Raw genomic sequence first — 57272 nt, 5'->3', positions numbered from 1 at the left:
TGTCGTCCAGATCCCCGGCAAGTGAATGTAAAGTTGGCAAGCAGCCAGACGGCGACTACAGGACAGACCGTGTCACTTCGAATCACATCAATTGATTTTCAGCACTACAAGGCGTTGAAGCGATTCAGCATCGAGCTTGAGCGCGTCAACCTTCTCACCGGTGCGAACAATGCGGGCAAATCGACTGTGATCGGGGCTCTTCGCGCCCTCGCAGTCGCGCTGAGGACTGCCCGGGCGCGATCTGCGGACAGAGTGACTGTCGGCGGCACACGACGCCTCGGCTACCGCATCAACCAACGACTGCTGCCGATCTCGGTGGAGAACGTCGCAACCAACTATGAGGACGGGGAGTCCACCGTCACCTTCCACCTTTCAAACGAAAGCGAGTTGGCTCTGTACTTCGACCGCGAGGAAGGTTGTGTGCTCGTGGCAGACGGTCCGGGCTCAGCCGTGACAACCGCGAGCGCCTTCCGCTCCCGGTTCCCTCTTGAATTGAACGTAGTTCCAGTTCTCGGCGCCGTCGAGCACAAGGAGATGCTCCTTGAGGAGGACACGGTCAATGCAGCTCTGGCTACGCCGCGGGCTTCGCGACACTTTCGCAACTACTGGTACCGGCGGCAAGACGAGTTCACGAAATTCGCCGACCTTGTGGCTGCCACATGGCCTGGAATGGTCATCAAGCCCCCAGAACTCGACTTCATGTCCAAGGAACTCTCGATGTTCGTTTCCGAGGACCGTGTCGACCGTGAAATTCACTGGGTGGGATTCGGGTTCCAGATCTGGTGCCAGCTCTTGACGCATCTGACCCGGGCCGCGCCCGGCTCGCTTGTGGTTGTAGATGAACCTGAGATCTATCTTCATCCGGACATACAACGCAAGCTTCTGCATGTCATGAAAGGATTGGATGCGGAGATAGTCCTGGCAACCCACTCGGCGGAAATACTGGCCGAAGCTGACCCGGCTGATGTCGTGATCATTGACAAGAACAGGCGCCGCGCTGAGCGCCTGAGCGACATCGGAGGTGTACAGCGAGCGGTCAAGGTTCTCGGTTCGCAGCAGAATCTCGTTCTGGCCTCGCTTGCCCGCAATCGACGATTGCTTTTCACCCAGAACCCTCATGATTTTCTTCTCCTGCGCCGATTTGCGAGGCGGCTGGGTTACGGCGAGCTGGCGGCCGGCACAGGATTGACGTCCATGAGTGCCGGCAGTCTTGACAGGTGGGAGCGGGTCAGGGACATGGCGGAGGGCGTGGGTGTTGCCGCCGGGAGCGATCTCGTGGTTGCGGCCATCTGGAGCCGAGAAGCTCGCCCGGACGCCGAGATCGAAACCATATTGACGGCAATGCGCCCCTCGGTGGGCATTGCACACGTCCTGCGTCGTTGGGACCTTCAGGCCTATCTGCTCGTACCTTCTGCGTGGGACCGCGCGTTGCAGCTCGAGTTGAACAAGCAGCGGAAAGCCAAACCTCTCGGCCTGGACATGGAAGCAATTCTGATGGAGGTGACTGAGGACATGCGAGAAATGGTCGCAGAGGAACGCGCCACCCATCGCACACGATGGCTGCTCGAGAGCTTCGGGCAAGCGCCGGATCCGCGAGCTCCACTGGAGACCGCTCCTACTTCGGACGATTCCTTCGAAACTTCCTGGCGCTCGCCGTCGGAGCGGCCGGCCTTGCTTCCGGGAGCGCGCACCATGCGTCGCCTGAACGAGAGGATCCTGCAGCTTGCAGGCGTGACCCTGTCCGAGGCGCGAATCGTCGAGAGCATGCAGCCGGAGGAGATCGCGCCCGACCTGTGCGCCCTGCTGGTTGAATTGGACAAGTTCCGACAGATCGACGTATGAACGGAAACCAAGTTGATGGCGGTTCGGAGGGGACGCCAGTGCCCCAGTCCCTCGCTGATCTTCTATGGGAGCCTGAAGGTGAATTGACTCGGATCTTGCCTCCGGAAGGGGAAAGCCGTCGCATACGCGAGGCTGCCAAGAGGCTTCAGCAGCATCAGACCGAGCACCGCCAAATCGACGTGGCCGCGGAATGGGTCGACGTGGGAATCGAGCTCCCTCGCAATGCGAGAAGGCGTACAGCCATCCTGGGCCGCACGCCGGCGCGAGGGCCAGATGTCAATTCGGCTGATCCGATTCAAAAGCAGATGTCGGCTGCCCGGAAGGGATCGAACTTGGCGGAGGACGCCTCTGAGCTCCCAGAAACGACCCTGTCTGAACACGCAAGAGCACGTGAGTTCATCGCGCGAATCGTCCAGCTCCTGGCTTCCCCCGAACTTCAACGAAGGTTGTCTTCCAAGCTTCCCGGCAGATCATTGCAGCGAGAGATAGTTCGCCTCTGGTTCGTTCAATACCGACCCGTTCAATGCGAGGACCTTTTCAGCGCGAATGCTGCGTCAGGTCTTCGTGGACTGTCTGGACGGATGCGTCAGCTCCTGCCGAGAGTCGAACTCTGGTCATTCGACATCGACCTCCTGCTGGCCGACCAAGACTGGCGTGAGCTGACAGGCTACGCACAAATTGTTCTTGCGCAGATTCGTCCCGCTGGTCGCCCTGAGGAACGCTAGACCGCCGGGTTCGAGTGCTCCATGCCGCCCGATGTCTTTCTGAGCTCGGGGACCGACTCGTCGGGTTGCGAGTAGCTCGCGGCCAGGACCTTCTCACGGCACTCGGACTTCTTCGCCCATTCAGAGATCATCCGGCCTTCGGCGGTCCGATGAAGGTGCTCTGAAACTTCCCGCGCCCAGCGGGCGATTTGGTCCATCAGCTGCGGGGATCCGCCCTGAGCGGTCCATATCCTGTCCAGATCCAGCCGGGTGCCGATGGAGGCGGCCATGAGCGAGAAGGTGTAGGCCGTGATGTTCGCCTGAAAGGCCGGGAACATGGCCCGGATCATCTTCTGGGCGTCCCTGTAGAGCTTCGCCTTGGCAACCATCCGCTTGTACTCCGCCACGTCCGGGATTCGCTCCTGGGCGCCCTCGCCCGCGAGTGTCTCCATGAATTGCTCGAAGTTCTTCTGCGAACCGCGGCTGACGACATCGGGCAGGCAGTTCCAGGCGGTCAGGTACTTGGCCAAGTCCGTCTTGGTGATGCGGCGGGCCGCCGGGATCTGCTCCCTGAGCTGACGCAGTTTGGCCGGCGTGGTGCCGTCCCTCGACAGCATCGTGTTATAGCTGCCGGCCGCACGCTCGTAGAACCACCGGCTCTTTCCGTCGGGGCACCAGACCGAGAGCGACAGGCGTTCGACCTCCACATGGAAGGGCTTGTTCGCGGAAAGATCCGACTGCTTCACGGCGTTCTGGCTGTTCGCATAGCGCGAGATGTCGGCAATCAGGGCCTCCTCACCGACCGGATCGTGCGTGCGCATGACGATGATCTTCGCCGGCACCCGCACGCGTGAGAGATCGGTGTCCGGATACTTGCGTTTGGCGAAGTAGATCGACGCGGTCGTCTGTCCGCCATTGACGATCTGCAGGCCGCGGAGCCAGGCGATGCCCGGCACACCCGGGCCGGCTTCACCCAGCCTCATCTCGTCGGCGACCATGACGATCCCGTTGTTGTAGGCCATGAACCGGTCCGGCGCATTGCGCAGGGTGCTCTGGATGCCGGCGTTGACGCCCTTCCCCTTGACGCTGAGGAAGGAGCGGACGTTGGCCTCCAGCAGGCGGGCGCCGTATTTCTCGTAGAGGCCCCGGAGGGCTTCACCGGGCACGGCCGTGAGCGCATAGTCGTAGTCTTCCCCGCCTCCGGGCACGTACACGCAGGGCAGCGGGGTGCCGCACACCTGATTGAAGTCGACCACCAGCTCGTCCCGGGGCTTGCCCTCGGCCCAGTGCCGGTGCAGGCGGCCGATGTCCATGACCTCCAGATGCACCATCTTGCCGCCGATCTCGCGGGGCTTGAACTGCAGCGTCTTCGCAGTCCGGTCGGTCATGACATAGATGCGAATCTGCTCGAGCTCGTCGTAGAGCCCCTGGATCAGTTCGGCCAGGATGCGCACCTCATCCGAAGGATCGAGCTTCGCTGCGAGCGAGCCTTCCGCGCACATCTTCAGAAAGCGCAGGCACTGCTCCGCGGCACGCATCGTCTCCGCGTCCTGGACAGCGACCAGCTCGTCCACGCCCTCGTACAGGCTGACGAAAAGATCCAGCTGTTCCTGCTCCTCCGAGATCGAGTACCCGCTCAGGTGGACGTTGGCGTTGCCGATCTTGCGTGCGAAGTGCGTCGGCTGCGGCTCATAGGTCATGCCGATGTCAGCCATGTGCTGCATCACGACCTCGGTGAAGGCGCTCTCGGCAAAGGGCTGACCCTCCTCCGTCAGGGTCCGGACCTCGGCCTGTGTGTCGCGCAGAAAATCGATCAGTTCCATCTCAGATTGCTTTCAGTTGGGTCAGGGCCTCACGCAGGCCGGCATCGGGCGTCTGCGCCTTGTCCACGTCAATCGCATAGGAGGCGCGCAGCACCCCCTGCGGCACCATTTGCGAAGTAAGGCGCGGAAATCCCGCGTCGACATGAAGAAACCGGACCTGCGTGACCGCCAAGGTGCGGATGTAGTGTGCGGCGTGCTCCTCGCGGTAGCCCGAGGCCAGGAGGCACTCGTCCAGGAGCCGCTGCGCCTGCGCATCGCCAGAGACGCACTCTCTGGCCACTCCGATAATTTCCGGCAGGGAACGGCCGCCACCGGTCTGGCGCAGCCGGACGGCCGCCAGAAAGAGCGGCTGGCGCTGGGTGTCGTCGAGCTGATCGAGACTGGCGACCCGGGCCGGGAAGCCGTCCGTCGCCAGCGTCGTCTTCACCTCGATACCGCCAGTCCCCAGCTCGAAGTCCCGCAGGCCATCCAGAGGTCCGCGCCATGCCTCGCAGACCTGGACCGGATCCAGGCCCTGGTCCAGCAGGGCCAGAAGTATCTCGAGCTCACCGAAGAGGCCCGTCTCGGCCTCCGGCCCAAGCGGCTGGCCGCCCTTGCGCATGAACTCCTGCCAGGCGCGCACGCGCCCGAGCAGAAGAGCGACGGCTCTGGGGCCATCGGCGGCCGGACAGGGCGCCAGCGCGGCCGCGACGTCAGTGGCCATGGCGGCGAACATGTCGACGTTGCCGTCCTCGCGACGGGTCAGCGCGATCCAGGTGACCGCATCGCCGAGAGAGGTGCGTTCGACCAGAAATCCGGCGCCACCGGGCAGTTGCAACCCCGGCGCCACGACTTCGGCAGGGAAGCGAACCAGGATGGCTTCTGCCCCACCAGGGTAGCGCCTGCCGGCATGGACGGGCACCGCGCCCACGGGCGAGATGACGATGCTGCGCCAGCCCTGCGCGCTGTCGCTGGCTTTGGCAAGCGATGCCCAGGCCAGGGTCAGTTCATCATTCGGCAGACTCATACTGCTCCTCCCAGAGGAGGTGGTCGACCTTGTATTCGACGGAGACTTCCTGGTCGCTGGAGGGGAAGCTGACCGCGAACCCGATCACTGGCAGTTTCCAGTCCGGAATGATGGGATCGTCTTTCTCGCGCCAGGGCGACAGAGGATAGAGGAGAAGCAGGCCGCGGTGACCGGGGCCTGCGTGCTCCCTCGTCCGGAGGTCTCGCAGGGCCCGGCCGCCTGCGCGCTCGGGCCGGGGGCGCTTCTTGTTGCCCTCGCGCTCCCATGCCGCCACAGTGGCCCCGAGTGCGCTCTCCCAGTCCGCGAAGCCCACGTCGATGCCCTCGTCTGCCGGATCGGTCAGAACACCGATGGAAAAGCCACGCGTTGATTTCGACGACCGGGTGGGCATGTCTTTCACCTCGATCCCGCCCGGGAAGGTATAGGAAGGATGGCCGCTGCCGGCCTTCCCCTCGGCCACGAGGGCCACCGTCCAGAGGTCCAGCTCGCCGCGGTCATTCATTTCTTCGATGAACTCGGCCATCACGGTGCCGTTGGCCCGCTCGATGCCAGGTGCCGTGACGTAGGACTTCAGGAATGCCGTCACCGCAGCTGCCGGGATATCGCGCCACACCCGGGATCGCTTCCACCTGTCCGGCGGGAGGTCCGGCCGCTCCTGCTCCGGCCCGGTCACCGCCGGCGGGCCCATCGTGGTGATCAGCTGTGCGGCGGCATCCAGGTTGCCTTGCAGCGCGCCCTTCGTGCCGGGGAAGGCAATCGTCTGCGTCAGAGAGCCGCTGTAGGAAAGGCGCACAGTCTGTGCCGTACGCATCTTCATCGGCGAGGTGACCAGCAGGCTCGGATGCGCGGCGACCTTCAGGCCATAGGTGTCCGGCGTGCCGCCGACAGCCACCATGGCATCGAACTCCTGCCGCAGTTCCTCGGCCGCATCGGCGATCAGGCCGAAACTGCGGATCAGGTCTGACGTGGTGTACAGGCGGCACACGTCCAGATAGCCGGGCCGGTAGCCGAACCAGCGGCCCATCTGCATCAGGGTGTCGTACATGCGTGTGGTACGCACGAAGTAGCTGGTGATGAGCCCCTCCAGCGTCAGGCCGCGCGCGAGCTTGTCTCCTCCGATGGCAATCACCTTCAGACCGGTGGTTTCCTTCTCGACATAGTCCAGCGCGTCCTTGGCCGAACCGTTGATGGTCTTGACCACGATGTCGGCGGCGACGTCGGGCAGCACCCGCTCGATGTCCTCCCAGGCCGGCAGCGCTGGCAGCTGGTCGGCCTCGCCGACCGCGTCGCGGACGACGTCATGCGTGGGCACGAAGTCACGTTCCCACTGCTCACGCATCTCGGCGATGAGTGCGGCCTCGTCAATCCTGCGGCTCAGGCGCTGGACCACCCGCTTGACGTACTCGTCCACCTGGCGGCGCACATGGTTCTGCACCGCCGTGAAGCGAGTCACATGGATCAGCATCGAGCAATGGCGCGACCTTTGCCCGCGGCAGGCCCTCGTGGCACAGGCCAGAAGAAATGATCGGACGGCCGCCTGGAGGGACGGCGGCAGCGCATCCTCGCCCTTGAACATGGGAATGTGCTGCTTGTCATGCCCGGGTGGCATCCAGCCCTTGCCGTCATCCGTCACGTGGTCGCTGAAGGCATGAATCAGCGGCAGGCCATCGACCCGCTCGCCATCCGGTCCGGTCAGGCCGAACACGCGGGTGGGGCCCACGTAGTTGTCCGGCGCGGCCAGGTTCCGGATGAAAGAGCGCGGGAACAGATCCTCACCCTCTTCCTTCGTCTTGGCGCGGCGGTGGATGAACACGTTGGCGAACGGGGTAGCGGTGTAACCGACATAGGCGGACTTGGCGAACGTGGCCAGGATGCGCCGGATCAGGCTGTTGATTGCTTTCGGCTCGTGCTCCGGATCGGGAACACCGTTCTCGTCGAATTCCTGTTCGCCCGTGTCCACGGAGGCGTTGTCCGCCTCGTCGTCAATCACGAGCAGCGGCAGATTGGTCGAGATCCTGCGGCCGGTTTCGGGATCGGTGGCGTTCGCCACATGGTTGCTGCGCATCCATTTCAGCAGCCGCTCCAGCACCGACTTGTTCTTCTTGACGACGAAAAGCCAGGGTCGCTGCTCAGGCGAGACCGAGAACTTCTGCGCCGCGGCGCCGTTGAAGTCCCCCTTCTCGTCGCGGGAGGTCGCGCAGTTCGGATGGATATCGGGATCCCGGTCCTCGAAGAAGACTCCTACCGGATTTCCGGGCTCGCGGAATGGCGATGTCTCGTAGCCCAGGAAGGATTCCTCCAGGCGGATCTGTGTCTGCGAGCGCAGGTTGTTGTGCATGCCCGCGAGCACCACGATGATCTTGTAGCCGGCGTCAGCCGCTTTGCAGATCAGAGCCGAGTAGCTGCTGGTCTTGCCAGACTGGACGTGCCCGACGACGAGGCCGCGGCGGTCCCAAGGCGCCTCGCGCGCGGGATTTTCCAGCTGCTCGATGATGCCGTCGGTGGAACGATCCAGCGCCTCGACGACACTCACCGGCATCGTGCGCTCGAGATAGCGCTGCAGGCGCTGCCAGTAGCGCCAGTCTTTTTTGAGCGAGGGGTTGAACCAGTCCTCATGCCCCGCGGAGTCGCTCAGTGCCGCATCGTTTGGCACCCAGTGACTGAACCTGCGCACGAGCTCCGCGACAGCAGCGTCCTTGTCGAAATCACCTGGGCCCAGGCCCAGCGTAAGCGCGGCCAGGCTCACCTTGTCGGCGATCAATTTTGGTGAACGGGTGCTCTCTTCGGGCTCGTTGCGCAGCAGGATCTGCGCAATGGAGATCACGTTCAACTGCATGTCTGACATCTGACAGTTCCTCTTGTTCTGATTTTTTTGCTACCGCTCCAGGCGCAGCGATGCGACCAATGCCGGATAGTCCTGAAATGGCTCGGTGGATGCAAGAGCTTTCCTGGCGAGTTCCTCGCTCATGCCGCGGCGCATCACCATGTCACGGAAGAGCACGTTCAGGACCGACCGCACCTGCGCGTCGGGCTCACCGGCGAAACCGGTGCGCGGTGTGTCCTTCGCCTCGGCAGTGTCGAGCCAGATCCGCTGGACCGGAACGGTCTCCTCGATGACCCGGAGCATCGCCCGCACCAGTTCAGCATCGTTCTGGCAGGCGTCCAGGACCGCTGCGACAGCGGGATGCTTCTGATCGATGCGGTACTTCACACCTGCCGCACCGGTTTCGGCGCGCCAGGCCAGCTCCACCGCCGCCGCGCCTCCCTGTCTTGGCTGAGGCGCAGCGCGGAAGGCGAATACCCGCCGGGCGCGGTCGCGGGTGTCCTCAGCCAGGCGGGTGAGCCACGGACGCAGCGACACGGGCGGCCGGGCCGTTGATTTGCGGATGTCGATCTTCCAGGCCGCGTCGGCAGTGTTGGTGATGTCGAGCCGAATTCGTGCGAGGCGGAATGCCTCCTCGCGGTTCCAGGCGCGCCCCTTGCCCAAGCCGAGCCAGCCACCTGCCAGCAGCAACCGGTTGTTGCGATAGACGTAGAAGCCCTGCTGGGCGTTCCAGCCGGCCGGGCCGCCGAAACGCTCGAACTCCTCCTGTTTGAGGCGGTCCTTGTGCGGCAGCACATGGCATTGCACGGACACGACACCATTGTCCGTGAGCCTTCGTTCTACGGGCGACTCCCAGGGCTTGGCGGGATGGCCGGTCATGAATGGATCCCAGGGCTTCACCGCACGCTCATTCAGTGTGAGACGAATGCTGCGACCCGTTTCCCCGATCAGACGGTGAAAGACCATGGCGAGGTGGTGCTCGACCTCCTCGATCACATCCAGAAAGTGCTCCGGCGTGAAAGCACTCGTGACGATCCGGTCGAGAACCTCCCACAGCACCAGCGTACCGCTGTCGCGCTGCTGCAGCGGGCTGATGAGGGCGGCGGATTCCGGGTCCGGCCCCTCCAGCAACGCCCACCCGATGGCCGAGTTGCGGGCCAGCTCATCCAGGTCCCAGCGCAGGCAGGCGGTCGCGCCATCGCGCCGGGTCGCCACAGTCAGACGCCGGCACTGCGAGAAGGATGCTGTCTTCAGACCCATCCCGAAACGCCCCAGGTCACCGGCGTCGCGCTGGTCCAGAGGGTTCTTGTCCCCGAGCGTCATGGCCTGCTCGAGCGCGGCGTCGCTCATGCCGTGCCCGTCATCCAGAATGACGACCCGGCTTCTGTCGCCGTCCCAGGTGAACATGATGTCCACGTTCGTGGCGCCTGCGGCAATGCTGTTGTCGACGATGTCCGCGAGGGCGGCACCAGTCGAGTACCCCATTCCCCGCAGGGCCTCGAGCATTGCTGTTGCCCGCGGCGGCGCGGATCGCCATGACTTCATTTGCGGTACCCCACACCCGGGACGAACTCGAAACCCGTCGCGACTAGGCTGTGCACCAGCCCGGCGGCCGCTTCGGGTGCATGCAGCACTCCGAAGGTGTGGCGTTCGCCGGCGTCCGTCTGCTCGACCGATACGGGAACGCCCAGCTCCCACGCCGCATCGGCCAGCGCGCGGACGGTCGGCGCAGGTTGCTCCGGGGCCGGCGCGACCAGAAGGACCGGAGACTCCGGTTCCTGGGCGTCAACGATGACGGCAGGAAGCTGCGATGCATCCACTTCCGCGAAGTCTTCCGCCGCATCGCGCGCCTTGGCCGTACGGGCGGGCCGCGTGCCAGGCGCTAGCTTTGCATCGCCGGGAAGGCCTCTGCCGAGGCGCCTCATGAGTGCCTTCCGGACATGCGGGGAGCCGAGGCCGCGAAGCAGTTTCGCCTCGATCTGCCGGATGCGCTCGCGGGTCAGCTCGAAGGCTGCGCCAACCTCCTCCAGGGTCCGGGCGTCCGGCGTCCCGATGCCGTAGCGCTGTCGCAGAATCTGCGCGTCCTTGAGCTTGAGTCCGCTCAGAAGGTCCTGTACCACCTCAGCCTCCTGGCGCCGTGCAACCTCGACGGTCGCATCGTCGCCATCGTCCGAGTACAGCGCGTATTCGCAGGAGGCCTCATCCAGATCCATCTGCGGCGCCGCGGCCCCGACCAGCAGAGCCAGTTTCGCGACGGTCAGCCCGCACAGCTCAGCCTGCTCACTCTCGGTGGGCGATCTGCCGTTGCGGCGCTCGAACTGCTCGGTTCCCACGCGCAGACGGTAGAGTTTCTCGTACATGTGAACAGGCACACGGATCGGCAGCGACTTGTCCGCGACGCCGCGCGAAACGGCCTGGCGCACCCACCAGGTCGCCATGGTCGAGAAACGAAAGCCGCGCGTCCAGTCAAAGCGGTCAATGGCGCTCAGCAGGCCGAGGTTGCCTTCCTGGATGAGATCATCGACCGGAATGCCGGAATTGATGTAGCGCCTGGCCACGTCGAACACCAGGCGCTGGTTGGCTTCCGCCATGCGTGACCTGTGGACCTGCAGCTGTGCAATTGCTGCACAGAACGCGCGTGCTCCTGGATCCTTGTCCGCCCGCGCCAGGTCCTCGAGCCTCAGAAGAAATGAGCGCCGGAAGTTCAGCCGTCCGAGTTCCGACCGGAGCTCGCCGGACTGTGAACCGGGTGCGCTTGGCGCCGCACGCAGGGACACGATCCGTTCGAGCACTTCGCCCGGCTCAGGTGCGGGCGCCTGCGCCCCTTCATTTTCCGCTTCCGGATCCGGCTCGCCGGCGGACTGCCCATCTTCCGGATCGGTATCGTCCGAAGCGGCGTCCTCCGCGTTGCCGCGCGCCGGGGAGGACAGGACAACGCTGGACAGCACAGACGCATCGGCGTGGGCGGCTGCGAGCAGCCTCTCGATCTCGTCAAGAGCCCTGGGCCATTGCGCAAGTGCATCCAGCGCGCACTCTGCCGCTGCGGACATGCCGCGGGCAGTCTCCTGCTCCTGCTCAGGTGTGAGGAGCGGGTGTCGCGCTGCTGCCCGGTAGTGCATCCGGATCGGATCCGTTCGGCCGGACACGATGTCCTCGAAATGGTCCAGCGCCGGGCCGACGGCGGCCTCTTCATCCTCGTCCGCCCTGTCATCGACCCAGACCTCGAAGTTGTCCGCTGGAACCGCTGAGCTGTTCTCCTCGCGTTCGTCGATGTCCGCACCCAAGTCACCGATCACGAACGCAAGGGCCGCTTCGGCGCCCGGGTTTCGGTCAGCGCCGTCGCCATGCGCGGACAAGGCGTTCTCGATCGCGATCGAGGGGACGCTGCCCTCGCGGATCGCGCGAAGAAGCAGACGACGAACCAGATGCCGAGAGTCGTCTACGGTCCGCAGCCGGACGGCACGCTCCGGGAGCAGACCGGCGGCTTCCTCCCACTCCGGCTCGGTGCCGGCCGGCACATGGCGGCTGATTTCTTCCTGCCGGTCGGCCTGTGCCCGGATCAGATCAGGATCGACGGTCGGCGGCTCGGACGACTCCTCGGGTTCCCAGCCGCAGGAGGACAGGAAGTCATCCTCCCCTTCGTCGGCCAGCCCGTCGGGCGTGGAGAGACTTTGCTGGGCGGGCAGAGCGGTGCCGGTGGCAGCAGGATTGCCTGCAGGGACGACCATGGCGTCCGTCAGTTGAGCGTCATCTTCTGCGTCCCAGGAAAGCGCGTCTGCGGGATCATTGCCCGCGACAGCGATGGTCAGTGCGTCATGCTGCGGGCCTGACGCCGTGTCATCCGTTGGCAGGGGCAGACTGGCTTGATTCGGGGACAGGTGCGTCGCGGGAATCGGGCTTTCGGCGGTGACAGCGGAAGCCGTCACAGACGGCACAGCCGGCGCGGGGGACATCACCGGCTCGATGTGGCGCGATATCACGCCAGTGGCAGCATGCGCGGAGGATGCGCGCGCGATTGCCAGGGCATCGCGGCCGGCCGGGTCCGTCGCGGTCGCGTCCGCACCAGCGTCCAGCAGCAGTTGACAAACCGCGGCGCGATCGCGGGATGCGGCGATCTGCAACGGCGTCATACCCTTCTCATCCCGGCCTTCCAGATCGTCACCGCGGCCGATGTGCAGACGCACAGCGGCCTCGATCCCGGAGGAGACCGCGATCTTGAAAAGGCGCGCCAGCGGGCGCGGGCTGTCAGAGTTCAGTGCTGAACCGGCCATGGTCTGTGAAGTGCGGGCAACAACGCTCGGGAGGGAACCTCCCGGTCGGAGACTGTTGCCTTGCAGTCGCCGACGATACGGAAGCCGGCTGCGCGAGTCCGCGGGTGAGTGGAGTGACAGTTCCGATGCGCGGGTCGGCAGCAGACCGCAGGTGCCCGCGGTAGCGGCTGCCGGAGCATCGATGTCGAAGAGGCTGCCGGAATCAATCCTTTGATGTTAGTTGCACAACTGTGTCGCGAGGCGATTTTGTCCCCGAGGCCGCGCGCGATGTCGTGAAAAATTTCGCGACGGCGATCAGATTCCGCCGGCCGGAGAGATGTCGGACGTCCTGTAACGATGACAATACGAACCGCACGGGCGCACACGCGACCCGCGTCGGGGGCTGGTGCCGCAGGCGGCTGCCGGGCGCGGCTACCAAGCATTGGCAAGCTCTCTCATCAGACTTCCTGCTTCCCCGTGCGTGTTCCCGTCATTGATCTTTTCGCCGGTGCCGACGGGCTCGGCGAAGGCTTCTTTCGTTCGGAAGGTGCCGCCTTCGACTTCGCTATTTCCATCGAGAAGATCCCCAAGGCGCGAACAGCCGTCCTAGGCCAAGCTCTGAGCGGAGGTTGATACCGGGAAAACCGTCGTTTGCATTCTCCGGGGGCAGATTCGGGGGAGGCATGCCGGCAATTTAGGATTCTCAAGGACCCCATGTCCTGGCCCTAAAGCGCCTGGTAGTAATCTCGGATAGTTGCTGCCATCAACTTGCGACGCTCGACCAAGAAGCCTTTGTATGAGCTTGCGTCCACTGTGCTCAGTCGGACGGGGACTGCGTTCTCAACGAGGTTGCGCGCCAAGTCATCGGCATCAGTGATTTCTCCGAGGTTGAGTACACCAGACTTGATCTGTGTATCGACCTGCCTCATGTAGGTGGACGGGGACTTGTTGCTGATGCTGATGTTGATTGACGTCTCAGTGAGCACGAAGTTCGCAACTTGGTTGTAGTCCCCGCGATCCGGATAACCGTTCTTCTGGAGGTAGTCCTTGGGGACGATATGGTGGATGTCTCCAGATTGTTGGTGCATGGCTGCAACCGTGATGCCTTTTGACAGGAATCCGCGCGCGTTATTGGTCACCTGAGCGGCCAAGAATGTCTGAAAAAACGGACTCGTTGTGCTGGTCGTTTCAAGCGCCGCAGGCAGCGCAAAATCCCAGAACGCATCGGACAGCTCGGCTTCTTCGACCTGCTTGACATAGTTCGCGGCACCCAATTCGCCGATCCTGCGGATATCCTGCTCCCACGTTGACTCGAAGCCACCGGAGTTTCGACCCGTGAGCATCGACATGACGAACCAGCGCTTCACAATTCTCTTTCGCTCGCCCTCGCTGATGTCTGCGTCCTCACGAAGGCGCAGATAGAGGGCATATGCGAAATTCATCGCATTCCTTGAATTAACCATCCCTTGGGTGATGAACCCCGCAGACTTGATGAGCATCAGAAAATTGTCAAAGTGGTAGTTGCTCACGATTTGGAGAAGCGCGCGCTCAAGCTTGTCGTAGGCGACTGGTATCCGCTGCTCATCAACCTTCTTTGTTTCAGGGTCGCGCCCTGACAATTCGCTAACGATGCTCGACGCCTTGCCGCGACTGAAGCCAACGAGGCCCGCCACACGGATAACGTCGCTGTACTCCGGGTCGTAGAGGTCCTCAGCCTCGTCCTTTAACCAGCTGATGGCTTTGAGGTACGGCGTCGCCTCGAACTCGCGGTCGTTCTCCTGGATGTCGGAATAGGCATGCGGCGCCACAGACAACTGACAGAAATAATCGATGAGCTTGCGCAGGTTCCGACCTCGGTCACCGTAGGTCGCAATCTTGCTCATCGCGAAGTCTGCGCTGCTCAGAGGCACGCCCTTCGAGTTGATCCTGATAAATATTTCAGAGATCGTCTCGACGTCGAGTCCATCATCCAGGCTGATTATCCCGATCTGAGCATGTTGAATACTGCCAAGGCGAGCCAAGCTATCCTCAAACGTTTTCGGGTCAGCGCCTGGGTTTCGTTCAAGATACTCACGTGCGAAAGTCAACGGCGAGGACGAGTTGAAGTACTCGCTAATATCCGCGATCCATTGCGGACTTCTTTCGATCACTGGCGTCAGCGTTGCAAACTCTTCAGTGATGGGGTTGAAGGATATTGTTATGCGAACAGGTTTGTATCGCTTGTTGATCACCTTCAACCCGGCGACGGCCGCCCGCAACGCTGTGATCCGCTGCTGTCCGTCGATCAATATTTGTTGGTGTGCGGCAATCTGGCCGCCTTTGAGTTTCGCCCCGACCGACTGCCACGTGATAAGGTAGCCGACCGGATATCCCTTGTAGAGTGAGTCCATTAGGTCGCGTACCTTGACGCTGTCCCAGACAAAAGGTCGCTGGAGTTCCGGTATCGCGATCTTGTCGCTCTTGACGTCTGCCAACAACTGCGTGACGGGGGACTGCGTCACTGAATATTTCGTCAATCTGAACTCCTCTTCCGATAGAGATTAGTGGAACTTCCGTTGAAGTCTGCTGCAGGTCTTTGGAAAGCGGCTGGCAGAATGCGATGCCTGTGCTGCCCTGCACCCTTTTGTCTTCCATTCATGGCTTTGTGGATGTTTTTCTGGTTTCGCGTGAGCAGGGCTAGTCTCATAGGTTCCGTGCGAGGTCCGAATCCGCTCGAGCAGACGCGATTGTCAGAGGATGAATCGGACAGCCGCTAGCGGTTCAGGACGTTCATCCTCAATTTTGTGGATGCCTTTTGTATGACCGACCCGACAGCCGCCTCGCCCCATTGGCTCCGGCCTAGCCGCTCAGTTGGTGTGCTGGACAAACTCCGCAGTGCTGGAGCCGGACGACCCTAGTTGTCGCGACCGCGCCCTTCGGGGCATCCGCGCGAGCCTTGTTTCATCGATCAGTTTTATGTATCCGGGCAGTCGTCCACCCCATCGCTGAGCCAATCCTGGAGCAGCGAGCCCACATGGTCGCAGAACGCATCCAGATGGTCCTCGGAAATCGCCGCGCCGACGCCATCGCGGGCACAAAACGAGAACCTGTAACCCGAACTTTCGAACCGGACAAGAATGTCTCCATCCCCGTTGCGCCAGAAATCCGCCGTCGCGGATTGACTGTGAGCATGGACACCGACACCAGGCGCGCGACATCGCGTCAGACCTCGTCTTGCATCGAAATGGTCAATTGCAACGAGTGAGAACTGCGGGCGATTTTTCTCTGTGGCCATAGAAGGTCTTTGCGATTTGCGGGGTGGGCCACGCGTGCCTCGCCAGCGGCGGAGGGATTGGAGCTCATCGAAACTTCTCAAGCTTTAGGGACAACGGCACCGGCCGTGCCGCTTCGGAGGTCGCAGGCCACAACCGGTCAGTCACCGTTTGTATCCTGTCTCGGGCTTCGGCTGGCAGGCATCCGTCCCACGACCGCGGCCGCGCCGGAGCCCTCCGGTCTCGATCAATCACTAACGCGACCGCTGCGTTCTGACCAAATCACCAGCGCGACCGAAGCGTCCTGATGAATGCATCAGACCGCAATGCCGCCCCGTCACCACCTCTCAGTACAACGGAGCCTGCCGGCAGGCCGAACACCCGCTCGATCTCGCGCTTGATGGTCCCGACCCTCGCGTCGGCACGGGCTTGGCGAAACCGTGTGGGCTGCTCGGAGCGCCGGGGCTCTGCGGCAACGGCGCCTTCCATTGGAATATCTAGATCCCAGTCCTGTCCTTCGGAGTCATCGGTGGTTGCAGGTCCGGTCGAGTCGTCTTCAACTACGGTTGCTGAAGTCTCATCCTGAGCTTCTCGGGCAAGCCAAGTCAAAGCGTCCTCCGGCTCCCAAACATGCCCACCTTCCAAATGGAACATCGCAGAACCTTGTGCAGGTGACACGTAGTCGCTCTGTCGCGTCGGCACATCGCCGAGACGGCGAAACGCGTCTTCCAGGACCTGCATGAGCCTCTTGTCGCCCAACGGGATCAGAAACTCGGACCAAGCTGGCTCGTGAAAGTTGACGCTCATGGTGCCATACAGGTACACAGTGGCATGCGCATCGGGATGAGCTAACACGAAGTCGGCCAGCGCCTTGGCTACCGTCGCACAGAAGTCAATATCTCGCTCCTCGAGGCTATCAACTTTCACTTCCAGCGCAGGAAGAGGATTGCGTGAGGAACGAACGTTCAGTTCGGAGGCGTTGCAATGAATCATGCTTGGTCTTAATTATGTCAATCGAATTGAGCCGAACAATTATGAGGTGCAAGAGCACATCTGAAGGGACCCGCCACGCGAAGGCGTTCGATTGAAGGCATTAGTGCACATCCCCAACACGTGAACTGCCTTTGCCATGGACAAGGAAACCCTCAGGCCAAGAACCCAAGAACACTGCGAGCGCCCGCCTCCTTCATGGCGCACTCGGCCTCCAGGGCGACAAGCAAATAGTCCACCGATGCGATCGGGTGGAAGCGAGACCGCCGCGCGATGGCCGCAAAGTCACCAGGAGTCAGCTGGATGAGGCGCGTGACACGCGAGAGCTGCGCCGGCGTGGGCGTGCCAAGTCCCAGTGCTGCGCATTGAAGGCCCAGCAGGCGAGCAGCCTGCTCCGGTTTGAGAAAGTCCAACTTGATCTTGAGGTCGAAGCGCCGCAGCGCGGCCTGGTCCAGATTGCGGACCAGGTTGGTCGACGCAATGAACACGCCTCCAAAGCACTCCATCTGCGTCAGCAACTCGTTGACCTGACTGACCTCCCAGCTGGCACGCGCGTGGCGCCGATCCTGAAGGAAGCTGTCCACCTCATCGATCAGCAGCACGGCGCCCTCCTCCTCTGCAGACCTGAAGGCCCGCGCTATGTTCTTCTCGCTGCCACCAACCCATTTCGACATCAGGTCCGAAGCGCGCTTGATCATCAGCGGGACGCCGATCCGCTCTGCCAGCCAGCGGCCGTACGCGGTCTTGCCGGTGCCCGGCGGCCCGTACAGGCATATCCGCCCTGCTCTTGTGCGAACCAGCCCCGAAGCCATCGCAACCAGGTCGGTGTCCGCATTGACAAGAGAGGGCTCGTAGGTCGGCGGCAGCTGGTCAAGGGCTGCGCGCTTGGGCGTGCGATGGCCCTGCGCTTCCAGCGTACCCTCGATCAAGCGTTCGATTGCCTCGGAGCTGCTGCCTTCGAGTATTTCGCCTTGGATGCAATGGACCACCGCAGCAGCGCGCGTCACGACCGCAGGCGCGAGCGACTCCGAATCCGCGAGTCGCTTGAGAGCATCAGGCGCGAGCAGTTCGCCGCATGCGTGGCGCAGGATGCGCTCGCGCTGTGCGCGGGGCGGTACGGGCAGCTCGATTACCATGTCGAAGCGACGGATGAAGGCGGCGTCGAGGGTGTGGATGGCGTTGGAAAGCCAGAGCGTCGGCACCTTGTTTTCTTCGAGCATGCGGTTGAGCCATCCTTTTCGGCTCTGCACGGTGCCCCTGCGGCCGAGAATGACATCACCGTCGTTGAATACATCCTCGACTTCGTCGAACAGGATCAGCGATCTGCGTTGCGAGAAGAAGCTTTGCGCCGCCCGGAAGGCACGCAGGCGCCGCTCGCCACCCACCGGATCGCCGTCGTCGTCCTCGCTGGTCACCTCGAACAACTCACACTCGAACTCCTGCGCCAGCAACCGGGCCAGTTGGCTCTTGCCAGTACCTGGAGCGCCATGCAGGAACACGTTGACGCCCGTGCGATTGGACTCCAGCGCATGCTTCAGGTAAGGGCGAAGGATCGAAAGCGATGGCCCGATGTGCGCATAGTCTTCCAGTGCGAGTACGGACGACGAGCCAGGCACCACCATGTCCTTGAGCAGGTCGATCGGGTCGGCGTCCGTGCTCGAGATGCTGTCGGCGAAGTCCGTGGACAACAATTCCAGCTTGTCCGCCAGTGAGGCCGTCCCGAATCGGCCCATCGACACAAGCCCGGAGCGCGCGAGCGTCCCTCGACTTGCCAAGGACGCGCGTACATCGCTTTCGGGAATGCCGAGCACAGCCGCAAGGGCGAAGTACAGGTTGACCGACGAAAGATCGCCGAGCCAATTCGCAGTCTCACGTACAAGTTGATCGGTCTGGATGAGCACCACGAACTCGAGAATTCGGCAGTCGGTGTCCGACAGGCCCGCCAGCGTGGCGAGGCGCACCACGTTGCCCGCCAGGTAGGCAGGCGCCCGGGCATGCTGCAAGTCGCGCTCGGCCGCCTTGTGCAATGCGCGCAGTTCCGCATGGACGGCCTTCTCGTCGAAGTCGCAGGACGGCAGCGTCCAGTGTTGAAGCCCGAGAAACTCCGCGAGGCCGTCGTGCTCGAACTCGCCGCCGACCACGAACTTGCGCGACGCCTTGAGCGACACGAGCATCCTGAGGATCCATAGTCTCGCCAGGTCCGCGCCCTCCGTCCTGCCCCCGGAAAATGCGTGCCCACCCCTGCGAAATCTTGCCATTCGACCCCCTTGTTGTCAGGAGGTCAGTGTCGTCAGACATGCGTCAACTTGTGTCGCACAATCGCCACCCGGCTACAGTACGGCATGGCCGTGCTCTATCCCGATGCCCTCAGCCCTGCCCTCGGTGCAGGGCACTACCGTGAGCACGAAATGCTCCGGCTCCTGGCAGACGCGCTTCCAGCCACTTGGCGCGTCTACCACAGCGTGAAGACATCGCAGCTGCATGAAGGGGCTCAGCGCTATGGCGAATTGGACGCTGTCGCCGTGGCCCCGGGCGGGCATGTGGCAGTGCTCGAGATCAAGGCCGGGGACGTGGATCTTTCCGAGGATGGCGCCTTCAAGCTGTACGGAGCTGTTCGCAAGAGCCTGGTCCACCAGGCGCACGCGCAGTTGCAAGGCCTGATCGGGCGTTTGCGCGATGCCCAACTCGGCGCGGTGCGGATCGCACACTTCCTGCTGCTTCCGGATTTTCGGGTGGCGCAAGGCAGCGTCGGCTATCCGCGCGAACGCATCATCGATGCCAGCCAGCTCGATGAGCTGGGGACGCTGCTGGCCGAAGCAACGCGGCATGCGCCGCTCGCGGCCGAGCAGGTCGACAGGCTCTTCGCATTTCTTTCGAACCGCTTCGATGTGGTCCCCGACGCGGCATGTCGCTACGGACAGCGGCTGGCAACCACGCGCCGGCTGTCCGACGGCCTGGCCACGTGGGTGCCGCGTATCCATTCGCCTTCGGGCATCTATGTGGTCGAAGCCACCGCGGGCTCGGGCAAGACGCAGCTGGCGTTGAAGCTGTTGGGCGAAGCCAGCGCAGAGAAGCGAAGGGCGGGCTACGTGTGCTTCAACCGCCCCTTGGCGGACCACATTGTCGGGCTGGCGCCGCCCCTCGCCGACGTCAGCACGGTGCATGAGCTGGCGATCGCTGCCTTGCGTGCCACGGGGGTCGAGCCGGATTTCACCAGTAGCGCGACATACCCCGCTGCCTTCGAGGCGTTGACCGCTACCAATGCCCAGGCGAACACGCTGGATCTCCTGATCATCGACGAGTCGCAGGATTTCGACGGAGATTGGTTACAGGCGCTGCTGCCCCGGCTCAAGCCTGACGGGCGTCTGTACGTGATGGGCGATGCCGAGCAGGCGATCTACCGCAAGGAGGCCTTCGATCTGCCGGATGCCACACGCATCGTTTGCCAGGACAACTTCCGCAGTCCTCGGCGTCTGGTCGACACGGTCAATCTGCTCGGACTCACCGCCACGCCCGTGCAGGGCCGAGGTCCCGAGATCGGCGACGCGCCGGAGTTGCACGTCGTCGATGCCCTGGACCCCGGAGGCCTGAATCGCGCTGCTGAGATCATTGCCAATCTGCTGGGCAACGGGGAGCGCCTGGAAGATATCGCAGTGCTGAGTTTCCATGGGCGCGAGCGCTCACGCCTGATCAACTCGGAGCAGCTCCGCACGTGGCCGCTGCGGCGCTTCACCGGCGGTTTTGACGCCGCCGGAAACGCCCGCTGGACCGAGGGCGTCCTGCTCGCCGATTCGGTTTACCGCTTCAAGGGGCAATCAGCGCCAATCGTGATCGTCTGCGAGATCGATTTTGAGCAACTCGGAGACCTGGAAGCCCGTAAACTTTTCGTCGCCATGACGCGCGCTCAGTCGCAGCTCCACCTGATCATGAGCCAGTCTGCGGGAGAGGCTTTGACGGGACGGCTCGAAAGAGCGCCGGCGCGCTAGGTCCGCAAGCTGCCGGTGCAGGAGCGCCTGTGCGTCACAGCACGTCGCGTCCCCTGTGAAGATCGAGCCATGACTTCCCCTCCCGTCCCCCCTGCCCCTCTGGTTGCACGCCTGCGCGGCGCACGCCGCGTCGTGGTCCTGTCAGGCGCTGGTATGTCTGCGGAAAGCGGTATTCCCACCTTCCGCGACAAAGGCACCGGTCTGTGGGCGCGTTTCGATCCTCAGGAATTGGCGACGCCTGAAGCATTTCGGCGCGACCCCGAAACGGTGTGGGCCTGGTACGAGTGGCGGCGCCATCGCGTGGCCCGCGCCTTCCCGCATGCGGGACACATGGCGCTGACCGCGCTCGCTGCCCGGCCGCAGGTCGAGTCGCTGACGATCGTGACGCAGAACGTCGACGACCTCCACGAGCGCGCCGGTGCTGAAGCGGTTCTTCATCTGCATGGCAGCCTGTTTGCGCCGCGCTGCTTCGACTGCGGACGCACGTGCACCCTCGCGGATCCGCAGAAGGATGAACCTGAAGGCAGAACCACTCGACTGGCCCCGCCGCGATGCGCAACCTGCAATGGCCCGATCCGGCCGGGGGTGGTCTGGTTCGGGGAAAGTTTGCCGGAGGCAGTCTGGCTGGAGGCCCTCCGAAAGGTCGAGGCGGCAGATCTGCTGCTCGTGGTCGGAACCTCTGGCCTGGTGCACCCCGCTGCGAGTCTTCCGGACGCCGCGCGGAGGCATGGTTGCGATGTCGCGGTGCTTAATCCTGATGCCTCCACCTTGTCCGATCGCAGCGGCATGGACTGGCAGATTCAGGCGGCCGTCGGTTTGCCGGCGCTGCTTTCGACACTTGAAATGTGAAGGACAACCATGGACTGGTTCGAACGACTCACCGGCTTTCGCGAGACCACGTACGATGAAACGCGGGGCCGGCTCGCAATCAGGGGCGGAATGCTCGTCTCTGCCGCTACAGGTGCCAGCCACGGGATTGGCGAACTCGAGTTGGTTTCTCTCGAAGAACTGCGGAGGCGAATCGGCCCACGACCAGCCACCGCCGGTCGGCTGAGAGTGCGTCCGCTCGTCGGCGACATCCGGGCCTTGCATCAGGCACCTGAGTACGCAGGGGCCCTGTTCCAGGTGGCATCGCAGTTCAACCTGCTCGAAATGGCGTCTCCGCAACTCACGCCAGAGGACGGCGTCACCATCTACCGGAGTGATCCGACGCAGGGCCCCGCGTGTGCCATCGCCGCCGGCGCAGCGACCATCTTCCGCAACTACTTCGCACCGACCCCGGACGGCATTGGCCAAACGCGCAGCCGTCAGCTCGATGGACTCGCCGACCTCGGCCAGGCGCTCAGCGAGGCGCTTCACCAACCGGTGGCTTCGCTCTGGACGATGCGCAACGGGTATGCAATGTGTTCCCGAAGCGCTCTCGAACAGCTGACGCAACACTTCGGATCACTGGACGAAGACGCGCTCGACGCGCTGCGCGGCAAGCTGCGCATCGGCGTGCACAGCGATGTCGAAGTGACGGATGCCCCGGCAGCGCCCCGCCCGCGAGTGTCGCAGGCCTTCTGCTCGGCGCTGCCCGTGGCCTACAGCGATGTACCAGCCCGGCACTGGGCGGCCTTTGCATCGCTGGTGCTCGAGGCCGCATACGAGGCGACTCTCCTCGCGGCGGAGCTGAACGCACGGCGCGGCGCGTCGAACATCGTGCTGCTCACTCGGCTCGGGGGCGGCGCATTCGGCAACGAAGAGCAATGGATCCATGACGCATTGCGTCGCGCGCTGTTGAAGAGGCGCGACATCGACCTCGATGTGCGGCTCGTCAGCTACCGAACGCCATCGCGCGAGATGCAGCAGTTGGCGTCCGAGTTCGAGTGAGGGCGGCCTCACGGAGACGGGGCAGGCGCCGCGGTCTCAGGCGAGGCCGGCGTGCGCGCCCTGGTGCTGCTTCAGCATCTCGAGCAAGTGCTGGCGGGCCCGCTTCGCCTGCGTCTTGTGCGCGGGCGAGGATGGATGCTGGATCCGGTAGCACTGGATGCGCTCGTCCATCCTGAAGCCGAACAGATGCGCGGCCGGGATCGCGGCGCTGGCCACCCAGTCCCGGTGATCGCGGCAGCGGGCCAGCGCTGCATCGCCCTCGTGCGGGAAGAAAGCCCGGCGCTCGCCGGCCGAGGAGCTGCCGTTCGCGAAGACGATCACGTCGGGCTGCAGCTCCTCGATCTGGATGTTCAGCAGCGCCTGCGAGAGGTCGCGGATCGCCGCCCAGGCCTGGGGATGACGGCGCGGGTCTTTGCCGCCGACAGCCACCGCGAAGAGATTCGAATAGACCAGGCCCGCGGCATCCGTGGCTTTCGCGACCTGACAAAGCAGGCGCACCAGACCCGATTTATGCCTGGGCTTGTGCAGGCAGCTTTCGAGGAAGCCTCGATGGCAGGCCATGCCGCGCGAGACATAGCCGGCCGCGGGCGATGCGGCTGCCGCGGATTCGGCCGGCGCGGCGGCGTAGCGCCACTGGCGCGTCTCGCGTCCCACCACCATCACCTTCACGGCGGCGTCGGCATAGCCCTGCGCGACGGTGGGCAGGAACACATCCTCGAGCCCGGAACTGCGCTCGCGCGCCGGGAAGCTGCGCAGGGTACGGAGAAAGGCATCGTCGAGGACTTCGAAGGCGGCGACGTAGCGGCGCTCGAGGCAAGCGTTGATGTCCATGTCGGAAGCGGTGCGGGTCATGCGGGTCCTAGCCTGCCTCGTCCGCGGTGGCGAGTTCGCCGGCCTCGCGAAACTCGACGTCGATCGCCTTGCCGAACTGGTACCACTTCCGGAAGTCCGACTGCTTGCGCACGAGATGATCCAGCTCGTCGCGGATGCCTTGAAGTTGCGCCTGCAGGGAGCCGAAGCTCGGAAAGAACCTCGCCTCGAAGTCATCCCCGTCGATCAGCGCGACGATTTCCTTGCGCTGATCGACCAGTTTCTCCGCCATGTCGATCAAGTCCTTCTGGAAGTCAAGTTTGCGTTGCTCCTGCTTCACCGTGTCCCAAACATCCAGCGCCAGGCCCAGCGCCGCCAGCGCGCCAGCGAGGCCCTTCGCCAGGTTGGTTGCACCCCAGGGCTTGAACTTCAGGTACTTGCCGATATCCAGGCCCAGCGCCTTGGCGGCCGTGTTGAGGCCATCGCGCGCCGCGAGCACGCTCTTGTTGTTGATCAGGTTGTTGCGGGTGACGTAGGTTATGCCCTCCCTGCTCATGGCGCTGACCATGTTGTTGAAGTGCGAGACCTCCGAGTCCACTTTGACCTGGATGCGGCCGATGTCCAGCGCGACATGGTTCACCTCCTCGGCAAAGAACTCCTGGACCCGCTGATCGATGAGGATGCCTTCGGACCCGATCTCCCGCTGGAAGAAGGCCGCGAAGGTCTCTTGGGTGGTTCCCTTGGCCTGCAGGACCAGGTCCTCGAAATACCGGACGATCTTGCCGCGCAACCGCACGCGGGCGTCCTTGATTTCGCCGTTGACCTTCTGCAGTTCGTGCTGCTGGTCCCGGTGCACGTCTTCCAGCTTCGAGGCCTCGGACTGCAATTGCTGGAAGTCCCGCTTGGCGATGGGCAGCTGCTTTTCGATCACGTCGGCAATGATGCTTCTCTTGACATCCTCCGCCAGCGCGTCGGCCCCGCCGCTGTGCAGGATCATCTGCCGGGTCGCACTCTGCAGATCGGCGATGTGCGAAAGCCGCCTGAACTGGTCCATGTTGTCCAGCCAGTGCCGGGTGCCGAGCCCGAAGGGGTTGGCCGCCACCGCGACGATGGCCAGCGCGGACTTCTCCGCATCGCTCAGTTGCAGCATGTGATCCAGGCGCTGCGCCACGTTCTGCTTCTTGACGAGGAACTTCTCCAGGTAGTCGCCGTCTTCCTCGACGTCGGCCACCTCGTCGAAACGGCTGAGGACGAACACTGTCCGCGGCAGCAGGCCGAGGTTGCGGAACAGCCACTGCAGCTCTTCCTTGTGGCTCTCCTTGATGGGGTTGGTCGAGTTCATCACGTACAGGACGAGATGGGCCTCGCTCACGTAGTTGCGGGTGATGTCCTTGTACTTCTCGACCTCCTGCGTGTCGCTGTTGAACTGCTCCTTGAAGCCGTACAGGCCCGGGGTGTCTATCAGCACCAGCTTGTCTTCCACCTCGTAGACCTTGACCTCGTTGGAAGACTCCTGCTGGCTGATGTTCATGCTCAGGTCGTCCAGGCGCTCGAGCCACGCGGCGGCGATGGAGGTCTTGCCTTCCGAGAACCCCCCGATCAATGCGATGCGCAGCTTGCCGTGGTGCAATTCGTCCAGGCCGTCCTCGAGTTTCTTCTTCAGGCTCGGGTGGATGTTGACGCCCAGTTCCATGCCCTGGCTCAGGAAGTTCTGGAGCTTCTCCATGATCTCGATGGCCTTGCCTTTTTGCCGGCGGAAGTTGTCGAACGTATCGCTCATTGCGGGTTCCTTGGGGAAATGAATCAGTTGAATTGGCGGGAGATCTTCTTGAAGGCGCGGCCTGCTTCGCTCAGCGATTGCGCGATGCGCTGGACCGAGTCCAGCGGCGCGGACAAGCGCTTCTTGAGCTTGTCGACCTCGCCTTGCAGCTCTGCGGCCGCCTTGTCGACGTTGTCGCGGAGACCAGCTTTGATGCTGTCGAAGAGCCGCGCGATGTTCTCGTCGGCCCACTTGCGTTGCTGCGCCTTCTTGTAGTCGGAACTGAAGAAGCCCCGCACGGCTTTGTAGAAGTTGAACAACAGCGACACCGCGCCGATGGCCAACATCACCCAACCGGCGGGATTCGAGAGGAGCAGCGCGGCGCCTCCGATGAAGGCAGACAGCAGACCCAGGGTGTTGATGCCGTTGTCCAGCTTGAACTCCAGGCCGAAGGGTGGCATGCCGCCCTCGAGCGGGCGGCTCAGGGTCACGTCGAGGATCTCCGACGCGTTTCTGTCGAAGCGCCGCAGGACATCCTCCACCTCCGCGGCGATCTTCGACTGCTGGACCTCCATGGCACGCGCCAGGGTGTCCTTGAGTTCGCCGCCCATGCCGTCGACATGCTCGCGCAGCTTCGCCTCGAACTGCTCATTGCCGATGTCCTTGTCGATGTCGTCGTGGATGGCTTTGCGAAGCTTGCTGCTGGACTCCGCCAAGCCGTCATGGCATGTGCTTTCAATGCGGCTGCAGGTGCCGCTGCTGATCTTGTCGAGTTCCCCGTGTGCGTACTTGAGTTGTCTTTCCAGGTCTTTCGACGCGCGGCGGAAGTTCTCGATGACGCCGTCCAGCACCTGATGGCCGCGCTCCAGCGAGGACTTGATCTTCCGCAGGTTGGCGCGCAGGATCTTTTCCTTGTAGTTGCTGCAGATGTCTTGGCTGATGAAGCGGGCGAACTCGGCGAAGCGGCTCTTCTCCAGCAGCGCCTCGCGATCCAGGGCACCGATGAACTTGCCGCGCGCCTTGTAGTGCGCGTTGGTGGGCAGCAGGCAATCGGTGGCGGCATAGAAGGCCGGCAAGGCGCTCAGGCTGAAGCTTCCCTGGTAGCTCGGGCCGAGCTGCGCCTTCAAATGCGTTTCGAGGTCCTGGATGCCGCCGAGCTCGCCTTCGTCCAGCAACTGCTCCTTCTTCAGCGCCTGCGGGTTGGTGGCGCGCTTGTTGAAGACCGACCACACCTCGGTCTGGTCGTCCAGATGCTCCTTGATCTTTTCAAGCGTGCCCTTGACCTTGCCTTCGCCCTTGTTGGGCGGCGCAGCCTTGGGGGTGATGTAGAACACGGCATGCGACTTCTTGACCGAGTCGTAGATCGCCTCGCTGACCCTGTCCTCCGTGCCCTCGATGCCGGGCACATCGATCAGCGCGAACTTCTGGCCCGAGACCTCGAAGGCATAGGATTGCGAGGCCAGCGTGAAGTCCGAGCGGCCGTCGCCGATGATCGCTCCGTCCTGGTGAGGCGCCAGCTTCTCGTAGATGTCGTCGAGTGCCTGCAAGTCCTGCTTCCGGGCTGCGGACTGGACCTCGAGCGCCTGCAGCTGCGCCTGCACCTTCGCCGCCGCCTCCCGATGTTCGTCCTGCATGCTCCGCAGCCGGGCTTCGTCGAGACCCAGCTGGTTCTCTTCGTCCAGCTTCTTGAACCAGTGGACGATCTTCTGCAGCAGCCCCAGGGTCTCAATCTTTTGCCGGATGGCATCTCGCTGGCGCTCGATCGCCTGGCCGGCCAGTTGCTCGCTGCGCTGCTGGGACCGCGTGGTCTCTTGGAGCAGCGCTTGTGTCTGGATGGTCTGGCTCGACAGGTCCTGGATTGCCTTCTGCAAGGCGGCGACCTCCGATCCATCGAGATTGATGCCCTTGGCGAGTTCGCGAAAGCTCGCCTGCGATTGCGCCTTCCCGGCTTCGCCTTGCAAGATGCGCAGCGTCTCGATGATGGTCGACTTGCCTGCGTTCGTCTCGCCATACAGGGAGATGGTGAAGACATCCCATTCAGAGACCTGCCTCAACTTCTCCAGGTCCTTGTCCACCGAATCGCGATAGGCGCCGAGCACCTCCAGGGATGTCCCTGCGGCCTGCGAGATGTGTTCGCCGGCGTCATGCGCGAGATTCGCGGACTCGACCTCCGCAATGGATTGCTCGATCCATCCGGCAATCTGGATGTAGATGTCTTGGGGGTCTTTTTCTGTCGTTGTCATGGGCCGTGCAGAGATCGATCTCCAGCAAGATGGATAAGAAGCGAGGCAAATGTAACGCAATGAAACAGCGGCTGATTCGAAGATGACGTCGGTTTTTCATGCTCTGTTCAGATCATCCCGAAGCCAGCGACGCGTTGTGACGCAGGCCGCCGTCGGCCCACGGCCGGCCACGCCTAGTCATCCAGCAACCGGCGGGGCTTCCTGAGTTCGAGCGCGCTGCCGAATCCGCGCAGCCACCAGCGCAGTTGACTGGACTCCACCACGGTGGCCGTGAACTCGCTGCGTCCGTCCGGCAGGATCCGCACCCGCTGGTCGTGCGACAGCGGCGACTCGGTCAGGTGCAGCGCCGTCTCGGCGGGCAGCCGGAACACCAATTCGATGCGCTTGCCGGCACCGAAGCCGAAGCGCCCCTCGTCGTCGTAGCGCTGCAGGTCGAAGCCGGCAGGCCGCTCGAAGGGCAGGCCGCTGTCGTGCGCGCTGCGCAGCCGATGCAAGGCCAGCGCGCGATCGTCCTCATAGCCTTCGAATCGGCAGACCAGGAACAGCCGCGGACCCTGCTGCGCCAGGCCGAGCGGCATCACCCGCCCTTCCACTTGCTTGCCTGCCGCGTTGCCGTAGCTCACGTCGAGCCAGCGGTCCGCATACAGCGCGTTGCTGACGGCCTCGAAGACCTCGGGCTGCACCTTGGGCGGCAGCAGCGGCTGGGTTGTTCCGACGACCCGCACCTTGTCAAGCCAGCTGCGCGCCGGCCGGCCTCGCTGGTCCGGTCCCAGCTGCACCCGTGCCTGCTCGAAGAAGCCCTGCATCGAGCGCATCAGCCCGGCCGGCAGCAGATGGCGCAGGTGTTGCTCGGCCAGCGACAGCAGCACCGACTCCTGCTCGTTGAGGTGAGCCACCGAGAAGGCCTGCGTGTGCGACTTCCAGCAGTAGCCGTAGGGTTTGCTGCGCTCGTCGCGCTCGATGTCAAAGTGCTCGCTGAGCAACTCGAGCTGGCGCTGCACAGTGCGAAGGTCGCGGGCGAAGCCGGCATCGAAGAGCTGTCGATGCAACTCGGGCGCCGAGATCTTGCCGACGCGCGGGATGCGCTTGAGCATCTCCAGCGACATCAGCAGCGTGTCGAGATTGCTGGCGCGCTGCGTCATCGGGCGTCGGCAGCATGCGAGAGTTCGGGGTTCGATTCGGCCATGCGGAACTCTATGCGAGGCCCGCGGCGCAGCCGGCCCCATAGAGCGGTCAAAGTGTGCAATACGACCGCGGTGCGACATGTTTTGTCGCCTCCTTCATGACACTGCCCTGTTGAAAAGGAGCCCGCATGAAACTTAACTACTCACCGCTCGAAAACCTCGCGGCATTCGCCATCGCCTTCTTCGGCGGTGTCGTGTCGTCGGCCTGCGTGGCCGCGTATATCGCGATGGTCAGGAAGCGGAACCATGGTTGAAACCTTATGTTACAAACCATCTAGGGCATTTCTGGAACTGCGACGATGAATCGATTCTGCTCATGGTGTTTCGAACACACCATGCACACGCTGGTCAAGACGAACCTGGCAAGAAGAGATCTCTATCGGTGCGACCGCTGCAAGCAAAAGACGCTGGAGTGCATGGCACCGAAGTGCCGCCACATGGCGCGCCACGGGGAGTACTGGGACGACAACCTGTGCGCGGAGCATGACGGGATCATCGCGTCCGTCGGCAAACTGGCCCACACCCTGGACGACATCGGCGACTGCAAGAAGATCTTCGCCAGGGATTCGCCTGACTACATCGAGCTGGTCCGCAAGGGCGCGAAGGTAGCGGGCAGTCGGGCCCTCATGCCGTTCGCGCCTGTTGCCGTTGCCGGGGTCACCTCCGCGTTGGAAGCGACCAGTTCATTCGTCGGCGGCATCAAGCACTTCGACATCCGAAAAATCAATCCCGGAAGCAAGCACGGCGTGATCTTCGTCAACGGCTTTCTGACCGAGATGAACCAGGACGTCGGGGACTGGATGTCGCAATTGCGTCCGGCCTTCGCGGGACACACCTGGTACCACCTGGATTGGGAATCGGGCCGCGCCCAGTCCGTTGGAAAGCATTTGTCCGTGATCGACAACCCCTGGCATGCTTCGATGATCAAGGCGCGCTTTGCCGGAGAGATGCTGGCCATTGCCATCGCGAGGACACCCGGCTGGACATTCACGTTGATGGGACATTCGCTGGGTGCGCGGGTGATCTTCCATGCATTGATGTCGTTGTCCCACAAGAGCCAAAGATGGGTCGAGGACGTCTACCTGCTCGGCGGCGCGGTCGGTGGCGGCGCGAAGGACCAAGCCGATTGGTCGCGCGCGATCAAGAGTGCCAGGGGACATATCTACAACTGTCATTCGAAGCGCGACGGCGTGTTGAAGAACCTCTACCGTGGCGCCAATGGATGGCTGAGCGAGCCGATCGGCCTCTCTCCGATCCAGGCCCGCGACTTACGGATCCGTAACGTCGATTGCACAGATCTGGTGGGAGACCATCTGGCCTGGAAGCCGAACTTCAGCGAGATACATCGTCGGCTTCACGCGTGACGGGCCGCGGCGTTGCGATCGGCCCAGCGCGGCTTACTCGGGCTGTGGGTCGTCCAGGCCGCTTCCGCCTTGCGGTCCGACCGAGCGGAATCACTGCATTTTTCACGGTCGGATCGGAAATCGATCGCAACAGCCATCAAACGAAGGGAGGGCGCACCCATCGTCAGGGTCGTGGATGCCACGCTGGGCGCTATGCTCGCTGCGGTCTTTCCGCGGCAAGCTGCGGAGTCGAACTCGGGGCAAGAACATTCTCGGAGCGCTGAATTGAAGAAGTCACTGTTGCTCGTTGATCTGGAAAACGTCCACAAGGTCGACCTCTCCCTTCTGGATGACAGCTTCCGGGCGATCATCTATGTCGGTGCAAACCAGAATCCGCCCAAGGCTGCCTCGAAGAAGGCGACCGCTCACAAGTTCCAGCGCGTGGACTTCCAGAAGATCGAGGGCACCGGCAAGAATGCGCTCGACTTCCACATCGCTTTCGAACTCGGCCGGACGTTCGCGACCGCGGCCGACACCGAGTGCATCGTGCTCTCGAAGGACAAGGGGTTCGACCCGCTCCTGATCCACCTCAACAAAAACGGCCTCAAGTGCCGTCGGGTCAGCAGCCTGGACGAGTTGGCGCCGATGGCGCCGGCCGCACCGGTCGAGCTCGTTGTCTGCAAACGCTGCCTCAAGTCCAGCACGATCGACCATCATGGCGGCAAGTGGTGCACCAATTGCGGCTGCTTCGCTTCACCGCCCGATCTCAAGCTGCTCCCGTCGCGGCAAGCAGGCTTTGAGGACCGTTCGCGATCAAGGGACGATTGGGATGGCGGAATCATCGCCCGGTGCGGCCAGTGCAACCAACGGGCGGATATGACTGGCGGCATCTATGACGATGGGGAATGGATGTGCGGCCATTGCATCGGTCGCTATGCGACTTGAATAGACTGCAACTCCTCCCTCGCACAACAATTCAACTTAGCAAAGTCACACATGCGCTTGGCAACTTGGAACGCCTGCAAGGGCCAGTTCGATCACAAATTCCCGATGCTGAACGAGCTGCGGCCCGATATCGCGGTGGTCCAAGAGATCGCAGCACCACACGCCCAGACCGACCAGATCCTGTGGTTCGGCGACAACCGACAATTGGGCTTGGCCGTGGTGGCAAGCAAGGGCTACTCCCTCCGGCCCTTGCCACCGCTGCCTGACGTTCCGAAGTACGTCATCCCTGTGGCGGTGCAGGGCCCGGTGCCGTTTATCCTGTTCGCGGTCTGGACGCTCGGCGAGCAGCCCATGAAGTACGTGCGGGCGCTGTCGACCGCCGTCGACTTGTACGCACACCTGTTCGCCGAGAACCAGGTCGTCGTCATGGGCGACTTCAACTCCAACGCGAAGTGGGACAAGGAGCACCCGAAGGAGCTCAACCACTCGGCGTTGGTGGCGCGTCTCAAGGAAAAGGGATTGGTCAGCGCGTATCACCACCATCGCAAAGAACTTCACGGAAGCGAGGTCGAGCCGACTTTCTTTCACCAATGGAATGAGGCCAAGCCCCACCACATCGACTATTGTTTCGTGCCCAACGCTTGGGCCGACCTGGCGGTGTCAGTCGAGGTGGGGAGCTTCGAAGGGTGGAAGGGGAAAAGCGATCATCGACCACTGGTTGCGGAAATTGCGCTCCCGGACTCGACTGCTCCGTAGCACCTCCTGCGACCTTGTGCCTCTTTTCTCGATCTCCATGGCAAGTGTTCCGCCGCCTTCACCCGAAGCCCAACTCAGCTTCCTCGCCAAGCTCCAACGCCTCTTCGCCGAAGGCGATTTCACAGCCACGTACAAGTTTGCGCTGCTGATCGCGCTGGCGGACCTCGCCGTGGAACTCGGTGCGGACGACGGCAGCGCCTTGCGGCTGGCCACGCGCCAGATCGGCGAGCGCTTCATTCAGCAGTACTGGCGGCAGTCGCTCGACTACGGCACCGGTCGCGCTGGAGCCCTGCCCGGCGTGTTGGCGCAGAACCTGGGCGACCAGGCTGCGGTGGTGACGGCCATCAAGGCCTTCAGGGCACGCACCGGGATCAACATGCCGTGGCAGGCCGCAAGGCACCCCGACTATCGGGCCTTGCTGTCGAAGGTGACGCAGACCGTTTCTGCTCAGCCTCTCAAGTTTCTGCAGAACTTCGGCGGCGGCAACGACCCGTTCCTGTACGAGCGCACCGGCCCCGGCCAGCTCGTGCTGAACCCGGGCGTTGCCTACTGCCTGCGCCGGTTTCATCCGCTCGTCCAGCAGCTGGCGCGCACCCACTGGGTCGGGCATGTCAAGTCGAACAAGCTCAATCGCGGCATCCTGGGTGAGGCGGACGACCTGGAAGACTTTCTCTTCCGCATCTCCCGCCAGTCGCTCGTGGCCTTTTGCGCGGGCTTGCGCAAGATTGACGGCGACAACTGCTTCTATTGCGGCGGCGCGCTGAGGGAAGTCGATGTCGACCACTACATCCCGTTCTCGCTATACCCGCGGGACATGGCCCACAACTTCGTGCTGGCGCACCGTGCATGCAACAGAAGCAAGTCGGACATGCTGGCTGCGCGGCGGCACCTGGAACGGTGGCTTGAGCGGACCGTGAAGCGGGGGGACGACCTGGCTGAAGTTGGCAGTGGGGCGGGCATCGTCGGCGATGGTCCGACCATCCTGCGGGTGGCCGCCTGGGGCTACGAGAGCGTCAGAAAGAGTGGGGGACGGGCATGGGTTTCGCCTTTGCGATTCGAGGATGTCGGTGTTGAGTGCACCAGCTTGTTCGACGGATAAGAGCCCCTCGTCTCGCATCGCCGATCCATCGGCTTTAGGCCTTCGTTCTTCTTCTCCACACGGCCCTTGGCCGCACTTTGACCCATGCAGGACTACTCGCATTTCACTACCCCGACCAACGAGGCGTACGTCGCGCACGGCGCGAAGAAGCCCTTCCAGTCCTGGTCAGCCTTCGACGTAGCGCGATCTGAAGCAGAAGCGGGCGGAGGTTCCCGGTTCTTCATGAGTTTGTGGAATGAACTGCCGGCCAGTGATCCCTCCCGGCCTCCGGTGCCGGTCGTTCGGCGCGACATTGCCACCGGCACCTATTGGTACGAGGTCAAGCGGGACAACGCAGGAATGCCGATCGAACCTCAGCGCACTGCTCTCTGGAACGCGATCGGTATCGCCGAACGCTTCGGATTGCAGATGACCGGGCTGTTGAAGGATCTCTCATCGGGTCGCTTCTCTCTCACGCACACGTTCTCCATCGACCGCGTGGTTCGCGATGTAGAGCCGGGAGTGATCTGGCTGAAGATCACTCCGGCTGACCCTGCGGACATTGGCTGCGTGGCCGAGGAGTTGAACCTCGCCCATGCGGCGGGATTCATTGAGCGGGAGGCCGAGGTTCAAGCCCGCTTTGCGGGGGCTGTCGAGACGTCATTGAGGCGCACGCAAGAAGCTCGGCTCGAACGGCTTAAAAACGCATCGCCCACGCCCCGCAGGGTGACGGTCACGACGACAGTGTTCGAGCGCAATCCCGATGTGGTCGCCGAAGCCTTGTTCCGCGCGGAGGGTGTCTGTGGAGGTTGCGGCGAGGATGCGCCATTTGTCCGCGATCGATCGGGCGATCCCTACCTGGAAGTTCACCATATCGTTCCGCTCGCGCGAGGCGGCGATGACACGGTCGAGAACGCCATCGCGCTATGTCCCAACTGTCATAGGGATCAGCACTATGGGCGGGAGCCGCGACACCTGGTGCATGCGCGGGTGGAGTGACCGGTTCTGGCCTCTCCCTTCTGGATGAATGATGGGCGCCGGGGAGCTAGTTCGAAGCGCGCGGCTCGCAGTCGAAACGGCCACATGATCGACAGGGTTCCGCGCTTCCGCTAGACTGCTGCGTAACCAACGGAACCAACGTAACCTGATGACCACTCTCTCCAAGCGTCCCAAGGCACCCGAGCAGGCCCCGCCGAAGGTCGGAGCGGCGGACACCTTGGTCATCGAGGCCGGCTCCCTCAGCGTGTGGCAGGGCACGAATACCTCTGCCGGACAGATAGGGCTCAAGAACAGCAGGCAGGACGTCGTCGAGGTCACCAAGAAGTCGCCTGGCGACCGTCGTCGCGCTGTCAGTGTCCTCAAGAAGAAAGTCGCCCGACGCGAAATCCTCGTCAAGCCGAGTGCGAAGCATCGGGGAGCAGCTCACATCGCCTTCGACACGGTCGCTCGGGTCATCGAGCTGACGGTCGACTCCATCAAGCAAGCCGAAAGCCAGCAACGCCCCATGAGCGAATCCGAGTTGCTTCGCGAGGTCTCGACCGCCCTGGCGGCGCAAGCGGAGGCCGAAAGCGTCGTCACCGATCCTGAAGAAGGCTGGGAGGCTCTGCTTCTGCGAGGCCTCCAGTACAAGCGCTCGGTGCTGGCCTCCGACCAGTTCAAGTCGACCGGGGAGGTCGCGCAGGTGTTCGGCCTCGGGGAGGCCGCCGTTCGGCGTCGAGTGCGCGACAACAAACTGCTGGCCCTTCAGCTTCAGCAGAACGACGACTATCGGATCCCTGTCTGGGCGCTGGGCATCGGTGCGGACGCGACGAAGGCGCTGCTGTCCGCGGTCGCCGATCCTTGGGACCTCTACCACTTCCTGGTGGCGCCCAACGGCTCCTTGAATGGCATGCGGCCTTTCGAGTTGCTGTTGCCGGCGGAATCGTTGACCACGCAGCAACAGGTACGCAAAGCCGAGCTCGCCCAGTACCTTGGCGCTGCGGTGGACGGCCCCGCCGCGCTCGCGATGGTGCTCCGGACGCTCGAAGCGGAGTCTGCGGACGCGCCGCAGACCGCATGAGCACCGCCATACCGGCGACGCCTGCAGTCGCGCCGACGCCAACCTATTCGCCGCCCTCGCTGCCGTCTCCTTTTCAGGTGGACGTGGTCACGGTCACTCGTGCACGGGTGCACCGCGTCTACTGGAAAGGAAACAATCCGCTGGACCCCGCGGTCAAGGGCAACAACCGGTACGACTGCCCCGCCCATGTTCCGGCTGCCAACGAGTTCGGCGTTTTGTACCTGGGGTACGAGGCCGAAACCTGCTGGCTCGAGACGGTCGTCCGCGATGCCGTCGTCAGGCCGGCCGGGGCGCCCATTCCCATCAAGGCGAGCAAGATGACGGCGCGCTGGGCATGCGAGGTTCATGTGCAGGGCACCTTGACGTTGGCAACGTTCCGCGACGAGTACCTGCTGGATCTGGGCGAGAGCGCATCCAACATCATGGGCGACCAGTACCTCCGGACGAGGGAGTGGTCCAGGCTGCTGCACGAGCACCGGACGCCGCAGCTCGATGGTCTTCAATACCGCTCGCGCTTCAAGTCGAACGAGCTGTGCATCGCGCTTTTCGGCCGCGGCGTCACGAACGGAAAGCTCTCGGTGGTGAACGCCAGGTCTATCGATCCGGCCTCATCCTCGGAAATCCAGGCAATCCTGAAGCGCTTCAACGTGGTGCCTGTCTAGCTGCGCTACCTGGCGCAGTCGTCAGCGCCTTCTCAGCTCGGGCGACCTCCCGATCTTCTCCCGCGGTGTCGGCACTGCCGTCTTCCTTTGCTTGCCCTCTAGAGGCGGGAGCTCGCGGCCAAGGCGGACGAGTTCGACCGCGCGATCCGCAAGCTGAGCGCCATGCGCGACGGGCTGCGGCGAGGCGCGCGCCATTGGGAAAGCCGCGAACAGCTTCTCGCCTCGCTTATGCCCGCGTCCTCACTGGCGTTCCTTGACCCGCTGGCCAGCCGCGGTGAGACGGTAGCGCTGCTTGCTGCTGCGCGGTGCCTCCGGAAGCGTCATTTCCAGCATGCCGCTGGCCAGCGCCGGCAAAAAAATGGGCCTTTCGGAAATGCTCGGCATTCGCCAGCCCCAGCAGGCGCTGAAGTTCCTGGCGTGACAGCTCACCGTTCATGGCCGCCACGACCCGCCGTACTTCCGTGGTGACTTCCGTGGTGACTTCCGTGGTCGCGAACGCGCCTGCGTAGCTCAGCTTTGCCAAAGCGCATCGAAGTCAAACGAAAGCTGCCGCTGGTGGCGGATCGAAAGCAGGTACACCGTGCCCTTGATCCGCGCATACAGCAGCAAATAATGCGTCATGACGTACTCGCGCAACTCGCCGTCCTGGGCAAGCGAGCCGAGTTGCCTGGTCAGACGAGCAATGCCGTTGGCAACCTCGACCGAGCGAGCGGGACGTTCCAGGAACAAGCGCCCCATGCCGGGGAAGCGCTCCAGGTTCGGAATGACGGTGTCCATCAACTCGTCCAACAGCGCATCGAAGGCATGCGGGGCCTCGACTTCGATCAGGAAGGCCTCGAGTTGCTCAAGGTTTCGCTCGAGGTTGGCTGTGAGCTTGACGGTACGCCCGGCTGTCACGATGCGAGGCCGTTGCTTACCCAGCGGCCTTGGCAGCGCGGCGGCGCTTGATGGCGCTCAGGGTGCTGCGCGCGTCTTTGACCTTGCCCGCTGCAACATCGGCAAGGCCTCGGCTGGCGTCTTCGATCAGCAGAAGATGGATGCGCTCGCGCTCCAGCTGGTGATAGTAGTCCAGCCGCCGGGCGTCGATGATGGCCACGTAGCTCTCACCGTTCTTGGTAATGATCTTCTCGGCACCGGCCTTCACCTGGTCGGCCAATTCAGACAGGTTCGCTCTGGCTTGCGACAGCGGAATCACGTCACCGGCAGAAATTGCCATGGCTTGCTCCTTCAGGATTTGTACAAAGTTCTGCACAGTTTACGCGCTGAAGTTGGGCTGAAAGCCGGACATGAAGGGCTTTCCTGCGCCAACCTCATGTACATGCGGGCCTTTGCCGAGGCCTGGCCGGGCAGCGACGTGTCTACTGGAATGCGTAGGCCACCCGCCCCGCCTCATCGATAGCAACCTCGCCGCCGGCCAGAAGTCCCGACAGCACAGCGGAAACGCTCTCGACCGTGGCCGATTGTCCGAGCATCGACGCGATAGTGGTGACCAGGGTCGCCTCCTTGCCCGGTCGGGCGGTCGTCTTTCGCAGGGCTGCTTCGATTCGCGCAAGATCCAGCGTCAAGTCCTTGGCGACCGCGGGCGCCTCGGCCTTCGTTGCCGCAGTGGACGGCGCCGCCGTCACTACCGGTGCTTCGGCAAATCCGACCTGGCGCGCGGCGAAGCCAAGGTCCGTCGCGTGCTCCACCATCGGCCCGTAACCTCGATCGTTGGCCATCACGACGAATCGCGCCTCGGGATGGCGCGATGCGATATAGCCCATGTAGAACGACAGATGAAAGTCGAGCGCATTCTTGCCGGTGCGGGCGATTGGCACCAGCGTGGCCCGTTCGCCGAACGACTCATGGTGGGCGGCCACCTTCTTCTGGTGCGGGCCGTGAAAGAGCCAGACGTCGGTCACGTCCGGCACGAGCCTGCGGATGTCGATGTCCTTCGGCTGCACATTTTCCCAGTCGACCAGAACATGGGTCTGCGGCGCGATGGCTGCCGCTCTCCCGGATGGCAAGCCCGGCCGCAAGGGCGGGTGCTTCTTCGCGTTCTTGATGAGCTTGCGGCCAACCGCGCGCTTCAAGTCGATCTCCGAATGGTCCGCCAGTTGAAGCAAGTACAGCAGCACGTCGGCGACCTCATCGCCGATGCGCTCCTTGACGACGCGGTCGTGGTGGGCGCATTGCGATTGCTCCGGTGTCATCCACTGAAAGATCTCGCCCAGCTCGGCGACCTCCACCAACAAGGCCATGGCCAGATTCTTCGGGGTATGAAAAGGCTGCCAATCGCGCTCGGCAGCGAACTCCCGCAATGTGGTCTGCAACGCGCTCAAGTCCAAATCCTGCTCCGATTGGTAAACACATTTCGGCCCAGATTCTGCCCTTCCATGGCGCTCGAACGTTCGGCGGATCGGCCGCGACATCCTGGAGAGGCAGGCGCGACTTTTCGTCGGGCTGAGGGTAATTCCTAAGGTTGACACCTGAATAGTTGAAAAGTAATGTATTGCTTCTCGTCGGGTGTAGGCTCGACCGACGCGACACCCATCACCCTCCAGACTGAGCGACAAGGAATCGTCCATGAAGCTGCTCCAGAAGCTCTTGCTCTGCTTGTTCGCCCTTCCCTTGGCAGGGGTTGCCGGCACCGTCGCGGACACATTTCCCGAGCGTCCTGTTCGCATCATCGTGCCGTTCCCGCCGGGCGGAGGCACTGACACGGTGGCACGCACCGTCGCAGCCAAGCTGTCGGAGCGCTGGAATGTGCCCGTCACCGTTGACAACCGCCCCGGCGGCAACACGTTGATCGGCGCCGAGATGGCGGCGCGCGCAGCGCCGGACGGCTACACGCTGTTCCTCCCGATCGACTCCACGCTTGCGATGAACCAGAGTCTTTACGCCAAGCTGCCGTACGACCCGATCAACGGCTTTGCACCGGTTTCGCTGGCGGTCACCATGCCCATGGTGCTGGCGGTGCATCCCTCGGTGAAGGCGCGCAGCGTGAAGGATCTGATCGGCCTGGCCAAGTCGAGCGACGGCAAGCTCGCCTACGCCCACGGGGCGCTGCCGGCGCAGGTTGCGGGCGAGGCTTTCAGGGCCGCGGCCAAGGTCGACATGGTGGCTGTGCCGTACAAGGGCAGCGGCCCGGCGATGACGGATGTCGTGGGCGGACAGGTGCCGGTCATTTTCGATGCGCTCGGTCCGGCGATCGCCTTCGTGAAATCCGGCAAGGTCAGGCCCCTGGCGGTCACCAGTGCCAAGCGCTCGCCGTCGCTGCCGGATGTCCCGACATTGGCGGAGTCGGGACTGCCTGGCATGGACCTGGTCACCTGGATCGGCTTCGTCGCGCCTGCGGGCACCGACCGCGCGATCATTGCCAAGCTCAACGGCGAGATCACGCGCATCCTCAAGCTGCCTGAAACCTCGGAGAAGCTCGGGGCGATGGGCATGGACGTTGTCGCCAGCAGCCCCGAGCAGTTCACGCAGACCATCAAGGACGACGCCACGAAACTGGGCGCCGTGATCAAGGCCGCGGGGATCAAGCTCGATTGAAGCGGACCTACTTGTCTTGAAGTAGCGTGTTCCCCTCTCACTCGGTCTTCGCCGACTCGGCGTTTCTCGGGTTCGATTGTGCGGAGTTGATCCTGATAGGGGTCCCTCGGCTGATCAAGGACTTCGACCTCGTCAGTCTGAAGGTTCGAGACGTCGGCCACGGCGAACAGGTGGCCGCCGACAGCAGCCTCTCGCTCGTCGGTGCCGCTCATCGCACCCCGAGAGCGTTCGCAAGTCGCTCCAGTGTTGCGAGCTGCCAATTCCTCTCATCGACAAATGACTCGGGATCGCACACTGCGCCATAGCCGCCGTCACCGTAGACCGCAGCGTAAGCGGCGTAGTCTGCCGCCTGAACAACACGGCCGCCCAGTGCATTCGCCACGGCATAGCTTGCTGATACAGCGGCGTGACCCACCCCGTCCAATGATCTAGAGCCTTGATGCCGATTGGCCAAGACCGCGGCTTCAGCCGCGGCCCGATCGAGCGCTCCTCGATCCGCCTCCCCCTTGACGTACGCCTCCAGGATGTCGAGGCAGCGCGCGACACCTTCGTCCTCCAGCAAGTGACGGACTCGTTGCACGCATTCACAGGCAAACGCCAACTTCAGAGCCTCATATTGCGCAGACGATTCACAGGCCTGCAGGGCTGCGGAAACTGCATCGGTCATGACTTGTATTTCCTTGTGATTCACTCGCCCCGAACGGGCAGCAAAATGTGAGCTTGGCAACAACCTTTTGAGGACTGATGTCGATGATCTACGAACTACGCGTCTATACCGCAATGCCTGGCCGGCTACCCGACGTTCTTGCCAGATTTCGCGATCACACCGTGGGCATCTGGAACCGGCTGGGGATTCGTCAACTCGGATATTGGACGACTGCGGTCGGACCTGACAGCAACGTGCTGACCTACATGCTTGTCTGGGAGAGCCTGGCCGAGCGTGAGGCCAAGTGGGGCACGTTTGTCGTCGATCCCGAATGGGTCGAGGTCAGGAAGACGAGCGAGGCAGCCGGACCGATCGTTGCGAAGATGGACAACTCGTTCCTGGCGCCAACCTCTTTCTCGCCTGCGAAATAGGGGTCGCCGGTCCCAACGCATTGGCCGCGACCAGCCTGTAGCCCAAAGTGTTTCCTTTTCGTGCCAGTTGCCACAAAATGCGCGCACCAACCCTGAGGAGCCTGCATGAGCGTCATGGCGGCAATCGATACGGCGGTGCGGCTGCAGCTGGCGCGCGACAAGCCGGCCGTGGTGTGGAAATACAGCGACCTCATGAATGCGGCTGGCGGGCTCGCCTTCGACCAGGCGAGCATGGGCACCTTCCTGCAGGACGTGGCGGCGCGCCTCAAGGTGGACACCCCGTCGCTGAGCTATGACTGGAATCGCTCGAACACCGCCGAGTGCCTGCAGTCGAGCGTCTATGTGCTGATCGGCCGGATCGCTTCCGACATCGACCGCGCGGACAGCAAGAAGGACTGACCATCATGGCGGACTTCCGACCCGTCGCTCTGCCGCTTTTCGACGCCGATGCGCCCGCCTCCGAGGCTTTCGACAACCCGGGTCTCCGCAGGTTCGCCGGTGTCGTATCCATCGCGCCGGATGGCTACAGGCTGCACCGGGCCGCGGATCTCATGGGTCTGGCCGGCAGGCCCGGGGGCTTGCCCCTCATGCGCGCCGGAGGCCTGCTGGCGCGAGAGCTGACGCCCGAGATGGCGGCGAACGCCGGCCTCGATCCCTTCGCCCCGGAGCTCCACGGCGTTGCCAACCTGTGCCGGAGCCTGCACGTGGACGCGCTGGTGACGCAGCAGGTGCAAGGCGCCGACGGCCGGGCGATCGTGATGGCGTACGTCGACGCGAAGTACGACATGAGGCTGGTCGGGAGCAAGTACCGATGCGCCGTCGGTGGCGAGAGCTACGACGAGCGGGACTACAAGACCTACGGCGGGCAGTGCCCGTTCCACAAGGCACCGCTGCGCTGAACGCGCGGACGGCCACCTCATGTTTGGCCAGGTCCTCGACAAGCTCGACACCTATTTCGGGCGCGCCTTCCTGCTCGCGCGCTATGTGCCCTGGCTGCTCTTCGCGGCAGCGAACCTGGTGCTGGCCTGCCTCGAATTCCCGGCCGTGCGCGCCTTCGCGGCGCAGGCCTATGCGGCCCCGGCCGGGCGCATCTTCGACCTGGTCATCGCGATGCTGGCGATCTGGGTAATCGCCTATGCGACCTCGCCGCTGGCGCAGTTCGTCACGCGCTTCCTCGAAGGCGCGACGATGTGGAAATGGGTCGCCCACCTCACGATCGTGACCCATGCCCTGCGGCGCGACGCGCTCGAGAACGCGTACCGGCGCGACTTCGCGTTGAGTGCCGCCGTGCCCAAGTCCGGCGCCGTGATCGAGGCCCTCCAGGACGATCGGGCCGTAGGCGCCCGCCATCGCAAGATCGGCAACCGGCGGGCGATCGACGCGGCAGAAAGAGACATCGCGCGGCTGCGCACCGAGCGCTGGTTCAACCGCGTGATCTCACCCGAACGCTTCGAGAGCGCGCGCCGCGCCCTGTCGAGGGCCTTGCAGGAGAACTGCGCCGACGCGGGCCTTTTTCTCGAAGCCGCCGACAAGCAGCAGGCGTCGCGATTGCACGATCTGCACGAAGAGATGGTGCGCCGCCTGGCGCCCTATGCCCTCGACCGGGCCGAGCAGATCGAGGAACAGGCGCTGGCGGAGCGAGAGCGCCTGTTCGGCGAGAAGGAGCTGGCGCCGACCCGCCTCGGCAACGACGCGGCGGCGCTGCGCAGTTACTGCCTGACGCGCTACGGCATCGAGTTCGACTTCTTCTGGCCGCGCTTCCTGCTCGTCGTGCAGAAGGACACGAAGCTCAGCGACTCGCTGGCGATGGCCAAGATCCAGCTCGACTTCTCGATCCTGACGCTCACGCTGACCGTGGTCACGGTGTTTGCGTGGTCGGTGTTTCTGTTGTTCGACGGGCGTTCGCTGTGGACGGCCCTGGCCGTGATCGGACTGGGTCCGGTCGTGGCCTACGGATGGCTCGGCATCGTGCATGCGAGCTATTCGGGCTTTGCCGAGACCGTGCGCAGTGCCATCGACCTGCACCGGTTCGAACTGCTTGCGGCGCTTCGGCATCCGCTGCCGGCCAGCACCGACGAAGAAAAGGACGCGTGGGCGGCGGTCAGCCGGCTGTCGATTTTGAACAGCAAGACGAATGTCGTCTTCCAGCACCCGGCGCCATGATGATGAAAGGCGTTCGGCACGTCTCTGTCTTGCGATGGTTCTTCTTGGGCCTGCACGCGGTGCTGGTGATCGCCATCGTGGCGCTGATCTCGGGACGCCAGCCCCGAGCCGACGTGGCCGCCGCCACCAAGCCGGTAACCGCGCCGGCCAACACGCTGGCCGCGCTGGTGAGCATGCCGGCGGCCCTCGCGAAGCAGCGCCAGATCGTCCGCGGCGCATCGGTCAGCGTCACGTTCAAGAAGGCATCGACCCAGGTCGCGGGCAAGGTCGTCTCGCAGGAATGCGACGACACGCGCTGCGTGATGGTGATCGGGCTGTCGGGCCTGCCGGCGCCGGTGTTGGCGGCGGATGCGTTGGAGGACGCGGAGGTGTTGCTTGGGGGGGCGGGGAAGGCGCCTTGAATCAAGACCCGCATCCGAGGCACTCCCTATCTACGCGAATGCTGCGCGACGTACTCCTTCAGCACTCCGTCCGTCCGGGACTGCCAGCCGTCGCCCGTCGCCCGGAAAAACTCGACCACCTCCTGGCTCATAGTCCCTGCGATCATCTTCGACGCCCGGGGACGGGTTCCAGACATATCTTCACCTTCAATCAAGGCTTGACCGCAAGGGCGAAGGCAACGCGACCGTCACCGCACCGACCGCATCAGCACATCGAGCGGGTCGCTCGACAGCTGGGCGCCCCCAGCGATGCGGGCGCAGGGGTCGGCGGTCGACTGCAGCTTGCGCCACAAGTCACCGGCCAGCAGCGACATCCCCCCGGTGGCCCAAGCCGCGGTCCCCACCAGCAGCGCGCCGCTCGGGTCCAGTTCGACAGTCGGGTTGCTGAGCGTTCCGGTGACTTTCGCGACGCCGCTCGTCAGGCCTATCAAGCTGAGCTGGAAGAGCTCGCGTCGCACCGCCCGGTACCCGAACAGGATCTCGCCCGTCTTGAGGTTCACCGCGCCACCGCCGAGGATGTCGAGGTGCTGCAGGCGCAGCGCGATGCCGTCGCTGGAGGTGGCGACGCCGTCGGCGATGGCGAAGCGCGCGGCCGCGCATTCGAGCTGGGTGTGCTGCGCCGCCCTGCGGCCGGGCAGCAGCGCGAGGAGGAGGTTGCCGGCGACCCTCTCGAATCCATAGCCCGAGTGGATGGGCAATGTGCCCGCGCCGGCAGTCAGCAGAAACTCGCCGCGCCCGGCCGTGAGCATGTTGCGCATCGTGGTGCCGGCGCCGGCAAGCTGCGCATTGATCGACAGCCGGGGCGTGGCGGCCCCGCTCGCCGGCCCCGATCGAGCCGTGTACAGCGCCTCGGTATCGACGTCCTTGAGTGACAGGCGCAGCGCCGCACCAGGCACCTCCTGGCGCAGATCGAGGCGCAGTTCCCCGTGCATCTCGCCTTCGGCCGCTGTGGTCGACAACTGGATCAGTCCGTTCGTGAGGCTGCCATCGACTTGGAGTTGCGCCAGGTCGTAGCGATGCAAGAGGAGACGCTCGGCGCGCAGCTGCAACTGCGCGTCGCGCGACAGGAGGAACGGCATGCGGATGGGCCGGTCGAGCACCGGCGTCTCGTTCGGCGTGGGCTCTGCCCATTGCGTGGCATCGATCAGCCTGGACGTGAGGTTCGCAGACACGCTTGGCCGGTCGCGCCATCGGATTCGCAGCCGCCCTGCTGCATCCGACTTGCCGGCCTGTGCGCTCAGATCGTCGATGGCCACCTCTCCGTCTCCCAGCGTGACCCGTCCCGAGGCGCTGACCGGAAGCGCAGGCAGGCGCGCAGCGCTGAAGCGCGTCGCCGTCTTCGCCAGGTCGTCGATCTCGATCCGGGCGGCGAGCTGCGTGCCCTTGGGCGCCGCAAGATTGCCCACATTGCCCTCCAGGCTGGCGCGCGCGCCGGGCAGTGTCGCCTGCACCGCCAGCGGCACGTCACGGAGGCCGATCAGCCGCTGCAATGGCCCGCTGGTCGCGACCACGTGGAGCGTGTCGCCGTCCAGGTCCGTGCGCAGGTTCGCTTCCAGCTTCGGCCACGCGGTCTCGGGGCGCAGCAGTTCGGCCAGGGGCCCGGCGACCACCGTCAGGTCCATCGGCGCACCGAGCGCATGGCCCGCCGCGCTCGCGCGCACCGGGCCGCCCGGCTCCACGGCAATGCTGGCCTGCTGCACCTGGACCGGGGAGCGGTCGCGACCCACCGCGAGAGTGAAGGGAGCGGCGCGAGCGGACAGCTTCGCCTGCTTCATGAGTTCGCGCACGCTCGTGCCCTGCGAGCCGAACTGGACTTGCAGCCCCTGGATCGCGCCGCGCACCGTGTCAGGCCGATTCGGCGCCCGCAGCAGCGCTGCCACGTCGATGCGGTCGGCCTTCGCGTCGGCATCGACACGCCATGCCCGCCCGCTCGCATCGACCGTGACATGGCCCTGCATCTGCGCGTTGGCGACCGTGGCGGAGGTCAGGTCGATGGCTAGCTTGCCGCTGCGCAGTTGCGCGAGCGCGGCCAGCTTGCCGATCGGCACCGATGCGCCCGCGATGCGGGCAACGTCGATATCCAGCCTGGCATCGAAGGTACGCAGCGGCGCCAGCGGCAGGGGTTCGTCGAATGCACTGCGCTTTCCGCGTTGCGCCGCGCTGCCGTCGAGCTTGGCGAAGTCGAGCACCGCAATGCTCACCTTGCCATCGATCTGCGGCCGGTCATCGCGCCAGCGAAGCGTGCCTTCTCCCGTGACGTCCGTGCCGGCCAGCGTCGCGGCAAGCCCATGCAGGTGAACCGCGTCGTCGCGCCAGCGCACCCGGCTGCTCAGGTTCCTTGCCGGGACCGGCAGGCCGGTGATGGCTGCAATCCGCAGCGAAAGATCCACCTCGACGCCGCGCGACCACGCCGGTGCACCGGCACCGGCGACATCCCGTGGCCGGGACTCGCTGGCGGCCGATTCGAGCGCTTTGAGCTCGGGCTGATTCAAGTCCAGCTGGCCGAGGTTCAGCGCCCCGCTGAGCAGCGCGCGCGGCGCGCTGGCGTAGGCGAGATCTCCCGACACCGCCGTGGCGAGCACCCGGCCACGGATGTTCTTGGCCGAATAGCCCTCCTTGGAATTCGTCACGCGAGCCGCAATATCCACCGGCAGGGGTTGGCCCGGGCGCAGCCCCGCCAGCAGCCGCAGCGGCGCCAGCGCGTCGCCCCGGGCGGTCAATGCCAGGTCGAAGTCCATGGCTTCGGCCGCAGGCGTGATGCGTCCATCGGCGCTGAGCGTGAAGCCCGCGAGCTCGGCACGCAGCGCCAGGGGCGCGCCGCCATCGGTCTTTTGCAGCTCGGGCCACGGCGCGCCGCTGGCTTCGAGCGAGAACGCCGCATCACCGAGCTTGCCCGCGAGCGTCAGCCGCGTGTCCACGCTCGCACCGAACACCGCCTTGCCCGACCCGATCTCGAGGCGCGACGACTGCATCGGCAGTCCATCGAGCGACAGGCTCAGGCCGTCGACCTGCAGGCTGCCTTGTGCGTAGCGAGCCTGCGCCGACAAGCGATAGGGGCCCCAAACCGGCAATGCACGGCCCAGGACACTGGACCACGCGGCCAGTTGCTCGCCCGTCGCCTCGATGCCGAGTTCGACGCCCTCGATGGACGCGATCGACGCCAGTCGCACGTCGAGCGCGAGGGCCGCCCCCTCGGGTCGCAGGCCGACGGACAGGCGCCAGGGTGCGCCGTCGATGGCAGCCTGCAGCGAGGCGTCGGCCTCCACCGTGAGCTGCATCGGAGTGTCTCGATAATCGGCAAGCGCTTGGATACGGAACGGCAGGCCGCCGCTGATCGTGGCCTCGGCGCTATCGACACGGACCTGCTCCACGGAGCCGCCGCCGCCCGGCCGCCAGCCGATGCGGACGTCGGTCAGCGACACCGTGCCGAAGTCCGGCAATACCGCGCGCTGGGTGCTCTGACGGGGCGTGCCGAAGGGCCAATTGCCCTCGCCCTCCGCATTGCGCTCGAGCAGCAGGTCCACGCCCTTCAGGCGCATGCCGCGCAATTCGACCCGACCCTTCCACAGGGCGACGAGATCGAGGCGCGCCTCGCCGCTCGCAGCGGTCACGAAGTCCGGCCGCGATGCCCAGGCAGGGTTGGCGATGCGCAGGTCGCGCACGGACAAGGTCGGTCGCAAGGCAATGTCGAACGACACGCCGCCTATCGACACCTGCCGATCCAGGGCGGATGAAAGCTCTCGCTCCAAGGCGCGTTGGTAGACCTCGGCGTCGAGCGTCTTCAGGAAGAGCATCAGCCCAAGGGCCGCGGCGAGCAGCAGCCCGACCGCCCACAGCAGCACCCTGGTTGTGCGTCGACGCCATGGCGGCGCAGGTGTGGTCATGGTGGGGCGATGCGGGGGATGGATGACGAACGAAGTGCCGCCATCGTAGCGAAAGGCGTGCGGGAGTTGCCGCCAGTTCCTGGCGCCCTGATGTGACAGACTCGCGCTTCATCAAGTTGTCGCGTCATGAGGGACTCATGGAGATTCGCCGGTTCAGGCTGGGTGATGAAGCTGCGTTGTTTCGCGTGTAGTTCACGGCCATCCACGAGATTGCATCCAGTGACTATTCACCCGAGCAACTCGACGCATGGGCGCCATCGGACCTCGACCCGGCGCTGTGGGCAAGCCGGGTCCAGGGAATCCAACCCTTCGTCGCCTTGCTTGGCGACGAGATCGTCGGCTACGCGGACGTCCAGCTCAACGGGTACATCGACCACTTCTTCGTGTCGGGCGCGCATCCGCGGCAAGGCATCGGGACCCGGCTGATGGCCCGTATCCATGAAGAGGCCAGGCTTCTCGGCCTGAGCGAGCTGACGTCGGATGTGAGCATGACCGCGGAGCCGTTCTTTGCGCTCCACGGATTCAAGGTGGTCGAACGGCGATTTCCAGTGCGTCGGGGCGTGACCCTCCGGAATGCCTTGATGCGCAAAGCGCTCGATTGATGCCGGCAGGCTCACTCCCATCCGCTCGCCACCATCCGCAGCCTGGCCTTGACCGAGCCGTTCTGGGCGACTGTGCCCGGCGCGGGTTGATGCAGGTCGATCAAGACAGGCATCGGCTTGGCGATCGCTTCCGGGCTGAACTCCTGCGACCACGATCGCTTGTCGGGGGGCAGCTTGTCTTCCAGCCAGTCGTAGCTGACCATCCAGTGGCCTTCCGGAGGAGCTGCCGCGTTGCCCTGGCTGAGAAGGAGCTTCTTGTAGTCGGCGGGGTCGTAGAGCGTGACCACCAATGAGTCCCTGAACAGCTGGACTCCCTCGTAGTGGCCATCGGGCCAGAAGGCCTTGTCCACCTCGTAGTCCGGCGCGCGAATGCCGAGGGTCACCGAGTAGGAGATGCCCGGCCGGTCGCTGTTGACCTTGGCGGACTTGATGAGGAAGACCGTCGACAGGTGGACGGATTCCACCTGCCCTGCCTTGAGCTTCTTCAGGTCCTGGTACGTGCGGCAAGCGGGTGAGTCGTCTTCCGATTTGCGCCGGCTCAAGGCCCAGGTCTTGCCGCGCGTACCGACCGTCAGCTCGATCTGGTAGACGGCGTCGACCCGGCGCCCCGCGTCTTCTTGCTGCTGCACGATCGCCGGCAGCGTCGCATTCTCGATGTCGAGCCAGAGGTCGATGCGGAAGTTGCCGAACAGGAAGCGCACCAGGTTCTGATAGGCCTCCTCGGAGTTGACGATGCCGAAGCTGCCTGAGTGCGAGCGATAGGCGTAGGCCGTCGCGGTCGGCTTGGCGATGAGCGGCGCGTCTTCGCCGTCGCCGACCTTCTCCTGGTACCACAGCGTGGCGTTGTCGATGCGGACCAGGCCGTCGCTGCCGCGCCCGACGAAGTTGCGGGAGAGCCCCGCGGCGACCTCGTAGTCGAGGCGGTTGGTCCCGACCATGCAGAACCAGTGCGACGGCGGCGGCGAGATGTCTTCCGGAAGGTAGTTGATGTTGCCGCCGATGAGCTGCTTGTCGAGGTAGGCGCGCATGACGTCCCGATTGAATGTCGACGCGTCCTTGAGAAAGCCGGGAAGTACCCGCGGCACGTTGAAGCCCCCCAGCTCGATGCCGTTGTGCGGGGTGGCATACGTGAAGACCTTCGCCACCGTGTCGCGGACCGGGGCGACCTTGACCTCGCCGTCGCTCACCAGGATCTTCGAGACGTCGTTGGCCTTGTTCTGCAGCAGGGCCCGGACGATCAGGCCGCCCATCGAATGCGCGACGAGGTAGCACCGGAAGTCGGCATCGGTGTAGGTGCAGCCATCCTTGTGCGATTCGTGGTTTCGAACGAGGAGGCGAACCGTCGCGATGAGCTTTGCCAGTTCCTTCGCGTAGTCGGAGATGGAGGAGCTTTTTCCGCTGCCGACCAGGTTCGACCCGGCGTCGTAGAACCGGTGGATGATGATCGAGTTCATCGGGATGCCCTTGTCGACCCGGGCCTGGCCCATCGGTCCGTTGCTCCAGGTCGGGTCGAGGATCTGGATGCCGTCGGTGTACATCACCTCGTACTTGTGGTCCAGCGACAGCCGCACGATGGGCGACTCGAAGAAGTAGGACTGGGGCCGGTTCTTGTCGGCGGTCGCGCGGGCGACGGTCGATCCGACGTTGAAGCCGCAGTACGGGTCGGCCGCGGTCTCGTCGCGCTCGCTGGCGCTGAAGGCGAAGCCCCGCACGTAGATGATCGGGTACCGCTTCGCCGTCGACAATGCTTCGACGGCGGCTTCCGCTGTGGCCATGGCATCTCCTCCGGATTCAATGATCCAGGGGGACTATGTTCGACCGGGCGCGGTTGCTCAACTGGCCGAAGGAGCTATCCGGGGCCATCATCCTCAAGTGTGATGATGTCACCCTCCCTGTGCGGTCGCGCCGATGGCGCTGTCGAGGCAGTCAGCCGACCGGAACACGGTTGACCAGTTCGGCCCCCGACTCGAAGGCACTGATGCTCTCGATGGTGGTCTGCATGATCTGCCCGATCGCCTCCTGGGTGAAAAAGGCCTGGTGGCCCGTCACGATCACGTTGTGGAACGACACCAGCCGCTGGATGACGTCGTCCTCGATGATGGTCGACGACAGGTCCTGGAAGAACAGGTTGGACTCCTGTTCGTAGACGTCGATGGCCAGTCCGCCGAGTTGCCCGGTCTTCAGCGCGGCGATCGCCGCCTCGGTGTCCACCAGGGCGCCGCGACTGGTGTTGATGAGGATGGCGCCGCGCTTGGCGCGTGCCAGTGACTCGGCATTCACGATGTGCCGTGTCTGGTCGGTCAGGGGGCAATGCAACGAGATGACGTCGCAGTCGTGAACCAGGTCCGCGCTGCTCGCATAGTTCCCGCCCATGGCCTCGAAGTCAGGGTTTCGGTACTGGTCATAGCCCAGCACCGTGCACCCGAAGCCCAGCATGATGCGCGCAAAGATGGTGCCGATCTTGCCGGTGCCGATCACGCCCACCGTCTTGCCGTGCAGGTCGAAGCCCATCAGGCCGTCGAGTTCGAAGTTGCCGTCGCGCGTGCGCGCGCTGGCCCGCGCGATCTTGCGGTTCACCGCCAGCAGCAGGCCGACGGCAAACTCGGCCACCGAATACGGCGAGTAGCTGGTGACGCGCACGACCTCGATGCCCAGCCCTGCGGCAGCCGCAGCGTCGATCTGGTTGTAGCCCGTGGAACGGGTGGCGACCAGCCGCGTTCCCTGCGCGGCCAGCAGGGTCAGCACTTCGGCATCGACGTTGTCGTTCACGAACACGCAGACAGCCTCGCAGCCGGCGGCCAGCGACGCCGTGCTGGCCGTCAACCGGTCTTGCAGGAAGATCAGTTCGTGCCCGGCCCGGGCGTTCGCCGCGGTCAGCAAGGCCTTGTCGTAGCTTCGTGTACTGAACACGGCTGTCTTCATGAAAACTCCTCGCGCGGGGCGGTCACGCCATAGCATTGGGCAATTGGCCGAGTTCTGTCAACTTGGGTGCAATTGCCATCATCAACCGATGTAGCGCCTCTCCCACCAGCTGAAGAGCACGTCGCGCAACTGCGCCGCGCGGTCCGCGCCGTAGAACTGGCGCAGTCCGAACGACTCGAGGGACTCGCACTCGGCCTCGCTGAGCTGCACGTCGTGTTCGCGCTGCACGATCGGCACGTTGATGAACTGCGGCACGTAGGCGGCGTCGCGCTGCAGTGCACGGTCGGCCTTGATGCGGGGCTGCGCGAACTGCGCCGGCGTGCGATTGGATTCGTAGGCCGCGAGCGGCGGCACGCTGGCGAGGTCGCGCTCCGAGGCGCTGAAGACCTCGATCCTCAGGGGCTTGAGCGAGAAGTTGCTGGTGCGCATGACGTCGGCGCCGCACACATTGGGCACCGCCAGCACGTCCATCAACGCCAGGAACTCCACGTGGTCGCCGGCCTTCGACGTCTGGCGCTCGATGCGGCCGCGCTCGCCGGCGATCTGCGTCACCATGAAGAGGTTGAAGGAGTCATGGACGTCGTCCGGCGTGAGCCCGTATTCGCGCTGCGCCTCGGACTGGATGTCGTGGCAGTTGGTGTGCCGGCGAAAGCCGTAGACCGACTCGTACAGGTTGGCGCTGCAGCGCGGGAACATCACGTCGTTGGCGCGCACCGTGTCGGCCAGGATGTACATCATGGCGCGCTCGCGCGGCGGCGCCGACCACAGGAAGTCGCCCGGCCCGGGGTTGAAGCCATGCAGCGTGCGCGTGCGGCCCACGTGCATGAACTCCCGGTAGTCGTGAAGGTTGAAGCAGTTGAAGTCGGCGCACTGGCCGCCTTCGACCTGCGAGATGCGGACCACCTGGCCCTGCAGCACTTCCAGCGCCTTGCCGGTGCCCGGCGCGATGACCAGGCTGGCGAGGCATTCGCGCCGGTCCGAGAGCTTCGACAGGTCGGGTCCGGGCGCGGATGGCGGCCTGGCCGAGGGCACGCCCTCCTTCCACTCGTGCAACGCGCGCCGGGCGAGCGCCTGGAGATCGGCTGCATCGCCACGGGCGACGCAGCGCTCGAGGAGTTCCAGCTGCTGCTGGTTCAGGGAAAGGCGCAGGGTCTGGGCGCTCATGTCGATTCTTTCTGTGTACCTGATGGATGACCGCAGGTATGCAAGATATCTGCCAATCGCCGCGGGCAGCACCGGTACGGACTTGGTGCATGGCCATCGTCCGGAGGGCCATTCGGGTGCGTGGGGGCCGCGCTTCGCGCGCTCGCGGCCGGTCGCGGTGCATCCGGCGGCGCGGCGGCTGGCGAAGTGGCTGGCCCGCTTTTCGCATACAGCCGGTCATCCTTCAGAAATACCTGCGCTGTACACCATGAGCCTCCCGACCGAACCGGGCAAGTCCGAAGCCGCCTACCTCGCGCTCAAGCATGCCGTCATCGAGCAGGCCCTGACCCCGGGCACCAAGCTGCCCGAGGACCAGCTCGCCACCCATCTGCATGTCAGCCGCACCCTGGTGCGCGAGGCGCTGGCCCGACTGGCCGCGGAAGGCCTGGTCGAGGCCGGCCGCAAGCGGACCGCGACGGTCGCCCAGCCGTCGCGCGCCGAGGCGCAGAGCGTGTTCGAGGCGCGCGCCTGCCTGGAGCGCGAGGTGGTGCGCCGTGTCATCGCGCACTGGACCCCTGCCATGGGCGCTGCGCTGGAAGGGCATGTGCGCAGCGAGGAAGAGGCCGCGCGCGCCCAGCCGCCGGCCGTCTGCGCACGGCTGGCCGGCGAGTTCCACATCAGGCTGGCGCAGATGGCCGGCAACCCGGTGATCGAGCGCTACGTCTCGGAGCTGGTGTCGCGCTGCTCGCTGATCCTGGCCATCTACGGCCATCCGCATTCCTCGCAGTGCGGCATCGACGAGCACAAGACGCTGATCGAGGCCTTTCGCCGTGGCGACGAGAAGACCGCCGTGCGCCTGATGGATTCGCATCTGTGCAGCGTGCAGGAACGCGCCCTGGCGCCCGAGAAGAAGCCGTTGGCGCAAGACCTCGGCAGCATCCTCGGCCGTTATGCAGCGGGGCGCCCGGCGGCTGCGAAGCGGCCCAGGGCGGCCTGAGATCCCCACCACCCATTCCCCTGTCCTCCACTCCACTCGCCCCCCACCTGACGAAGGAACTCACCATGTCGAACACTTCCTGGAACCGCCGCCGCTTTCTCGGCACCACCCTCGGCTCGGCCGTCGGCAGCACGCTGGCCGGCAGCGCCGTGGCGCCGGCCCTGTTCGGTGCGGCCGCCGCGCAGGCCCAGGCCAAGGGCGTCACGGTCGGCCTGATCTATGTCGGCCCGCGCGGAGACTACGGCTGGAACCAGGCCCATGCCGTGGCCGCCCAGGCGCTGAAGTCCGTGCCCGGCGTCAAGGTGGTCGAGGAAGAGAACGTGCCCGAGACCGTGGCCGTGCGCAAGACCATCGAGGGCATGATCCAGAGCGACGGCGCCTCGCTGGTCTTCGGCACCTCCTTCGGCTATTTCGATCCCTTCATGGTCGAGATGGCGAAGAAGTATCCGAAGGTCGAGTTCCGGCATCCCACCTCGCTGTGGTCGCCCGACAAGCATCCGATGAACCTGGGCGGGTACTTCTGCTACCTCGACCAGGCGCACTATGTGAACGGCATCGCGGCCGGCCTGTCGACCAGGACGAACAAGATCGGCTACGTCGCCGCCAAGCCGATCGCCATCGTGCTGCGCAACATCAACAGCTTCGCGATGGGCGTGCGCAAGGTCAACCCGAACGCGGTGGTGCAGCTGGTGTTCACCGGCGAGTGGTCGATGCCGGTGCGCGAGGGCGAGGCCACCAACGCACTGATCGCCGCCGGCAACGATGTGATCGCCTGCCATGTCGACAGCCCCAAGGTGGTGATCGAGACGGCCGAGAAGGCCGGCGCGAAGACGCTGGGCCACAACGCCTCGCAGGCGCAACTGGCGCCCAAGGGCTTCATCACCGGCGCCGAGAACAAATGGGAGACGGTCTACAAGTCCTTCGCCGCCGACGTCGGTGCGGGCAAGAAGCTGCCCAACCAGTTCTTCGGCGGCTATGACAAGGACATGGTGCTGAGCACCCCCTTCGGCGCCGGCGCGAGCGAGCAGGCGCGCAACGCCGCCACCGCCGCCATCGCCGAGCTGAAGGCCGGCAAGCCGATCTGGACCGGCCCCGTGAAGAGCAACAGCGGCAAGGTGGTGCTGGACAAGGGCTACGGCAACTACGATCCGGTGCTCGAAAAGATGGACTACCTGGTCGAGGGCGTGGCCGGCACGCTGGGCTGAGGCAGCCGCTGCGCCGGCTCCCGGCCCGATGGGACCAAGGTCCAATACCATTCGGCCGGCAGCGGGCGCATCGTGTGCGGCTACAGCGAAGGACTCCGCCCCATGGTGAAATCCGCAGCCGACTTGGTGGTGTACGTGGTCGACGATGACGCATCGGTCCGGGGCGGGCTGGCCCGCCTGATGCGTTCGGCCGGCCATCGTGCGATCACCTTCGACTGCGGCGAGGCGTTCCTGGCGCAGGCGGCCCAGGGCGCTGTCGGCTGCGTGGTGCTGGACATCTCGATGCCCGGCCTCAACGGCCTCCAGGTACAAGAACGACTCACGCAGGCCGCGGTCGGCGTCCCGGTGATCGCGCTGTCGGCGCGCGACGACGACGAGACGCGCCGCCTGGCGCGGGCACTGGGCACCCGGTTCTTTCTTCGCAAGCCGGTCGACGACCAGGCCCTGCTGGACGCCATCGACTGGGTCACCGGAAGCGGCGGCGCCGCGCCTTCGGTGGCCCCCCCGCGCTGACGATCAGCCAGCCTCCGCACCGCCGCCGCGCTGCTGTGCGGTCGCCGCGCGGGCGACGATGTCGGCGCCGCACAGGCTCACCAGTTCGGCCACCGAGCGCACGCCCATCTTTTCCATGACCCGCGCCCGGTGCACCTTGACGGTCTTCTCGGAGATGTCCATGTCGCCAGCGATCTGCTTGTTGAGGCGCCCGCAGAGCACGCCGTCCATCACCTGGCGCTCGCGCGGCGAGAGGCTGTCGAGATGGGACTGCACGCTGCTGCGCCGCGCCGCGCGCTCGCCCTGCGCGGCATGGCGCTCGAGCCCGCGGCGCAGGGCGTCGAGCAGCAGTCCGTCGTCGACCGGCTTGAGCAGGAAGTCGACCGCGCCCTTCTTCATCGATGCGGCGCAGGTCGGGACGTCGCCTTGGCCCGTCAGGAAGACGACCGGCAGGTTCCAGTCCTGGGCACACACCATGTCCAGCAGCTCGGTGCCGGTGGTGCCGGGCATGTGGACATCGAGCAGCAGGCAGAAGCTGCCGTCCAGGGGCAGTCGTTCGAGGAAGGCCTCGGCCGAAGCGAAGGTCTCGGCCTTCCAGCCGACCGAGCGGATCAGCCGCTCCATGCTGGTGCGGACCGAGGGGTCGTCGTCGACGACGAAAACGGCAGGTCGGTCAGAGGTCATGCGGCGGGTGCTTTGCAAGTGACGACGACGGAATGGTACGTCGTCGCGCACTTTTCCAGCTGTCGCGGCGCCCGGCTAAGCTCGGGGCGATGAGCGAACCCTTCGTCCTGACGATGTGCGCCCTGGCGGGGGTCATCGCCTATGCCGCGCTGCACAACGGCATCGTCGGCCTGCAGCGGCCGGTGCACCGCACCCACCTGCTGTTCGCGGTCGTCTGCGCAACCATCACGGTCTACGTCGGCGCCAAGACCGGGGCCTACCGCGCCTCGACGCCCGACGGACTGGTCTGGATGCGCAGGGTCGAGATCGGCGCCAGCATCGTCTTCACGGGTGTGCTCCCTTGGTTCGTCAGCGCCTACCTGAACATTCGCACCCGCCACCTGCAGGCCGCGATGAGCCTCGCATGCGCCCTGTTCTTCGTCGCCAACCTGTGGACTCCATGGGGCCTGGCCTATGCAGGCATGCCGGCCACGGCCGAGATCACGCTGCCCTGGGGCGAGCGCGTGACCGACCCGCGGGTCTTCCACCCGACGCCCCTGTACGTGGTCGGTGTGCTGTGCTACTACCTCATCTTCGGCTGGTGCGCCTTCGCCGCGCTGCAACGAGTCCGGGCCGGCGAACACCGGCGCGGCAGCCTGTCCTTGGCCGCCTGCCTGCTGCTGTTGATCGGCGGCATGTTCTACAACCACCTCGTGGACCTCCAGATAGTTCCCGGCGTGCACGTCGCCGAGTTCACCTTTCTCGCTCTGGTCGTGCTGCTGGACTTCGAACTCGCGCGCGAGCGCCGCCAGAGCCGCGACCGGGTGCGCGGAATCCTGGACAACATTCCGGCCGCGGTCTACGTCAAGCTGCGGGACGGCCGCTACCTGATGACCAACCGCGTCTACGACGAGCTGTTCGGCCTGGAGAGCGGGTCGGCGATCGGCAAGACCGATCTTGAGCTTTTCGCGAGCGCCCAGGCCGAGGCGACGCTGGCCAGCGACCGGCGCGTGCTGCAGCAGCGCGAGGCCGTGCGCCGCGAGGAACGCATCGGCGGAAACGGTCAAGGCGAGCCTCGCATCTTCTCGTCGCTCAAGTTTCCGCTGCTGAACCGCGACGGCAGCGCCGATGCGATGTGCGGGGTCTTCACCGACGTCACCAATTTGCGCCGGAACGAGAGCGAGATGTACCTGCTGCGCCGCCAGGTGTGGCATGCCGACCGGGTGGCACGCACCGCCGTGCTGGCGGCATCGCTGGCGCATGAACTGTCGCAGCCGCTGACCGCGATCCTGAGCAACGCGCAGGCCGGGCTGCGCTTCCTGGCCCAGGACCCGCCCGACATCGCCGACCTGCGCGAGATCCTGCAGGACGTGGTGCGCGACGACAAGCGCGCGAGCGCCGTCATCAACGGCCTGCGCACCATGCTGCGGCGGCAGGAGACCGAACGCGAGCAGGTCGACATCGGCGCCTGCGTGCAGGAGGTCGTCGACCTGATGCACAGCGACTTCCTGGAGCGCGGCGTCGATGTGACGCGGTCGATGGCGCCCGGTTGCGTGGTGCTGGGCGACAAGGGCCAGCTCCAGCAGGTGGTGCTGAACCTGGCCATGAACGCCAACGAGGCCATGTCGGAGCAGCCCCGCGGGTCGCGCTCCCTGCACGTATCGGTCGCGCCGAGCGACGGGCGACGGGTCCGGGTGGAGGTCCGCGACAGCGGCCCGGGGATCGACGAGGAGGACATCGACAAGGTCTTCGATCACTTCTACACGACCAAGGTCAAGGGCCTCGGCATGGGCCTGTCGATGTGCCGCTCGATCCTTGAGGCGCACGGCGGCACGCTCGATGTCGAGCGCAACCAGGGCCGCGGCCTGACCTTCCGCTTCGTGCTGCCGCTCGAGCCGGCCGCCCGGGGCGACGGCGCTGCGGGTCAGAACCTGAACCCGGCGCCGAAGTAGAGGCCGCCCATCGCGACCTTGTCGAGCAACCCGTTGTCGCGCTTGTAGCTCAGGTAGCGGTAGCCGAACTTCAGCGAAGTGGTGGGCGAGTACTGGTAGCTGGCGCCGGCGATCGCCTGCCAGCTGGATGTCGAGCCGCCTTCGCCGACATCCAGGTAGCCGAGCAGCGACCACTTGTCGCCGACCGGCACGATGGTGCGCACGCCGATGATGCCGTCGGCCGCGCCGGCCGAGTCTTCGATCTGGCGGCCGAGCCCGCGCAGGCTGGGCGCGATGTCGATGCGGGTCTTGGCGTCGACGTAGCGCACGCCGCCCAGCACATCGACGGCGACCGGCGCCTCGACCACGCGATAGAAGCCCGCCAGGGTGGCGATGGTCTGCTCGAACTTGACGTTGTAGCCGCCCAGCAGCCCACCCGCAAGTTGGTTGTCGACGCCGAGCTTGACGTACTGCACGTCGAGCAGGCCGCCCCAGGCGCCCTTGCGCGCTTCGAGCGTGCCCATGGCGCCGAAGTCGAGCGCCCCGAGCACGCTGCTGGAACTCACGGAGACGGTGCTCCCGGGCAGGGGCCCGAGCTTCAGGTCCGAACGGATGCCGGCCAGCCAGAGGTAGGGAATGAATTCGAACTGCCACTCGTTGGCGGGCGCCACGCTGGTCTGCGCGAGGGCCGGCAGAACCGCGAGGGCGGCGGCGACGCCGGCCACGGCCCGGGTGAGGCAGCGGGTGGTGAAGCGGGGTGCGTTCATTGCGGCGGTTGAGCGCGCAGTTCGGCGAAGCGGCGGGCGAACGCGGCCGACCATTTGTTGAAGGC

At 64.6% G+C, this 57272-nt stretch carries 49 protein-coding genes and 2 pseudogenes; 25 read left to right on the top strand and 26 right to left on the bottom strand.

Features of this window, described 5'->3' with window-relative positions; all coding sequences use genetic code 11:
• The first annotated feature begins 69 nt into the window (after positions 1–69).
• Complete coding sequence (locus QZH52_RS29695; RefSeq protein ID WP_301814534.1) at positions 70–1842, top strand: ATP-binding protein; 1773 nt, start codon at positions 70–72, stop codon at positions 1840–1842.
• A 721-nt stretch (positions 1843–2563) separates the two neighbouring features.
• Here the strand turns inward: QZH52_RS29695 and QZH52_RS29690 are convergent.
• From QZH52_RS29690 to QZH52_RS29650, 9 genes are all read right to left on the bottom strand, one after another.
• Entirely contained in the window at positions 2564–4369 is a 1806-nt protein-coding gene (locus tag QZH52_RS29690) for an AIPR family protein (RefSeq protein ID WP_301814533.1), read from the bottom strand.
• Between the two features lies 1 nt (position 4370).
• Positions 4371–5375 (bottom strand): PD-(D/E)XK motif protein, encoded by a 1005-nt coding sequence (locus QZH52_RS29685; protein WP_301814532.1) that lies wholly within the window; start codon positions 5373–5375, stop codon positions 4371–4373.
• Positions 5359–8220: a Z1 domain-containing protein gene (locus QZH52_RS29680; RefSeq protein WP_301814531.1), complete on the bottom strand. Its 2862-nt coding sequence runs from the start codon at positions 8218–8220 to the stop codon at positions 5359–5361. The genes QZH52_RS29685 and QZH52_RS29680 overlap by 17 nt, the downstream gene beginning before the upstream one ends.
• A gap of 30 nt (positions 8221–8250) precedes the next feature.
• Positions 8251–9705, bottom strand: a complete 1455-nt coding sequence (locus tag QZH52_RS29675; RefSeq protein ID WP_301814530.1) for an ATP-binding protein — start codon at positions 9703–9705, stop codon at positions 8251–8253.
• A 35-nt stretch (positions 9706–9740) separates the two neighbouring features.
• On the bottom strand, positions 9741–12470 hold the full coding sequence (locus tag QZH52_RS29670; protein ID WP_301814527.1) for a sigma-70 family RNA polymerase sigma factor: 2730 nt from the start codon (positions 12468–12470) through the stop codon (positions 9741–9743).
• Positions 12471–13174: 704 nt separating this feature from the next.
• Positions 13175–14950 (bottom strand): GmrSD restriction endonuclease domain-containing protein, encoded by a 1776-nt coding sequence (locus QZH52_RS29665; protein ID WP_301814525.1) that lies wholly within the window; start codon positions 14948–14950, stop codon positions 13175–13177.
• A 452-nt stretch (positions 14951–15402) separates the two neighbouring features.
• Positions 15403–15723, bottom strand: a complete 321-nt coding sequence (locus tag QZH52_RS29660) for a hypothetical protein (protein WP_301814523.1) — start codon at positions 15721–15723, stop codon at positions 15403–15405.
• A 259-nt stretch (positions 15724–15982) separates the two neighbouring features.
• A complete protein-coding gene (locus QZH52_RS29655) occupies positions 15983–16693 on the bottom strand; it encodes a hypothetical protein (protein ID WP_301814521.1) in 711 nt (236 codons plus the stop codon).
• Positions 16694–16845: 152 nt separating this feature from the next.
• Entirely contained in the window at positions 16846–18864 is a 2019-nt protein-coding gene (locus QZH52_RS29650) for an AAA family ATPase (protein ID WP_301814519.1), read from the bottom strand.
• A 168-nt stretch (positions 18865–19032) separates the two neighbouring features.
• Between QZH52_RS29650 and QZH52_RS29645 the strand changes: the two genes are divergently transcribed.
• The 3 genes from QZH52_RS29645 (at position 19033) to QZH52_RS29635 (ending at position 22548) form a co-directional block, all read left to right on the top strand.
• On the top strand, positions 19033–20676 hold the full coding sequence (locus QZH52_RS29645; protein ID WP_301814517.1) for an ATP-binding domain-containing protein: 1644 nt from the start codon (positions 19033–19035) through the stop codon (positions 20674–20676).
• 69 nt (positions 20677–20745) lie between these two features.
• Positions 20746–21525, top strand: coding sequence for an SIR2 family NAD-dependent protein deacylase (locus QZH52_RS29640; RefSeq protein WP_301814515.1), 780 nt, complete (start codon positions 20746–20748; stop codon positions 21523–21525).
• 9 nt (positions 21526–21534) lie between these two features.
• On the top strand, positions 21535–22548 hold the full coding sequence (locus QZH52_RS29635; RefSeq protein WP_301814514.1) for a hypothetical protein: 1014 nt from the start codon (positions 21535–21537) through the stop codon (positions 22546–22548).
• A gap of 36 nt (positions 22549–22584) precedes the next feature.
• Here QZH52_RS29635 and QZH52_RS29630 read toward each other — a convergent pair whose 3' ends face one another.
• The 4 genes from QZH52_RS29630 to QZH52_RS29615 form a co-directional block, all read right to left on the bottom strand.
• The gene (locus QZH52_RS29630; RefSeq protein ID WP_301814512.1) at positions 22585–23400 is read right to left on the bottom strand and encodes a hypothetical protein; all 816 of its coding nucleotides are present in this window, start codon (positions 23398–23400) and stop codon (positions 22585–22587) included.
• A gap of 7 nt (positions 23401–23407) precedes the next feature.
• A complete protein-coding gene (locus tag QZH52_RS29625) occupies positions 23408–25138 on the bottom strand; it encodes a LeoA/HP0731 family dynamin-like GTPase (RefSeq protein ID WP_301814511.1) in 1731 nt (576 codons plus the stop codon).
• 23 nt (positions 25139–25161) lie between these two features.
• A complete protein-coding gene (locus QZH52_RS29620; RefSeq protein ID WP_301814510.1) occupies positions 25162–27360 on the bottom strand; it encodes an AAA family ATPase in 2199 nt (732 codons plus the stop codon).
• Between the two features lie 173 nt (positions 27361–27533).
• Positions 27534–28502 carry a helix-turn-helix transcriptional regulator gene (locus QZH52_RS29615; RefSeq protein ID WP_301814508.1) on the bottom strand — a complete coding sequence of 323 codons (969 nt, stop codon included), beginning with the start codon at positions 28500–28502 and terminating at the stop codon, positions 27534–27536.
• Between the two features lie 170 nt (positions 28503–28672).
• Here QZH52_RS29615 and QZH52_RS29610 point away from each other — a divergent pair, with 170 nt between their 5' ends.
• The 9 genes and pseudogenes from QZH52_RS29610 to QZH52_RS29570 form a co-directional block, all read left to right on the top strand.
• A complete protein-coding gene (locus tag QZH52_RS29610) occupies positions 28673–28798 on the top strand; it encodes a hypothetical protein (protein ID WP_301814507.1) in 126 nt (41 codons plus the stop codon).
• An 81-nt stretch (positions 28799–28879) separates the two neighbouring features.
• A complete protein-coding gene (locus QZH52_RS29605; RefSeq protein ID WP_301814506.1) occupies positions 28880–29908 on the top strand; it encodes a DUF726 domain-containing protein in 1029 nt (342 codons plus the stop codon).
• Positions 29909–30172: 264 nt separating this feature from the next.
• Positions 30173–30832, top strand: a complete 660-nt coding sequence (locus QZH52_RS29600) for a PIN domain-containing protein (protein ID WP_301814505.1) — start codon at positions 30173–30175, stop codon at positions 30830–30832.
• Positions 30833–30883: 51 nt separating this feature from the next.
• Positions 30884–31588: an endonuclease/exonuclease/phosphatase family protein gene (locus QZH52_RS29595; protein ID WP_301814504.1), complete on the top strand. Its 705-nt coding sequence runs from the start codon at positions 30884–30886 to the stop codon at positions 31586–31588.
• A gap of 37 nt (positions 31589–31625) precedes the next feature.
• Complete coding sequence (locus QZH52_RS29590; protein WP_301814503.1) at positions 31626–32687, top strand: HNH endonuclease; 1062 nt, start codon at positions 31626–31628, stop codon at positions 32685–32687.
• Between the two features lie 84 nt (positions 32688–32771).
• The gene (locus QZH52_RS29585) at positions 32772–33665 is read left to right on the top strand and encodes an HNH endonuclease (RefSeq protein ID WP_301814501.1); all 894 of its coding nucleotides are present in this window, start codon (positions 32772–32774) and stop codon (positions 33663–33665) included.
• A gap of 148 nt (positions 33666–33813) precedes the next feature.
• On the top strand, positions 33814–34725 hold the full coding sequence (locus tag QZH52_RS29580; RefSeq protein WP_301814500.1) for a hypothetical protein: 912 nt from the start codon (positions 33814–33816) through the stop codon (positions 34723–34725).
• Positions 34722–35387, top strand: coding sequence for an RES family NAD+ phosphorylase (locus QZH52_RS29575; protein WP_301814499.1), 666 nt, complete (start codon positions 34722–34724; stop codon positions 35385–35387). The genes QZH52_RS29580 and QZH52_RS29575 overlap by 4 nt, the downstream gene beginning before the upstream one ends.
• 102 nt (positions 35388–35489) lie before the next feature.
• Positions 35490–35576 (top strand): annotated as a pseudogene (locus QZH52_RS29570) (MerR family transcriptional regulator); the annotation flags it as partial.
• 51 nt (positions 35577–35627) lie between these two features.
• Here QZH52_RS29570 and QZH52_RS38710 read toward each other — a convergent pair.
• Positions 35628–35711 carry a hypothetical protein gene (locus tag QZH52_RS38710; protein WP_366919332.1) on the bottom strand — a complete coding sequence of 28 codons (84 nt, stop codon included), beginning with the start codon at positions 35709–35711 and terminating at the stop codon, positions 35628–35630.
• Here QZH52_RS38710 and QZH52_RS29565 point away from each other — a divergent pair.
• On the top strand, positions 35680–35808 hold the full coding sequence (locus tag QZH52_RS29565; RefSeq protein ID WP_301814606.1) for a hypothetical protein: 129 nt from the start codon (positions 35680–35682) through the stop codon (positions 35806–35808). The genes QZH52_RS38710 and QZH52_RS29565 overlap by 32 nt on opposite strands.
• An 89-nt stretch (positions 35809–35897) precedes the next feature.
• Here the strand turns inward: QZH52_RS29565 and QZH52_RS29560 are convergent, their stop codons facing one another.
• From QZH52_RS29560 to QZH52_RS29545, 4 genes and pseudogenes are all read right to left on the bottom strand, one after another.
• Entirely contained in the window at positions 35898–36284 is a 387-nt protein-coding gene (locus QZH52_RS29560) for a type II toxin-antitoxin system RelE/ParE family toxin (protein WP_301814498.1), read from the bottom strand.
• A 16-nt stretch (positions 36285–36300) separates the two neighbouring features.
• Positions 36301–36603, bottom strand: coding sequence for a type II toxin-antitoxin system Phd/YefM family antitoxin (locus QZH52_RS29555; RefSeq protein WP_301814497.1), 303 nt, complete (start codon positions 36601–36603; stop codon positions 36301–36303).
• Between the two features lie 142 nt (positions 36604–36745).
• Entirely contained in the window at positions 36746–37432 is a 687-nt protein-coding gene (locus QZH52_RS29550) for a PIN domain-containing protein (protein ID WP_366919331.1), read from the bottom strand.
• Positions 37409–37714 (bottom strand): annotated as a pseudogene (locus tag QZH52_RS29545) (nucleotide pyrophosphohydrolase); the annotation flags it as partial. The gene QZH52_RS29550 and the pseudogene QZH52_RS29545, both read right to left, overlap by 24 nt.
• A gap of 238 nt (positions 37715–37952) precedes the next feature.
• Here QZH52_RS29545 and QZH52_RS29540 point away from each other — a divergent pair.
• On the top strand, positions 37953–38921 hold the full coding sequence (locus QZH52_RS29540; RefSeq protein WP_301814496.1) for a Bug family tripartite tricarboxylate transporter substrate binding protein: 969 nt from the start codon (positions 37953–37955) through the stop codon (positions 38919–38921).
• Between the two features lie 208 nt (positions 38922–39129).
• On the opposite strand, the gene QZH52_RS29535 is transcribed toward QZH52_RS29540, so the two are convergent.
• A complete protein-coding gene (locus QZH52_RS29535) occupies positions 39130–39588 on the bottom strand; it encodes a hypothetical protein (protein WP_301814494.1) in 459 nt (152 codons plus the stop codon).
• 83 nt (positions 39589–39671) lie between these two features.
• Between QZH52_RS29535 and QZH52_RS29530 the strand changes: the two genes are divergently transcribed.
• The 5 genes from QZH52_RS29530 (at position 39672) to QZH52_RS29510 (ending at position 42562) form a co-directional block, all read left to right on the top strand.
• Complete coding sequence (locus QZH52_RS29530; protein ID WP_286534908.1) at positions 39672–39998, top strand: NIPSNAP family protein; 327 nt, start codon at positions 39672–39674, stop codon at positions 39996–39998.
• Positions 39999–40103: 105 nt separating this feature from the next.
• Entirely contained in the window at positions 40104–40397 is a 294-nt protein-coding gene (locus QZH52_RS29525) for a hypothetical protein (RefSeq protein ID WP_301814493.1), read from the top strand.
• 5 nt (positions 40398–40402) lie between these two features.
• Positions 40403–40897: a hypothetical protein gene (locus QZH52_RS29520; protein ID WP_301814491.1), complete on the top strand. Its 495-nt coding sequence runs from the start codon at positions 40403–40405 to the stop codon at positions 40895–40897.
• A gap of 19 nt (positions 40898–40916) precedes the next feature.
• Positions 40917–42161, top strand: a complete 1245-nt coding sequence (locus tag QZH52_RS29515; protein WP_301814489.1) for a hypothetical protein — start codon at positions 40917–40919, stop codon at positions 42159–42161.
• 29 nt (positions 42162–42190) lie between these two features.
• The gene (locus QZH52_RS29510) at positions 42191–42562 is read left to right on the top strand and encodes a hypothetical protein (protein WP_301814487.1); all 372 of its coding nucleotides are present in this window, start codon (positions 42191–42193) and stop codon (positions 42560–42562) included.
• A 26-nt stretch (positions 42563–42588) separates the two neighbouring features.
• On the opposite strand, the gene QZH52_RS38705 is transcribed toward QZH52_RS29510, so the two are convergent.
• Both QZH52_RS38705 and QZH52_RS29505 read right to left on the bottom strand, forming a co-directional pair.
• Complete coding sequence (locus QZH52_RS38705; protein ID WP_436411645.1) at positions 42589–42708, bottom strand: BrnA antitoxin family protein; 120 nt, start codon at positions 42706–42708, stop codon at positions 42589–42591.
• Between the two features lie 81 nt (positions 42709–42789).
• Positions 42790–46485, bottom strand: a complete 3696-nt coding sequence (locus QZH52_RS29505; protein ID WP_301814485.1) for an AsmA family protein — start codon at positions 46483–46485, stop codon at positions 42790–42792.
• A 200-nt stretch (positions 46486–46685) separates the two neighbouring features.
• On the opposite strand from QZH52_RS29505, the gene QZH52_RS29500 reads away from it, so the two are divergent.
• A complete protein-coding gene (locus tag QZH52_RS29500; RefSeq protein ID WP_366919329.1) occupies positions 46686–47087 on the top strand; it encodes a GNAT family N-acetyltransferase in 402 nt (133 codons plus the stop codon).
• 11 nt (positions 47088–47098) lie between these two features.
• On the opposite strand, the gene QZH52_RS29495 is transcribed toward QZH52_RS29500, so the two are convergent.
• The 3 genes from QZH52_RS29495 to QZH52_RS29485 form a co-directional block, all read right to left on the bottom strand.
• Positions 47099–48862 carry an esterase/lipase family protein gene (locus QZH52_RS29495; protein ID WP_301814483.1) on the bottom strand — a complete coding sequence of 588 codons (1764 nt, stop codon included), beginning with the start codon at positions 48860–48862 and terminating at the stop codon, positions 47099–47101.
• Positions 48863–49013: 151 nt separating this feature from the next.
• Positions 49014–50009 carry a 2-hydroxyacid dehydrogenase gene (locus QZH52_RS29490; protein WP_286534601.1) on the bottom strand — a complete coding sequence of 332 codons (996 nt, stop codon included), beginning with the start codon at positions 50007–50009 and terminating at the stop codon, positions 49014–49016.
• Positions 50010–50090: 81 nt separating this feature from the next.
• Positions 50091–51173: an urea carboxylase-associated family protein gene (locus tag QZH52_RS29485; protein WP_301814480.1), complete on the bottom strand. Its 1083-nt coding sequence runs from the start codon at positions 51171–51173 to the stop codon at positions 50091–50093.
• A 247-nt stretch (positions 51174–51420) separates the two neighbouring features.
• On the opposite strand from QZH52_RS29485, the gene QZH52_RS29480 reads away from it, so the two are divergent.
• From QZH52_RS29480 to QZH52_RS29470, 3 genes are all read left to right on the top strand, one after another.
• Complete coding sequence (locus tag QZH52_RS29480) at positions 51421–52149, top strand: GntR family transcriptional regulator (protein WP_286534605.1); 729 nt, start codon at positions 51421–51423, stop codon at positions 52147–52149.
• 65 nt (positions 52150–52214) lie between these two features.
• Positions 52215–53354, top strand: coding sequence for a BMP family ABC transporter substrate-binding protein (locus QZH52_RS29475; RefSeq protein WP_301814478.1), 1140 nt, complete (start codon positions 52215–52217; stop codon positions 53352–53354).
• A 102-nt stretch (positions 53355–53456) separates the two neighbouring features.
• Complete coding sequence (locus tag QZH52_RS29470; RefSeq protein WP_301814476.1) at positions 53457–53867, top strand: response regulator transcription factor; 411 nt, start codon at positions 53457–53459, stop codon at positions 53865–53867.
• A 3-nt stretch (positions 53868–53870) separates the two neighbouring features.
• On the opposite strand, the gene QZH52_RS29465 is transcribed toward QZH52_RS29470, so the two are convergent.
• The gene (locus QZH52_RS29465; protein WP_301814474.1) at positions 53871–54530 is read right to left on the bottom strand and encodes a response regulator transcription factor; all 660 of its coding nucleotides are present in this window, start codon (positions 54528–54530) and stop codon (positions 53871–53873) included.
• An 89-nt stretch (positions 54531–54619) separates the two neighbouring features.
• On the opposite strand from QZH52_RS29465, the gene QZH52_RS29460 reads away from it, so the two are divergent.
• On the top strand, positions 54620–56461 hold the full coding sequence (locus QZH52_RS29460) for a sensor histidine kinase (protein WP_301814473.1): 1842 nt from the start codon (positions 54620–54622) through the stop codon (positions 56459–56461).
• Here QZH52_RS29460 and QZH52_RS29455 read toward each other — a convergent pair.
• Positions 56434–57207, bottom strand: a complete 774-nt coding sequence (locus QZH52_RS29455; protein ID WP_301814471.1) for a YfaZ family protein — start codon at positions 57205–57207, stop codon at positions 56434–56436. The two genes, QZH52_RS29460 and QZH52_RS29455, sit on opposite strands and share 28 nt — an antisense overlap.
• Positions 57208–57272: the final 65 nt, after the last annotated feature.

The sequence above is a fragment of the Variovorax ginsengisoli genome (genome assembly GCF_030486595.1).
Classification (GTDB): domain Bacteria; phylum Pseudomonadota; class Gammaproteobacteria; order Burkholderiales; family Burkholderiaceae_C; genus Variovorax; species Variovorax ginsengisoli_B.
Note: the sequence above shows the minus strand (reverse complement) of the source record. Positions and strands in the feature narration are given on the sequence as shown.

What these genes read in the sequence shown, in the direction of transcription:
- QZH52_RS29660 (WP_301814523.1), bottom strand. Translation starts at nt 15,723, where the DNA reads ATGGCCACAGAGAAAAATCGCCCGCAGTTCTCACTCGTTGCAATTGAC.
- QZH52_RS29635 (WP_301814514.1), top strand. Translation starts at nt 21,535, where the DNA reads ATGGACTGGTTCGAACGACTCACCGGCTTTCGCGAGACCACGTACGAT.
- QZH52_RS29645 (WP_301814517.1), top strand. Translation starts at nt 19,033, where the DNA reads ATGGCCGTGCTCTATCCCGATGCCCTCAGCCCTGCCCTCGGTGCAGGG.
- QZH52_RS29485 (WP_301814480.1), bottom strand. Translation starts at nt 51,173, where the DNA reads ATGAGCGCCCAGACCCTGCGCCTTTCCCTGAACCAGCAGCAGCTGGAA.
- QZH52_RS29495 (WP_301814483.1), bottom strand. Translation starts at nt 48,862, where the DNA reads ATGGCCACAGCGGAAGCCGCCGTCGAAGCATTGTCGACGGCGAAGCGG.
- QZH52_RS29475 (WP_301814478.1), top strand. Translation starts at nt 52,215, where the DNA reads ATGTCGAACACTTCCTGGAACCGCCGCCGCTTTCTCGGCACCACCCTC.
- QZH52_RS38705 (WP_436411645.1), bottom strand. Translation starts at nt 42,708, where the DNA reads ATGATCGCAGGGACTATGAGCCAGGAGGTGGTCGAGTTTTTCCGGGCG.
- QZH52_RS29505 (WP_301814485.1), bottom strand. Translation starts at nt 46,485, where the DNA reads ATGACCACACCTGCGCCGCCATGGCGTCGACGCACAACCAGGGTGCTG.
- QZH52_RS29490 (WP_286534601.1), bottom strand. Translation starts at nt 50,009, where the DNA reads ATGAAGACAGCCGTGTTCAGTACACGAAGCTACGACAAGGCCTTGCTG.
- QZH52_RS29575 (WP_301814499.1), top strand. Translation starts at nt 34,722, where the DNA reads ATGAGCACCGCCATACCGGCGACGCCTGCAGTCGCGCCGACGCCAACC.
- QZH52_RS29460 (WP_301814473.1), top strand. Translation starts at nt 54,620, where the DNA reads ATGAGCGAACCCTTCGTCCTGACGATGTGCGCCCTGGCGGGGGTCATC.
- QZH52_RS29605 (WP_301814506.1), top strand. Translation starts at nt 28,880, where the DNA reads ATGCACACGCTGGTCAAGACGAACCTGGCAAGAAGAGATCTCTATCGG.
- QZH52_RS29690 (WP_301814533.1), bottom strand. Translation starts at nt 4,369, where the DNA reads ATGGAACTGATCGATTTTCTGCGCGACACACAGGCCGAGGTCCGGACC.
- QZH52_RS29540 (WP_301814496.1), top strand. Translation starts at nt 37,953, where the DNA reads ATGAAGCTGCTCCAGAAGCTCTTGCTCTGCTTGTTCGCCCTTCCCTTG.
- QZH52_RS29520 (WP_301814491.1), top strand. Translation starts at nt 40,403, where the DNA reads ATGGCGGACTTCCGACCCGTCGCTCTGCCGCTTTTCGACGCCGATGCG.
- QZH52_RS29555 (WP_301814497.1), bottom strand. Translation starts at nt 36,603, where the DNA reads ATGGCAATTTCTGCCGGTGACGTGATTCCGCTGTCGCAAGCCAGAGCG.
- QZH52_RS29530 (WP_286534908.1), top strand. Translation starts at nt 39,672, where the DNA reads ATGATCTACGAACTACGCGTCTATACCGCAATGCCTGGCCGGCTACCC.
- QZH52_RS29680 (WP_301814531.1), bottom strand. Translation starts at nt 8,220, where the DNA reads ATGTCAGACATGCAGTTGAACGTGATCTCCATTGCGCAGATCCTGCTG.
- QZH52_RS29640 (WP_301814515.1), top strand. Translation starts at nt 20,746, where the DNA reads ATGACTTCCCCTCCCGTCCCCCCTGCCCCTCTGGTTGCACGCCTGCGC.
- QZH52_RS29455 (WP_301814471.1), bottom strand. Translation starts at nt 57,207, where the DNA reads ATGAACGCACCCCGCTTCACCACCCGCTGCCTCACCCGGGCCGTGGCC.
- QZH52_RS29535 (WP_301814494.1), bottom strand. Translation starts at nt 39,588, where the DNA reads ATGACCGATGCAGTTTCCGCAGCCCTGCAGGCCTGTGAATCGTCTGCG.
- QZH52_RS29480 (WP_286534605.1), top strand. Translation starts at nt 51,421, where the DNA reads ATGAGCCTCCCGACCGAACCGGGCAAGTCCGAAGCCGCCTACCTCGCG.
- QZH52_RS29655 (WP_301814521.1), bottom strand. Translation starts at nt 16,693, where the DNA reads ATGATTCATTGCAACGCCTCCGAACTGAACGTTCGTTCCTCACGCAAT.
- QZH52_RS29650 (WP_301814519.1), bottom strand. Translation starts at nt 18,864, where the DNA reads ATGCTCGTGTCGCTCAAGGCGTCGCGCAAGTTCGTGGTCGGCGGCGAG.
- QZH52_RS29595 (WP_301814504.1), top strand. Translation starts at nt 30,884, where the DNA reads ATGCGCTTGGCAACTTGGAACGCCTGCAAGGGCCAGTTCGATCACAAA.
- QZH52_RS29620 (WP_301814510.1), bottom strand. Translation starts at nt 27,360, where the DNA reads ATGACAACGACAGAAAAAGACCCCCAAGACATCTACATCCAGATTGCC.
- QZH52_RS29630 (WP_301814512.1), bottom strand. Translation starts at nt 23,400, where the DNA reads ATGACCCGCACCGCTTCCGACATGGACATCAACGCTTGCCTCGAGCGC.
- QZH52_RS38710 (WP_366919332.1), bottom strand. Translation starts at nt 35,711, where the DNA reads ATGACGCTTCCGGAGGCACCGCGCAGCAGCAAGCAGCGCTACCGTCTC.
- QZH52_RS29580 (WP_301814500.1), top strand. Translation starts at nt 33,814, where the DNA reads ATGACCACTCTCTCCAAGCGTCCCAAGGCACCCGAGCAGGCCCCGCCG.
- QZH52_RS29615 (WP_301814508.1), bottom strand. Translation starts at nt 28,502, where the DNA reads ATGACGCAGCGCGCCAGCAATCTCGACACGCTGCTGATGTCGCTGGAG.
- QZH52_RS29590 (WP_301814503.1), top strand. Translation starts at nt 31,626, where the DNA reads ATGGCAAGTGTTCCGCCGCCTTCACCCGAAGCCCAACTCAGCTTCCTC.
- QZH52_RS29585 (WP_301814501.1), top strand. Translation starts at nt 32,772, where the DNA reads ATGCAGGACTACTCGCATTTCACTACCCCGACCAACGAGGCGTACGTC.
- QZH52_RS29465 (WP_301814474.1), bottom strand. Translation starts at nt 54,530, where the DNA reads ATGACCTCTGACCGACCTGCCGTTTTCGTCGTCGACGACGACCCCTCG.
- QZH52_RS29515 (WP_301814489.1), top strand. Translation starts at nt 40,917, where the DNA reads ATGTTTGGCCAGGTCCTCGACAAGCTCGACACCTATTTCGGGCGCGCC.
- QZH52_RS29610 (WP_301814507.1), top strand. Translation starts at nt 28,673, where the DNA reads ATGAAACTTAACTACTCACCGCTCGAAAACCTCGCGGCATTCGCCATC.
- QZH52_RS29670 (WP_301814527.1), bottom strand. Translation starts at nt 12,470, where the DNA reads ATGGCCGGTTCAGCACTGAACTCTGACAGCCCGCGCCCGCTGGCGCGC.
- QZH52_RS29470 (WP_301814476.1), top strand. Translation starts at nt 53,457, where the DNA reads ATGGTGAAATCCGCAGCCGACTTGGTGGTGTACGTGGTCGACGATGAC.
- QZH52_RS29685 (WP_301814532.1), bottom strand. Translation starts at nt 5,375, where the DNA reads ATGAGTCTGCCGAATGATGAACTGACCCTGGCCTGGGCATCGCTTGCC.
- QZH52_RS29625 (WP_301814511.1), bottom strand. Translation starts at nt 25,138, where the DNA reads ATGAGCGATACGTTCGACAACTTCCGCCGGCAAAAAGGCAAGGCCATC.
- QZH52_RS29525 (WP_301814493.1), top strand. Translation starts at nt 40,104, where the DNA reads ATGAGCGTCATGGCGGCAATCGATACGGCGGTGCGGCTGCAGCTGGCG.
- QZH52_RS29675 (WP_301814530.1), bottom strand. Translation starts at nt 9,705, where the DNA reads ATGCTCGAGGCCCTGCGGGGAATGGGGTACTCGACTGGTGCCGCCCTC.